Source organism: Pannonibacter sp. SL95, assembly GCF_026672425.1.
In the GTDB taxonomy this organism is placed as follows: Bacteria; Pseudomonadota; Alphaproteobacteria; order Rhizobiales; family Stappiaceae; genus Pannonibacter.
In genome coordinates this window covers 1,963,028-2,019,208 of record NZ_JAPPRC010000003.1, presented here as the reverse complement: position 1 = coordinate 2,019,208, position 56,181 = coordinate 1,963,028, and the positions used below count along the sequence as shown (strand labels likewise).

General features: G+C 63.5%; 54 protein-coding genes (2 of these 54 only partly in view). 24 read left to right on the top strand and 30 right to left on the bottom strand.

Going from position 1 to position 56,181, the window contains the following annotated elements; all coding sequences use genetic code 11:
* From OVA12_RS10165 to ndk, 3 genes are all read right to left on the bottom strand, one after another.
* Positions 1-1,632 carry the 5' portion of a molybdopterin oxidoreductase family protein gene (locus OVA12_RS10165; RefSeq protein ID WP_268136871.1) on the bottom strand. It extends 471 nt beyond the left edge of the window, so 1,632 of the gene's 2,103 nt are visible here — the first part of the coding sequence; it begins with the start codon at positions 1,630-1,632; the stop codon falls past the left edge of the window.
* 152 nt (positions 1,633-1,784) lie between these two features.
* The gene (locus tag OVA12_RS10160) at positions 1,785-2,258 is read right to left on the bottom strand and encodes an EF-hand domain-containing protein (protein WP_268136870.1); all 474 of its coding nucleotides are present in this window, start codon (positions 2,256-2,258) and stop codon (positions 1,785-1,787) included.
* 186 nt (positions 2,259-2,444) lie between these two features.
* A complete protein-coding gene (gene ndk / locus OVA12_RS10155) occupies positions 2,445-2,867 on the bottom strand; it encodes a nucleoside-diphosphate kinase (RefSeq protein ID WP_106754114.1) in 423 nt (140 codons plus the stop codon).
* A 220-nt stretch (positions 2,868-3,087) separates the two neighbouring features.
* Here ndk and OVA12_RS10150 point away from each other — a divergent pair, with 220 nt between their 5' ends.
* Genes OVA12_RS10150 through OVA12_RS10135 form a run of 4 tightly spaced genes read left to right on the top strand, consistent with a single transcriptional unit; the run spans position 3,088 to position 6,358 of the window.
* Positions 3,088-5,001, top strand: coding sequence for an ABC-F family ATP-binding cassette domain-containing protein (locus tag OVA12_RS10150; RefSeq protein ID WP_268136867.1), 1,914 nt, complete (start codon positions 3,088-3,090; stop codon positions 4,999-5,001).
* Between the two features lie 32 nt (positions 5,002-5,033).
* On the top strand, positions 5,034-5,336 hold the full coding sequence (locus tag OVA12_RS10145) for a type II toxin-antitoxin system RelB/DinJ family antitoxin (protein ID WP_268136865.1): 303 nt from the start codon (positions 5,034-5,036) through the stop codon (positions 5,334-5,336).
* 11 nt (positions 5,337-5,347) lie between these two features.
* The gene (locus OVA12_RS10140) at positions 5,348-5,620 is read left to right on the top strand and encodes a type II toxin-antitoxin system RelE/ParE family toxin (protein WP_268136863.1); all 273 of its coding nucleotides are present in this window, start codon (positions 5,348-5,350) and stop codon (positions 5,618-5,620) included.
* Positions 5,621-5,653: 33 nt separating this feature from the next.
* Entirely contained in the window at positions 5,654-6,358 is a 705-nt protein-coding gene (locus OVA12_RS10135) for an HAD family hydrolase (RefSeq protein WP_268136861.1), read from the top strand.
* A 12-nt stretch (positions 6,359-6,370) separates the two neighbouring features.
* Here OVA12_RS10135 and OVA12_RS10130 read toward each other — a convergent pair whose 3' ends face one another.
* The gene (locus OVA12_RS10130) at positions 6,371-7,387 is read right to left on the bottom strand and encodes a 2-hydroxyacid dehydrogenase (protein ID WP_268136859.1); all 1,017 of its coding nucleotides are present in this window, start codon (positions 7,385-7,387) and stop codon (positions 6,371-6,373) included.
* 95 nt (positions 7,388-7,482) lie between these two features.
* Between OVA12_RS10130 and OVA12_RS10125 the strand changes: the two genes are divergently transcribed.
* Positions 7,483-7,752, top strand: a complete 270-nt coding sequence (locus OVA12_RS10125) for a TfoX/Sxy family protein (protein ID WP_268136857.1) — start codon at positions 7,483-7,485, stop codon at positions 7,750-7,752.
* Positions 7,753-8,098: 346 nt separating this feature from the next.
* Here the strand turns inward: OVA12_RS10125 and OVA12_RS10120 are convergent, their stop codons facing one another.
* From OVA12_RS10120 to OVA12_RS10100, 5 genes are all read right to left on the bottom strand, one after another.
* Entirely contained in the window at positions 8,099-9,337 is a 1,239-nt protein-coding gene (locus OVA12_RS10120; protein ID WP_268136855.1) for a saccharopine dehydrogenase family protein, read from the bottom strand.
* Positions 9,338-9,445: 108 nt separating this feature from the next.
* On the bottom strand, positions 9,446-10,543 hold the full coding sequence (locus tag OVA12_RS10115) for a carboxynorspermidine decarboxylase (RefSeq protein WP_268136853.1): 1,098 nt from the start codon (positions 10,541-10,543) through the stop codon (positions 9,446-9,448).
* Positions 10,544-10,924: 381 nt separating this feature from the next.
* A complete protein-coding gene (locus OVA12_RS10110; RefSeq protein WP_268136851.1) occupies positions 10,925-11,377 on the bottom strand; it encodes a DNA polymerase III subunit chi in 453 nt (150 codons plus the stop codon).
* A 469-nt stretch (positions 11,378-11,846) separates the two neighbouring features.
* A complete protein-coding gene (locus OVA12_RS10105; RefSeq protein ID WP_268136849.1) occupies positions 11,847-12,467 on the bottom strand; it encodes an FMN-binding negative transcriptional regulator in 621 nt (206 codons plus the stop codon).
* Between the two features lie 117 nt (positions 12,468-12,584).
* On the bottom strand, positions 12,585-14,078 hold the full coding sequence (locus tag OVA12_RS10100; RefSeq protein WP_268136848.1) for a leucyl aminopeptidase: 1,494 nt from the start codon (positions 14,076-14,078) through the stop codon (positions 12,585-12,587).
* A gap of 226 nt (positions 14,079-14,304) precedes the next feature.
* On the opposite strand from OVA12_RS10100, the gene lptF reads away from it, so the two are divergent.
* The 7 genes from lptF to OVA12_RS10065 all read left to right on the top strand — a co-directional run bounded on the left by lptF (position 14,305) and on the right by OVA12_RS10065 (position 23,163).
* Complete coding sequence (lptF, locus tag OVA12_RS10095; RefSeq protein ID WP_268136846.1) at positions 14,305-15,489, top strand: LPS export ABC transporter permease LptF; 1,185 nt, start codon at positions 14,305-14,307, stop codon at positions 15,487-15,489.
* A 1-nt stretch (position 15,490) separates the two neighbouring features.
* The gene (gene lptG, locus OVA12_RS10090) at positions 15,491-16,582 is read left to right on the top strand and encodes an LPS export ABC transporter permease LptG (protein ID WP_268136844.1); all 1,092 of its coding nucleotides are present in this window, start codon (positions 15,491-15,493) and stop codon (positions 16,580-16,582) included.
* Positions 16,582-18,981: an LPS-assembly protein LptD gene (locus tag OVA12_RS10085; protein ID WP_268136842.1), complete on the top strand. Its 2,400-nt coding sequence runs from the start codon at positions 16,582-16,584 to the stop codon at positions 18,979-18,981. The genes lptG and OVA12_RS10085 overlap by 1 nt, the downstream gene beginning before the upstream one ends.
* 218 nt (positions 18,982-19,199) lie before the next feature.
* The gene (locus tag OVA12_RS10080) at positions 19,200-20,105 is read left to right on the top strand and encodes a peptidylprolyl isomerase (protein ID WP_268136840.1); all 906 of its coding nucleotides are present in this window, start codon (positions 19,200-19,202) and stop codon (positions 20,103-20,105) included.
* Positions 20,106-20,118: 13 nt separating this feature from the next.
* A complete protein-coding gene (gene pdxA / locus OVA12_RS10075; protein ID WP_268136838.1) occupies positions 20,119-21,138 on the top strand; it encodes a 4-hydroxythreonine-4-phosphate dehydrogenase PdxA in 1,020 nt (339 codons plus the stop codon).
* Positions 21,135-21,977 carry a 16S rRNA (adenine(1518)-N(6)/adenine(1519)-N(6))-dimethyltransferase RsmA gene (rsmA, locus tag OVA12_RS10070; RefSeq protein WP_268136836.1) on the top strand — a complete coding sequence of 281 codons (843 nt, stop codon included), beginning with the start codon at positions 21,135-21,137 and terminating at the stop codon, positions 21,975-21,977. The genes pdxA and rsmA overlap by 4 nt, the downstream gene beginning before the upstream one ends.
* A gap of 109 nt (positions 21,978-22,086) precedes the next feature.
* Positions 22,087-23,163 carry a DUF4214 domain-containing protein gene (locus tag OVA12_RS10065; protein ID WP_268136834.1) on the top strand — a complete coding sequence of 359 codons (1,077 nt, stop codon included), beginning with the start codon at positions 22,087-22,089 and terminating at the stop codon, positions 23,161-23,163.
* Between the two features lie 69 nt (positions 23,164-23,232).
* On the opposite strand, the gene gmk is transcribed toward OVA12_RS10065, so the two are convergent.
* The 7 genes from gmk to fabD all read right to left on the bottom strand — a co-directional run bounded on the left by gmk (position 23,233) and on the right by fabD (position 29,793).
* Positions 23,233-23,937: a guanylate kinase gene (gmk, locus tag OVA12_RS10060; RefSeq protein WP_268136832.1), complete on the bottom strand. Its 705-nt coding sequence runs from the start codon at positions 23,935-23,937 to the stop codon at positions 23,233-23,235.
* 4 nt (positions 23,938-23,941) lie between these two features.
* The gene (locus OVA12_RS10055) at positions 23,942-24,832 is read right to left on the bottom strand and encodes a YicC/YloC family endoribonuclease (protein ID WP_268136830.1); all 891 of its coding nucleotides are present in this window, start codon (positions 24,830-24,832) and stop codon (positions 23,942-23,944) included.
* Positions 24,833-24,892: 60 nt separating this feature from the next.
* Complete coding sequence (gene mltG, locus OVA12_RS10050; RefSeq protein WP_268136828.1) at positions 24,893-26,008, bottom strand: endolytic transglycosylase MltG; 1,116 nt, start codon at positions 26,006-26,008, stop codon at positions 24,893-24,895.
* Positions 26,009-26,238: 230 nt separating this feature from the next.
* Positions 26,239-27,501: a beta-ketoacyl-ACP synthase II gene (gene fabF, locus OVA12_RS10045; RefSeq protein ID WP_268136826.1), complete on the bottom strand. Its 1,263-nt coding sequence runs from the start codon at positions 27,499-27,501 to the stop codon at positions 26,239-26,241.
* A gap of 64 nt (positions 27,502-27,565) precedes the next feature.
* Complete coding sequence (locus OVA12_RS10040; RefSeq protein ID WP_161676023.1) at positions 27,566-27,802, bottom strand: acyl carrier protein; 237 nt, start codon at positions 27,800-27,802, stop codon at positions 27,566-27,568.
* A gap of 252 nt (positions 27,803-28,054) precedes the next feature.
* Entirely contained in the window at positions 28,055-28,792 is a 738-nt protein-coding gene (fabG, locus tag OVA12_RS10035; RefSeq protein ID WP_268136825.1) for a 3-oxoacyl-[acyl-carrier-protein] reductase, read from the bottom strand.
* 53 nt (positions 28,793-28,845) lie between these two features.
* Positions 28,846-29,793 (bottom strand): ACP S-malonyltransferase, encoded by a 948-nt coding sequence (gene fabD / locus OVA12_RS10030; protein ID WP_268136824.1) that lies wholly within the window; start codon positions 29,791-29,793, stop codon positions 28,846-28,848.
* Positions 29,794-30,336: 543 nt separating this feature from the next.
* Between fabD and rpsF the strand changes: the two genes are divergently transcribed.
* From rpsF to OVA12_RS09985, 9 genes are all read left to right on the top strand, one after another.
* Entirely contained in the window at positions 30,337-30,786 is a 450-nt protein-coding gene (gene rpsF / locus OVA12_RS10025; RefSeq protein ID WP_268136822.1) for a 30S ribosomal protein S6, read from the top strand.
* A 6-nt stretch (positions 30,787-30,792) separates the two neighbouring features.
* Positions 30,793-31,041, top strand: a complete 249-nt coding sequence (gene rpsR, locus OVA12_RS10020) for a 30S ribosomal protein S18 (RefSeq protein ID WP_268136820.1) — start codon at positions 30,793-30,795, stop codon at positions 31,039-31,041.
* A 160-nt stretch (positions 31,042-31,201) separates the two neighbouring features.
* Positions 31,202-31,765, top strand: coding sequence for a 50S ribosomal protein L9 (gene rplI / locus OVA12_RS10015; protein ID WP_268136818.1), 564 nt, complete (start codon positions 31,202-31,204; stop codon positions 31,763-31,765).
* 230 nt (positions 31,766-31,995) lie between these two features.
* A complete protein-coding gene (locus OVA12_RS10010) occupies positions 31,996-33,480 on the top strand; it encodes a replicative DNA helicase (RefSeq protein ID WP_268136816.1) in 1,485 nt (494 codons plus the stop codon).
* Positions 33,481-33,590: 110 nt separating this feature from the next.
* Positions 33,591-34,799: an alanine racemase gene (alr, locus tag OVA12_RS10005; protein WP_268136814.1), complete on the top strand. Its 1,209-nt coding sequence runs from the start codon at positions 33,591-33,593 to the stop codon at positions 34,797-34,799.
* A 1-nt stretch (position 34,800) separates the two neighbouring features.
* Positions 34,801-36,231, top strand: a complete 1,431-nt coding sequence (radA, locus tag OVA12_RS10000; RefSeq protein ID WP_268136812.1) for a DNA repair protein RadA — start codon at positions 34,801-34,803, stop codon at positions 36,229-36,231.
* Positions 36,232-36,321: 90 nt separating this feature from the next.
* Positions 36,322-36,957, top strand: a complete 636-nt coding sequence (locus OVA12_RS09995; RefSeq protein ID WP_268136810.1) for a CvpA family protein — start codon at positions 36,322-36,324, stop codon at positions 36,955-36,957.
* Positions 36,958-37,008: 51 nt separating this feature from the next.
* Positions 37,009-38,511, top strand: a complete 1,503-nt coding sequence (purF, locus tag OVA12_RS09990; RefSeq protein ID WP_268136808.1) for an amidophosphoribosyltransferase — start codon at positions 37,009-37,011, stop codon at positions 38,509-38,511.
* Positions 38,512-38,533: 22 nt separating this feature from the next.
* Positions 38,534-39,280 (top strand): SDR family NAD(P)-dependent oxidoreductase, encoded by a 747-nt coding sequence (locus tag OVA12_RS09985; protein ID WP_268136806.1) that lies wholly within the window; start codon positions 38,534-38,536, stop codon positions 39,278-39,280.
* Positions 39,281-39,608: 328 nt separating this feature from the next.
* On the opposite strand, the gene OVA12_RS09980 is transcribed toward OVA12_RS09985, so the two are convergent.
* The 5 genes from OVA12_RS09980 to OVA12_RS09960 all read right to left on the bottom strand — a co-directional run bounded on the left by OVA12_RS09980 (position 39,609) and on the right by OVA12_RS09960 (position 44,750).
* A complete protein-coding gene (locus OVA12_RS09980) occupies positions 39,609-40,400 on the bottom strand; it encodes an inositol monophosphatase family protein (protein ID WP_268136804.1) in 792 nt (263 codons plus the stop codon).
* Positions 40,401-40,485: 85 nt separating this feature from the next.
* Entirely contained in the window at positions 40,486-41,907 is a 1,422-nt protein-coding gene (gene der / locus OVA12_RS09975; protein WP_268136802.1) for a ribosome biogenesis GTPase Der, read from the bottom strand.
* A gap of 45 nt (positions 41,908-41,952) precedes the next feature.
* Positions 41,953-43,305: an outer membrane protein assembly factor BamB family protein gene (locus OVA12_RS09970; RefSeq protein WP_268136800.1), complete on the bottom strand. Its 1,353-nt coding sequence runs from the start codon at positions 43,303-43,305 to the stop codon at positions 41,953-41,955.
* Complete coding sequence (locus OVA12_RS09965; protein ID WP_268136798.1) at positions 43,305-43,985, bottom strand: tetratricopeptide repeat protein; 681 nt, start codon at positions 43,983-43,985, stop codon at positions 43,305-43,307. The genes OVA12_RS09970 and OVA12_RS09965 overlap by 1 nt, the downstream gene beginning before the upstream one ends.
* Positions 43,986-44,171: 186 nt before the next feature.
* Complete coding sequence (locus OVA12_RS09960; RefSeq protein WP_268136796.1) at positions 44,172-44,750, bottom strand: NnrU family protein; 579 nt, start codon at positions 44,748-44,750, stop codon at positions 44,172-44,174.
* Between the two features lie 156 nt (positions 44,751-44,906).
* Between OVA12_RS09960 and OVA12_RS09955 the strand changes: the two genes are divergently transcribed.
* The gene (locus OVA12_RS09955) at positions 44,907-45,173 is read left to right on the top strand and encodes a PilZ domain-containing protein (protein WP_268136794.1); all 267 of its coding nucleotides are present in this window, start codon (positions 44,907-44,909) and stop codon (positions 45,171-45,173) included.
* 31 nt (positions 45,174-45,204) lie between these two features.
* Here the strand turns inward: OVA12_RS09955 and OVA12_RS09950 are convergent, their stop codons facing one another.
* Positions 45,205-47,055 carry an ABC transporter ATP-binding protein gene (locus OVA12_RS09950; RefSeq protein WP_268136792.1) on the bottom strand — a complete coding sequence of 617 codons (1,851 nt, stop codon included), beginning with the start codon at positions 47,053-47,055 and terminating at the stop codon, positions 45,205-45,207.
* Positions 47,056-47,320: 265 nt separating this feature from the next.
* Positions 47,321-48,334: a zinc-binding alcohol dehydrogenase family protein gene (locus OVA12_RS09945; RefSeq protein ID WP_268136790.1), complete on the bottom strand. Its 1,014-nt coding sequence runs from the start codon at positions 48,332-48,334 to the stop codon at positions 47,321-47,323.
* Between the two features lie 98 nt (positions 48,335-48,432).
* Here OVA12_RS09945 and OVA12_RS09940 point away from each other — a divergent pair, with 98 nt between their 5' ends.
* The gene (locus OVA12_RS09940) at positions 48,433-48,828 is read left to right on the top strand and encodes a winged helix-turn-helix transcriptional regulator (RefSeq protein ID WP_268136788.1); all 396 of its coding nucleotides are present in this window, start codon (positions 48,433-48,435) and stop codon (positions 48,826-48,828) included.
* Between the two features lie 83 nt (positions 48,829-48,911).
* Here the strand turns inward: OVA12_RS09940 and OVA12_RS09935 are convergent, their stop codons facing one another.
* From OVA12_RS09935 to OVA12_RS09920, 4 genes are all read right to left on the bottom strand, one after another.
* Positions 48,912-49,328, bottom strand: coding sequence for a GlcG/HbpS family heme-binding protein (locus OVA12_RS09935; protein ID WP_268136786.1), 417 nt, complete (start codon positions 49,326-49,328; stop codon positions 48,912-48,914).
* A gap of 77 nt (positions 49,329-49,405) precedes the next feature.
* Positions 49,406-50,494 carry a substrate-binding domain-containing protein gene (locus tag OVA12_RS09930; RefSeq protein WP_268136784.1) on the bottom strand — a complete coding sequence of 363 codons (1,089 nt, stop codon included), beginning with the start codon at positions 50,492-50,494 and terminating at the stop codon, positions 49,406-49,408.
* A gap of 27 nt (positions 50,495-50,521) precedes the next feature.
* Positions 50,522-51,544: an ABC transporter permease gene (locus tag OVA12_RS09925; RefSeq protein WP_268136782.1), complete on the bottom strand. Its 1,023-nt coding sequence runs from the start codon at positions 51,542-51,544 to the stop codon at positions 50,522-50,524.
* A gap of 8 nt (positions 51,545-51,552) precedes the next feature.
* Positions 51,553-53,046 (bottom strand): sugar ABC transporter ATP-binding protein, encoded by a 1,494-nt coding sequence (locus OVA12_RS09920; protein WP_268136780.1) that lies wholly within the window; start codon positions 53,044-53,046, stop codon positions 51,553-51,555.
* Positions 53,047-53,197: 151 nt separating this feature from the next.
* Here OVA12_RS09920 and OVA12_RS09915 point away from each other — a divergent pair, with 151 nt between their 5' ends.
* Complete coding sequence (locus OVA12_RS09915; protein WP_268136778.1) at positions 53,198-54,193, top strand: LacI family DNA-binding transcriptional regulator; 996 nt, start codon at positions 53,198-53,200, stop codon at positions 54,191-54,193.
* A gap of 15 nt (positions 54,194-54,208) precedes the next feature.
* Here the strand turns inward: OVA12_RS09915 and OVA12_RS09910 are convergent, their stop codons facing one another.
* The 3 genes in view from OVA12_RS09910 to OVA12_RS09900 are tightly spaced (at most 32 nt apart) and all read right to left on the bottom strand, a layout consistent with a single transcriptional unit that may run on beyond the window.
* Positions 54,209-55,099: an SMP-30/gluconolactonase/LRE family protein gene (locus tag OVA12_RS09910; RefSeq protein ID WP_268136776.1), complete on the bottom strand. Its 891-nt coding sequence runs from the start codon at positions 55,097-55,099 to the stop codon at positions 54,209-54,211.
* Positions 55,100-55,131: 32 nt separating this feature from the next.
* Positions 55,132-56,166, bottom strand: a complete 1,035-nt coding sequence (locus OVA12_RS09905) for an L-idonate 5-dehydrogenase (protein WP_268136774.1) — start codon at positions 56,164-56,166, stop codon at positions 55,132-55,134.
* Positions 56,166-56,181, bottom strand: partial view of a 2-hydroxyacid dehydrogenase gene (locus OVA12_RS09900; protein WP_268136772.1) — the 3' end only. The gene runs 932 nt beyond the window's last position; 16 of the gene's 948 nt are visible here — the last part of the coding sequence; its start codon lies off the right edge, out of view; it ends in the stop codon at positions 56,166-56,168. The genes OVA12_RS09905 and OVA12_RS09900 overlap by 1 nt, the downstream gene beginning before the upstream one ends.

Genomic DNA, 56,181 nt, shown 5'->3' with positions numbered 1-56,181 from the left:
CGCAGCCCAGTCGACGCGGAAATGGAACTTGCCGTCCGCATGGCCGAAGCCTTTCAGGAAATGCGCCTGGTCGAATTCAGGCTGCATGTCCTTCCAGCGCCCGGCCTCAAGGTCTGCGAGCGTGCCATAGCCGGAGTTGACCAGCATCCAGTCGACATGCTCGCGTGCGCTCATGTGGAACCCGGGATGATCCTTCGCCCCGATCCGGCGGGCCAGCTCGTTGATGACGAACAGGTTCTCGCGCGCCTCGCCCGGTGCCTCGGTCAGCTTCGGACCGAAGATAAGATACTGGTGGCCACCGCCCTTGTAGATGTCGTCATGCTCGAGGAACTGCGTCGCCGGCAGCACGATGTCGGCATGGCGCGCGGTATCGGTCATGAACTGCTCATGCACGACGGTGAAGAGATCCTCGCGGGCAAAGCCTTCCACCACCTTGCGCTGCTCCGGGGCTACGGACACCGGATTGGTGTTCTGGATCAGCATGGCCGTCACCGGCGGGCCTCCGGCCAGCGCCGTGCGGTCACCGGTCAGCACCCGGCCGACGAGGCTCTGGTCGAGGAGGCGTGTTGCCGTCTTCAGCTCGGGAGCCTCCACCATCGCCTTGTTGAGCTGGTAGATCGCGCCGTTGTTGTGGAAGGCGCCGCCGCCCTCATACTGCCAGCAGCCCGTCACCGCGGCGATGCTGGCGGCTGCATGCATGGACACCGCGCCGTTGCGCGTGCGAGTGAAGCCGTAGCCGAGGCGGAAGAAGGTCTTCTTCACCTGGCCCATCATGTGGGCGAGGCTGACGATGTCAGCCGCAGGCACACCACAGATGGCCTCCGCCCATTCCGGCGTGCGGCTCGCCAGATGCGCTTCCAGCGCATCCGGACAGTCGGTGTAGCGGGCAAGATACTCCCGGTCGGCAAGACCGTCGCGGAAGAGGACATGCATGATGGCGCAGGCGAGCGCCGCATCGCTGCCCGGCTTGACGATCACGCCCACATCCGCCTGTTTCATGGTCTCGGTGCGGTAGACGTCGACGACGATGATCCGCGCGCCACGCTGCTTGCGGGCAGCAATCGCGTGGGTCATCACGTTGACCTGCGTCGCCACCGCATTGGTGCCCCAGATCACCACCTGGTCGGCGCGGGCGATCTCGCGCGGATCGGGGCCGGACAGCCGGCCAGTGCCGGCAACATAACCGGTCCAGGCCATGTTGGTGCAGAAGCTGTCGAACTGGCGCGAGGTGCCTTTTGCGTGGCGGAACCGGTGGATGGCGTCGCGCTGCACCAGCCCCATGGTCCCGGCATAATGATAGGGCCAGATCGTCTCGGTGCCGAAGCGGGCCTCGGCGTCGAGGAACTTCTCGGCGATGAGATCGAGCGCCGCGTCCCAGGAGATCGGCTCGAACCGCCCCTCACCCTTGGCTCCCACCCGGCGGAGTGGACGGGTCAACCGGTCGGGATGATAGAGCCGCTCGGTGTAGCGGGCCACCTTGGCGCAGATGACGCCGGCCGTGTAGTCATTGTCCGGCGCCCCGCGCAGGCGGCCAATCCGCCCCTCCGCCGTCACCTCCACCTCGAGCGCACAGGTCGAGGGACAGTCGTGCGGGCAGGCGGAAAAGGCTGTGATGGTGGCGGGCTTGTTCATGAAACACTCGCTGGCTGGTGCCTGAGCGGACGAAAGCTCCGATCAGGCGACGTTGACCGAGGTTTCAGACCTTGTGCCAGCGAAGTCAAGCAACAGACGGCGCAGAATCGAGGTGCCAGTTTGGCTGCCGGCTGGAGACTTGACGGCTCCAATCAACTGCGCGGACCGAAATCCGCCTGCGTGACCACTCCGTCGCCGTTTCGGTCAATGCTGGCGATCCAGTCCGCAGCACGCGCCTGAAACTCATCCTTGGAGACCTTGCCGTCCCCATCGATGTCATTGGCCTCGAGCCGCATCCCTTCGGCGGGATCGGCCCTTCCCTTGCCCATCTGTCCGCCATTGTTAGCCTGATCATTGGCGCGAGCCTCATCGAAGGTCAGATATTCCGTTGCATCCAGCATGCCATCATCGTTGGCATCAAAGGAGGCGAAGACATCAGACCGGCGGCTCTGCGCCTCCGCAACGGTCACCTGGCCATCGCCATTCTGGTCCCAGTTCTCGAGGAAATGGTGGCCAGGCTTCATCGCCCCGGCACCGGTTCCAGCGGCAAGTGCGGGCGCGAGCGCGCCGCAGATGGCCAGACCAGCAAGGGCGGCGGCACAGGTCAGGTCGCGCATGATCGACATTGCAAGACTCCATTCGTTGTTTCGAATATTTGCAATATCAAGCTAGCTCGATTTGTCCCTCGGCCCTATCGCCATGCTGTCGCAATCCGTATCCGTTTGTCGCAGACGGAAAACATCTTGGTGCAAGCATGAAAAAAGCCGGCCCCTCGCGGAGCCGGCTCTTGTCACGAAAGAAATGTCAGCTGATTAGCCGACGATCTCGTTGCCGGCGAACCAGAACGCGATTTCTTCTGCAGCGGTTTCCGGAGCGTCGGAACCGTGGACCGAGTTCTCGCCGATCGACAGGGCGAACAGCTTGCGGATGGTGCCTTCTTCGGCGTTGGCCGGGTTGGTGGCGCCCATCACTTCACGGTTCTTCAGGATGGCGTTTTCGCCTTCCAGAACCTGGACAACGGTCGGGCCCGAGGACATGAACTCGGTCAGTTCGCCGAAGAACGGACGGTCCTTGTGGACGGCGTAGAAGGCTTCAGCCTGACGCAGGCTCATCCACACGCGCTTGGAAGCGACGACGCGCAGACCGGCTTCTTCCAGCTTGGCGGTGATGGCGCCAGTCAGGTTGCGCTTGGTTGCGTCCGGCTTGATCATGGAGAAAGTGCGCTCGATGGCCATGTCTCGATATCCTTGGTCTATCTGGTTTTCCGGCGGCCCGGATCGGGCTGCCAGAGGAAAGGACGCCGCCTTGCGGCGGCGGGATCGCTCGCGGGGCGGGCAGCTGCTCTCCCACGCGGAAACTCGCGCGTTCCTATAGCTTTGCCCCGCGCCAACCGCAAGGGGGCTGGGTGCAGGCAGCACTTGCAATAAGGCGCGACCTCCCCCAAAACTCCGCCCCATGTTGCAGATTACCGACCTCACCTATCGCATCGCTGGCCGCCTCCTCATCGACGGCGCCAGCGTCACCCTGCCCGCCCGCACCAAGACCGGCCTCGTCGGCCGCAATGGCACGGGCAAGTCCACCCTGTTCAAGCTGATCACCGGCGATCTGACGTCCGAGACCGGCTCGGTGGCCATCCCGAAGGGATCGCGGATCGGACAGGTGGCGCAGGAAGCGCCGGGCACCGAGGAAAGCCTCATTGAAGTGGTGCTGGCCGCCGATACCGAGCGTGCGCGCCTTCTGGCGGAGGCCGAGACGGCGACCGATCCGGACCGGATCGCCGCCATCCATACGCGCCTTGCCGACATCTCCGCCCACACGGCAGAGGCCCGGGCATCTGCGATCCTGTTCGGCCTTGGCTTCGATGCCGAGGCTCAGCGCCGGCCCTGTTCGGCGTTCTCCGGCGGCTGGCGCATGCGTGTGGCGCTAGCTGCGGTGCTGTTTTCTGAGCCCGACCTGTTGCTGCTCGATGAGCCGACCAACTATCTCGATCTGGAAGGCACGATGTGGCTGGAGACCTACATCTCCCGCTATCCGCATCAGGTGCTGCTGATCTCGCACGACCGTGACCTGCTCAACAAGGCCGTCGATTCCATCGTGCATCTCGACAAGGGCAAGCTGACCTTCTACCGCGGCGGCTATGACAGTTTCGACCGGCAGCGGCGCGAGACCATGATCCTGCAGCAGAAGGCCAAGGAAAAGCAGGACGCGCAGCGCAAGCACATGCAGGCCTTCGTCGACCGCTTCCGTGCCAAGGCCTCCAAGGCCCGTCAGGCCCAGTCGCGCCTCAAGATGCTGGAGCGCATGGATGCAATCGTGCCGCTCACCGAGGAAAGCGCCAAGCCGATCCATTTCCCCTCGCCCCAGGGCCGGCTCGCTCCGCCGATCCTGAAGCTGGAGAATGTGTCGGTCGGCTACGACGAGCGGGTTGTCCTGTCACGCCTGACCCTCAACATCGACACCGACGACCGCATCGCCCTGCTCGGCTCCAACGGCAACGGCAAGTCGACCTTCGCAAAGCTCATTTCCGAGCGTCTTGCTCCGAAGGGCGGCGAAATCACGCGCGCGTCCAAGCTGAAGATCGCTTTCTTCGCCCAGCATCAGCTCGATGAACTGCGCCCGGCCGAAAGCGCAGTCGCCCATGTGCGCACCCTGATGCCGCAGGCGGCCGAGGCACAGGTCCGCGCCCGGGTTGCGCGGTTCGGACTGCCGACAGACCGCATGGACACGCCGGCCAAGGACCTGTCCGGCGGCGAGAAGGCCCGGCTGTTGCTTGGCCTTGCCACGTTCGACGGACCAAACCTGATCATCCTCGACGAGCCGACCAACCACCTCGATATCGACAGCCGCGAGGCGCTGGTTCAGGCCCTGAACGAGTTCGAGGGCGCCGTCGTGCTGATCTCGCACGACCGCCATCTGGTGGAAGCCTGCGCCGATCAGCTCTGGCTCGTCGCCGATGGCGGCGTGAAGAATTTCGACGGCGACATGGAAGACTACCGCCGCTACATCCTGCAGGGTCCGGACGCCGTCCGAAAGGCGAGCGAAGAGGAAGCGCGTGCGGCCAATGCCCAGGACAAGCGCCGCGAGGCGGCCGTAAAGCGGGCCCAGAACGCGCCCTTGCGCAAAAAACTGGAAGCCGCCGAAGCCGAGATGGCGCGCCTGCAGGACAAGCTCGCCAAGATCGACGAGATGATGTCCGATCCCGACTTTTTCACCCGCGATCCCGAACGGGCCGCCAAGTTCGCCAAGGAACGCGCCTTCTGCGAAAAGAAGCTCGTCACCACGGAGGAAGATTGGCTGATGCTGTCTGTGGAGCTGGAAGAGGGGCAAGTTGAGAGTGTATCTCATATGAGGTACACTCATCATCCATGACTGGAGCGGACAGCCTTCCCCGGAGATTTGTCATGACCGCAAAGACAAGCATGCTGCATGTCCGGATTGAAGACGAGACAAAAGCGCGCGCGGCGGCGGCTCTGGATGGCACAGGGCTGTCCCTGTCGGATGCGGTGCGTATCCTCGTGACCCGGATCGCACAGGACGGCGTCCTTCCCCCGGGGCTGTTGCTTGACACTGAAGCCCATGATGCCTGGTTCAGGGACAAGGTGGCCGAGGCACTGAACGACCTTTCGGCCCCGCTGTCGCACGAGGATGTCATGGCGGCGGCAGACCGGCGGATTGCACGCGGCCGAATTGACAGTGGCGTCTGAGGGTGTCTGCGGTGCGGCTGGCATGGCACCCATTGGCAGCGCAGGACTTTCTTGCGATCATCGACTACATCGCAGCGGACAATCCGGCCGCCGCGACGGCTTTCAAGCAAGATGTGGAAGCCCGCGTTGCAACGCTGATGCGTCATCCTGACCTCGGCCGCCCGGGCCGTGTCGCGACAACACGAGAGCTGGTCGTTCGGCAGACCTATATCGTTATCTACACCGAACAGCCCGGTTCGATCCTCATCCTGCGCCTGCTTCATGGCGCCCGGCAATGGCCCTGAGCCTGCCTGTCACCATCAACAGAGAGCCCGCCCATGCAGCTGCCGCAGTCTCCCGCCGTGATCGCCTTCGATGCAGATGACACGCTCTGGCACAACGAGAGCTTCTTCAAACTGACGGAAGCCCGCTTCGCCGAACTGCTCGCGCCCTATTGCGAGAAGAACCGCATCGAGGAACGGCTGGTGGCCGCCGAACGGCGCAACGTCCACCACTATGGCTACGGCATCAAGGGCTTCATCCTGTCGATGATCGAGACCGCGATCGAGGTCACTGACGGCAAGGTGCCGGCGACGGTGATCGGTGAAATCCTGGCGGCGGGACAGGACATGCTCGGCCACCCGGTCGAGCCGCTCGACGGCGTGCGCGAGGCCCTTGCCGCCATCCGGGGCATCGCCCCGCTGATCCTCATCACCAAGGGCGACCTGTTCGACCAGGAACGCAAGATCGCCGCCTCGGGCCTGCAGAAGCACTTTACTGCCGTCGATGTGGTCAGCGAGAAGAGCCCGGAGGTCTACGCCCGGATCTTTGCCCGCTACACCGACGACATGTCGAAGGTGGTCATGATCGGCAACTCGGTGCGCTCCGACATCCTGCCGGTGCTTGAACTGGGAGCGACAGCCATTCACGTGCCCTACCCGCTGCTCTGGGCGCTGGAAGCGGCCGACTTCCCCGATGGCCATCCGAAAGCGATCCAGCTCAAGAGCCTCACGGACCTGCCGGCGCTGTTCGGGCCGGCCTGACTGGCGTTTGCGTCAGGGTGCCTTCACCGGATGCAGCGGCGCGCCGGTTGAGAGGAAGCTCGTGACATTGGCGATGGTCGTCTCGGCGATGGCCGTCAGCGCGTCCTCGGTGAAGAAGCCCTGGTGGCCGGTGATGAGCACATTCGGGAAAGTCAGGAGCCGGGCAAAGAGGTCATCCGGGATGATCCGGTCCGACAGATCCTCGAAGAACAGCTGGCTTTCCTCCTCGTAGACATCGAGCCCGAGGGCGCCGATCTGGCCGCTCTTCAGCCCCCGGATCACGGCTGCCGTGTCGATGACCGCCCCGCGCGAGGTGTTCACCAGCATGACGCCGGGGCGCATCTGCGCAATCGTTTCATCATTTATGAGATGAAACGTGGCTGGCGTCAGCGGGCACTGCAGCGACAGGATGTCAGCGGCGGCGAAGAGTTCGGCCAGCGGCAGATAGGTGACACCAAGCGCGAGGCAGGCCGGGTTCGACACCGGGTCATGCGCCACCACGCGGCAGCCGAACCCGGTCATGATCCGCGCCAGAACCTCGCCGATGAGACCCGTACCGATGATGCCGACCGTGCGCCCATGGAAGTCGAACCCCATCAGCCCGTCCAGCGCGAAATTACCGTCCCGCACCCGGTTGTAGGCGCGGTGGGTCTTGCGGCTCAGCGTCAGCATCAGGGCTACCGCGTGCTCCGCCACCGCATGCGGCGAGTAGGCCGGCACGCGGGCCACCTGAATGCCGCAGGCCTCTGCGGCCTTGAGGTCCACGTGATTGAAGCCGGCCGAGCGCAGCGCAACGAGCTTCACCCCGTAATCCGACAGTCCGTCCAGCACCGGCGCCGACAGCGTGTCATTGACGAAGGCGCAGACCACATCCGCCCCGCGCGCCAGCGGCATGGTCCGTTCCGTGAGGCGCATGTCGTGATAAACGAGGCTGACCGGCGCCTCCGCCCTTGCTGCCGCCGCATCCAGAGACCGGGCGTCATAGGGCTTGGCGCTGAACACATCGACACGGTAGCGGGCATCGGACATTGTCGGGCTCCGGATGGGATGATGGCATGATAAATGGCGTGACCCGTGACACGAGTCGTTCTCCCGCATTCATACACGTCAACAGGGGCTTGCCCATGACACGCCGCATAGCCGACCTTCGCAATCTCGGGCCGAAGACCGCCGCGATGCTTGGCGAGATCGGCGTCGGGACGGAAGCCGAGCTGCGGGCGCTCGGGGCGGTTGAATGCTATTGCCGGCTGCGTTTCGCATTTGGCAGACAGATCAGCCTCAACGCCCTGCACGCGATGGAGGCAGCGCTTCTGAACATCGACTGGCGGGCGCTCGATGCCCAGACAAAAGACCGGCTGCTCCGGGAGGTTGCAGTGCGGACCGAACCGCTCTGACGACAGACACTGAAGCGCACGACCAATTTTGCGCCGTCATTCCGGACAAGGTGAGCGGCAGCGAGCGAAAGAAACAGCCCGCAAACAAAAACCCCGGACCTTTCGATCCGGGGTCAGACTGCTGACAAACCTCGACCTCCCCGAAGTCATCCCGGCCAAGCGTAGCGCCGAGCCGGGACCGGAGAGTCGAGGCCTCTATAATTCAATGAGTTAAGACCGGAGAGACCGTGGCTCTCCGGTCCCGGATCTCCGCTTCGCTGCGTCCGGGATGACAACAGAGGGTTTGTCATCAACCTCACCCCGGAGCTGTCGATCCGGGGTTTCCAACACTCATGCGCTGTTGAGATCAGCCAACAAAGGGCCGGGTTCCGGAGGCGTCCTTGATCTCGGTCGGCAGGCCGATGCGGTTGAGGAGCGCGAGGAAGGGCTTGGGGTCAAGCTCCTCGACGTTCTTCATCGCACCGACATCCCACGTGCCGTCGGCAATCAGCATGGCAGCGGCGACCGGCGGCACGCCGGCGGTGTAGCTGATGCCCTGCGAGCCGACTTCATTGTAGGCATCCTTGTGATCGGCAATGTTGAAGACCAGAACTTCGGCCGGCTTGCCGTCCTTCTTGCCCTTCACCAGCGTGCCGATGCAGGTCTTGCCGGTGTAATCCGGGGCGAGCGACGAGGGATCCGGCAGCACGGCCTTGACCACCTTCAGCGGCACCACTTCAAGCCCTTCGGCCGTCTTGACCGGCTGTTCGGACAGGAGGCCAAGGTTCTTCAGTACGGTGAAGACGTTGATGTAGTGATCCGAGAAGCCCATCCAGAAGCGCACGTCCGCCTGCGGATAGTTGGCCGACAGGGAATGCACTTCGTCATGGCCGGTCAGATAGGTCTGCTGCGGGCCCACGAGCGGCATGTCCCAGGACTTGCCGACCTCGAACATCTTGTTCTCCTGCCAGCCACCGTTCTGCCAGGAATAGACCGTGCCGGTGAACTCGCGGAAGTTGATTTCCGGGTCGAAGTTGGTCGAGAACCAGCGGCCATGCGAACCGGCGTTGATGTCGATGATGTCGATCGACTCCGGCTCGGTCACGTATTCGTCGATGGCGAGGCGCGCATAGGCATTGACCACGCCCGGGTCGAAGCCGACGCCGAGGATCGCGGTGATGCCCTTGTCGGCACAGGCCTCGCGGCGCTTCCACTCGTAGTTGCCATACCAGGGCGGCGTCTCGCAGATCTTCTTCGGATCTTCGTGGATGGCCGTGTCCATGTAGGCCACGCCCGTCTCGATGCAGGCATCCAGAACGGTCATGTTGACGAAGGACGAGCCAACGTTGATGACGATCTGACACCCGGTCTTGCGGATCAGCGCGGCGACCGCCGCCGTGTCCATTGCATTCAGGGCATGGGCTTCAAGAGCGCCCTCGACCTTCAGGCTGCCTTTCTCGCGGATGCTGTCGATGATCCGCTCGCACTTCGCGGGATTGCGCGAAGCAATGTGAATGTCGCCGAGCAGGTCGTTGTTCTGCGCACATTTGTGCGCGACAACCTGCGCTACGCCACCGGCGCCGATGATGAGTATGTTGCGCTTCATTTCGCCCATAGTCCTCCTTGAGTCTTTGAGGGGCAATGCGTGGGCCGGAGCTGCCGGCCCACGTTCAGGAACGTGTCACACCACGATCACAGCAGGATCACAGCGGGATCACGAAAGGGCGGCTGCGAAGTCGGCATAGGTGAAGTCGCGCGCAAGGCGCACCGCGCCGTCCAGCTCCTTCACCGCGATCGCCGGCATCTTCACGCCATTGAACCAGTTCTTCTTGACCATCGTGTAGCCAGCCGCATCCTGCACCGAGAGCCGGTCGCCGGCCTTCAGCGGCGCGGGGAAGCGGAACTCGCCGAAGATGTCGCCAGCCAGGCACGACTTGCCGCAGACCATCCATTCATGGTCGCCGGCATTCGGCTCCATCTTGGCATTCAGGCGGTAGATCAGCAGGTCGAGCATGTGCGCCTCGATCGAGCTGTCGACGATGGCGAGGTTCTTGCCGTTGTAGAGCGTGTCGAGAACGGTCACTTCCAGCGTGGTGGACTTGGTGATCGCTGCCTCGCCCGGCTCCAGATAGACCTGCACCTCGTTTTCGCCGGCAAAGCGCTTCAGCCGCTCGGCGAACTTCTCCAGCGGATAGCCCTCGCCGGTGAAATGGATACCGCCGCCCAGGCTAATCCATTTCATCTGCCGGATCAGGAAGCCGAAGCGCTGCTCGATATGGCCGAGCATGGCGTCGAAGCGGTCGAAATCCTCATTCTCGCAGTTGTTGTGGAACATGAAGCCGGAGATCCGGTCGGCCACGGCCGCGATCTTCTCCGGGTCATGCTCGCCAAGGCGCGAGAACGGACGCGCCGGGTCGGCAAGGTCAAAGCCGGAGGTGGAAACGCCCGGGTTGACGCGCAGGCCACGCACATGACCGGCCGACTGGGCGTCGAACCGCTCGAGCTGACCGATCGTGTTGAACAGGATCTTGTCGGACGAGGCGATGACCTCGTCGATCTCGTCATCGGCGTAGGCGACCGAATAGGCATGCGTCTCGCCCGGGAACTTCTCCCGGCCGAGCTTCACCTCGTAGAGCGACGACGACGTGGTGCCGTCCATGTAGTGCGACATGAAGTCGAACACGGACCAGGCGGCAAAGCACTTCAGCGCCAGCAACGACTTGGCGCCGGAGGTCTCTCGCAGCCACGCGATCTTCTCCATGTTGGGGAGCAGTTTCGACTTGTCGATGAGATAATAGGGAGTGGGGATCATGTTTAGCCCTTCCGCCATCCTGAATAAAACAGGGAGGGAACCCAGTCAGGGGGGCCTGTTACCCCCTTTACCCCCCGGGCACAATGAAAATCGGGTCCCTTGATTAAAATTTCACGCTTGACGGCCCAAAGCCGCGCAGCGTTCGCAAGGCAGCCTACAACAAAGACCGCCCTCCCCCCTCATGTAATGCGGCTGGCTGCGCTTGCGAGACTTTGCAAGGATTCGTGACGAAGATTTACCGCCAGAACACCAATGCAACGGCAGTCACATCAAGCCGGCTCATCAAAACCATTACACGCCTGCAACAACTTGAAAGCTGGAAGCGGTATCTTTGAACAATATGAAAAGGCGTCAGGTTTGATCGCTGGCAAGCCTGACCGGTCAGGCCTTGCGCTCCCAGCCGCCGTTCGGTTTCTGCTGCCAGTAGGTGACATCAGCCCCCTGGCCCTTGAAGGTCTTCCAGTGCAGGCGCGCGTCCGCCAGAGCTTCCGGATCCTGACCATCAAACATCAGCACGATGCGGGCGTAGCCCTCGATGCTACCTGGCCTTGCCCGATCGACAAGGAATCGCACCTGCGCGTCGTTTGGATTGTCCTCAGCCGCGGTCAGATAGACCGGCTGGTGCTCGGCAAAGCCGTCGGCCGCCGTGCCATGCGGCAGGAACCCATCATCGGAGAACGACCATAGATGCGCATCCAGCGCCGCGACCCGTTCGTCCGATCCGCATTGTACGACCACGGTCCAGTCCCGCTCGAGACATTTCAGCAGCAGGCCCGGCAGCACGGCCTCCAGCGACTGGCTCATCAGGTGGTAGAACAGAACTTCGGTGGCCACGTGGCTTCCTCTCCGGGCTCGGTCCCGTCGGGTGATGCGGCAAGGCAACAATCCCCGGGCAAAGATGTGCGGCGCAAAAAATAACGCATGGACAGATGCCCGGACTCCTAGCATTAACCGGACACAAATTTGCAGGCCCTATTTTCTGATGATGTGCGCAGCGACTCGTTAACCGGCGTCGCGCGCGACAGGGTTTCACACGCAGGGTTCTCGGGGGTTGATGATGGTTGTTCGCGTTGCGCTGTTCTTCACGCTGGTTCTCGGGCTTGCCGGTGCAACCGCAGGCCTCGGCCTTATCGTGACGGAGCCGGCGACAGCCTGCCAGGCCTACAAGGCCTGCTGAGGGCGTGGCCGCGCGGCTGGGGATAACCCTTGCCCCGCACACTGCAGAAGCTGTTGAAAACCCGCTGGACACCCGGCGGGTTTTTTGTGTTCAGAACAGAGAAGCTGCGGGAAAGTACCCGCCATTTCATTCGGGCAAAGAGCGTCCCATCGCTTGCGCCAGCTCGGTTGCACCAAGCGCCGCGAGCTTGTTCGAGACCGCGATACGGTTTTCCGCAGGGTGGTTCTGGTTCAGCTTCGACTTTGCCTCGATCCGCTCGATCGCAATCTCGAATGCGACAATCTTGTCAATCATTTCAGCAAGATAATCTGCCGGAGCGTCAGCCATTTTCCAGGCATCTGGTCCATTCAACGCCCGTTCGTGCCGATTGGTCAGCAGGCTCACGATTCGGCGCTTTGCGGCCGGCTCATGCAGCCACCTGATCCGGCCATGGACGTGCGCCACTTGATAGTTCCAGGTCGGCACGACACGATGCGTTGCGGTCTTGGTCGGATACCAGTTCGGACTGATATAGGCATTTCCGCCCTGGAAGATTGCCAGGACGGCCGCACCATTGGCGATGTCGGCATGCAAGGGATTGGCAAGCGCGACATGCCCGAAAAGCAAGGCGTCCCGCAGGACAAGCGGCAGATGATTGGCAACAAGCCCGCTGGTGGAAGAGGCCACCAGTGTCGCAAGCGGATGATCCTCGAGGATGCGGCCAATCTCGTCTGGGTCGGATTCAGTAAAATGACCTGGATTGTACATCCCCTCACCTTCCTCAGGAGCTGATGCCCTTCATGCGATTGGCAGTGCCGCCGGGGGCGACAGTGCCAGTCGCGGACACATCGGGCTGCAGCGTGCGGCCGCAGCCCGGCGCGATTGTCAGTCTTCGTAGTTTGCCCGCACCAGTTCGTCGAGCAGACGGACGCCGAAGCCCGAGGCCCAGCCCTGGCTGAACTCGGTCTTGTCGGAGCCCATTGCGGTGCCGGCGACGTCGAGATGCGCCCACGGCAAATCATTGACGAAGCGCTGCAGGAACTGGGCGGCCGTGATGGAGCCTGCCGTGCGGCCGCCGGTGTTCTTCACATCGGCATTCGGCGTGTCGATCAGCTTGTCATAGGCCTTGGACAGCGGCAGCCGCCAGACGGTCTCGCCAGTGCTGAGGCCAGCGGCCGTCAGCTTCTGCGCCAGATCGTCGTTGTTGGAGAAGAGCCCGGCGTTCTGCGTGCCGAGGGCAATGATCACGGCGCCTGTCAGTGTCGCCAGGTCGATCATGAACTTCGGCTTGAAACGGTCCTGCGTGTACCAGAGCGCATCGGCCAGCACGAGGCGGCCTTCGGCGTCGGTGTTGAGGATCTCGATCGTGGTGCCGGACATGGCACGCACGATGTCACCCGGTCGCTGCGCGTTGCCATCGGGCATGTTCTCGACCAGACCGATGACGCCGATGGCGTTGACCTTGGCCTTGCGCGCGGCCAGCGCATGCATGAGACCGGTGACAGCGGCAGCTCCGCCCATGTCGCCCTTCATGTCTTCCATGCCTGCAGCCGGCTTGATCGAGATGCCACCAGTGTCGAAGACAACGCCCTTGCCGACGAAGGCGACCGGCGCCTCGTCCTTCTTGCCCCCGTTCCAGCGCATGATGACCAGGCGCGGCGGGCGCACGGAGCCCTGGGCCACGCCCAGCAGCGCGGCCATCTTGAGCTTCTTCATCTCCTTCTCGGTCAGGACCTCGATTTCGACGCCGAGCTTTTCGAGCTTGGCCGCGCGATCGGCGAATTCGACCGGACCGAGCACGTTGGCGGGCTCGTTGACGAGGTCGCGGGCCAGAAGCACGCCCTCGCCAAGGCCTTCCTTGGCGGTCCAGGCCTTCTTGGCAGCCTTGGGGTCAACGCCGGCGATGTTCAGCGTGATTTCGGCCGGAGCGGCATCCTCGTCGACCTTGGTCTTGTAGGTGTCGAACGTGTGGCTGCGCAGGACTGCACCCAGGGCAAAATCGGCGGCATGCTCGGCGCTGACATCGCCAGCTGCGGTCTCCAGATAGACCAGTGCCTGGCTTGCCTTGGCTGCAGCGACGGCGGCCTGGACGGAGCCACCAAGCTTCATCCAGTCCATGCCGGTCATCTCTGCGGCCTTGCCGAGGCCAACGATGATGACACGGTCGAGATCAAGCCCGCCGGGCGCGATCAGATCCAGCTTGCTGCCGCGCTTGCCCGTGAAGGAGCCCGCCTTGGCTGCACGGGTCAGGCCGCCCGAAAGGCTTTCGAGAACACCGGTTCCCAGCGCGCCGCTCGCAAGGGCTTCGTCTGCGAGGATGACAACAACGCCCGGCTGGGCAACGGCCTTGCCGAACTGGATCTTTGTAAGCTTGCTCATGATGGATCGAGGTCCCACGTGCTGTTGATTGTTCACTGTTGAATGGGTGATGAGGCAACATGGCTTGCAGATGGTGCGACGGCAAGCCTTGCTAAAATTATTGTCAAATTCGTCCGCTTGTTTGCGTGCTGTTCATTCCCTTCCGTGCTAATCGGAGCCTGGGGCGTGGACCGGGGCATGGAATTTTGGACAACTCGTGCTTGAAAGGGCGCTTCGGCTGATCGAGATGAAGACGCTAGAACGATACATCATCCGGCGTGCCCTGTTCGTGTTCGTGATGACGCTCACCGCCATGACCGGCGTTGTCTGGGCGACTCAGGCACTCAGGCAGCTCGATCTGGTCACCTCCAAGGGGCAGACCATCGTCCAGTTCATTTCCATCACAATGCTGGCCATGCCGTTCCTGGTGGTTATTGTCGCGCCCTTTGCCCTGATGATCGCGCTGATCCTGGTGCTGAACGCCCTGTCCAGTGACAGCGAGTTGATCGTCATCAACGCCACCGGCGGCTCCCGCTGGCTGGTGCTGCAGCCGGTGCTTCTGTTCGCCCTCGGCGTGACGGCCGCAACCGCCCTGTTTTCGCTCTATGTCGCTCCGCTCGGCCTGTCGCAGCTGCGCGACGAGATCGCCCGTGTCCGCGTTGACCTCGTTGCCAATATCGTCCGGCCAGGCCGTTTCATCACGGTCGAGGACGGACTGACATTCCACATCCGCAACCGCAGCGGGGACGGCAAGCTCGACGGCCTCCTGCTGCATGACACGCGCGACACCGAGACGATCTTCACCTATCAGGCCAACCAGGGAAACATCGTCGAGGCCGCAGGGCGCACCTTGCTGATCATGCAGAATGGCACGATCCAGCGCCGGCCGAAGCGTCAGGGCGACATCTCCATCGTCCGTTTCCAGTCCTACGCCTTTGATCTTTCGAGCTTGATCCCAGAGGCCAGCGAACCCGTCTACAAGGCCTCCGAGCGCTCGACCTATGCGCTGATGTTCGAACGGGGCATTGATGACTACGCCAGAGGCAACCGGGAACGGCTGATCGGCGAGTTGCACAACCGCTTGAGCCAACCGCTCTATCCGCTTGCGTTCTCGCTGATTGTCTTTGCCTTCCTCGGACAGGCCCGAACCACCCGGCAAAGCCGCGGCATGGCCATTCTTGGTGCGCTCTCCGCCTGCATCCTGCTGCGCACGGCCGGATTTGGCGTCACGTCGCTGACGGCCGGCGATGATGCGATGATGGCGACCTATTACCTCGTGCCATTCGGTGGCATGGCCCTCGCGATCTGGGCGATCCTGCGCACCGAACAGGCCGCACCGCAGTGGATGACACGCGCCGCCGACCGGGCGAGCGAGCTGATGGAAGCGCTGCAACAGCGCCTGCAGGGCCGCATGAGCGGAGGGGCCTCCTGAGATGCTGGGCCGGACCCTCACCGTCTATTTCTCGGCGCGCTTCCTGAAGGCCATCCTCGGCCTGTTCCTGCTCGCCGCTGTGCTGATCTACTTGTTCGACGTGCTCGAGCTGCTCCGCCGGGCGGGCGAGCGGGGCGATGCCTCCGTCTTGCGGGTCAGCCTGATCTCGCTTCTGCGTGTTCCCCTGCTGCTGGAGCAGGTCATCCCCTTCGCGGTCCTGTTTGGCGCCATCCTCGCCTTTGTCACGCTCAGCCGGGCCCTCGAGCTGGTCATCACCCGCGCGGCTGGCATCTCGGTCTGGCAATTCGGCGCCCCGGCCGCGCTCGTCGCGCTGGTTCTGGGGGTTCTGTCGGTCACGGCCTACAACCCGATGGCCGTCTGGATGCAGCAGCGCTCCGACGATCTGGCCGCCGGCATTTTTGGGTCAGAAGAAACATTCCTGCTGCAGACCACCAATTCGGTCTGGCTGCGCCAGGACGGGGTCGACGGCGAATCGGTCCTGCACGCCGAGCAGCTGCTTGGACAGGGCACCGTGCTGCGCGGGGTGACGATCTTCACCTTTGACCACAAGGGCACGTTCCAGGAGCGGATCGAGGCGCGCGAGGCGCGTCTCTTCGAGGAATACTGGAACCTCGCAGACGCCATCGTCTACACCACAGAGGCCGATCCGCAGCGCTATGGTGCCTACAAGGTGTCGACGTTCCTGACGCCAACGGAAGTGCGCGAAAGCATTGGCGCGCCCGAATCAATTTCGTTCTGGGAACTGCCGCGTTTCATTGAACTCGCCCGCCGCGCCGGCCTTCCGGCCTATCGATATACGCTTCAATATCAGACGCTTCTGGCCCGTCCCCTGCTTTTGCTGGCGATGGTTCTGATCGCCGCTGCGGTTTCCCTGAAGGTTTCTCGCTTTGGCGGGCTTGGCCGGATGATTCTGGGTGGAATCCTTGCTGGCTTCGTGCTTTACGTTCTGTCGGAGCTTGCGCGTGATTTCGGTGGAGCGGGTATCGTACCGCCGTTGATCGCCGCCTGGGCTCCGGGAGTGTTTGGAGTTCTCATGGGATTGACGATCCTGCTCAATCAGGAAGACGGCTGATGGCGAAGACCCCGCTTGTCGCCCCCTCTTTCCTGACGCAAGGCGCTGTGCGCCCGGCACGCGGACTTTACGTCCGTGGCCTCGGGCTCGTCATTGCCAGCAGTCTGGCTGTTGCCGCGGCCACGCCGCTGCCGGCCAGCGCGCAGGATTCGCTCACCAGCGCCTTGCAGGCCCGCGTCAATCCTGACGCGCAGATGCTGCTTGAGGCCGGTGAACTCACCTATGATTTCGACCGCGACGTGATCTCCGCGATTGGCAAGGTCGAGATTTTCTATGACGGGTTTACCCTCGAGGCCGAGCGGGTCGATTTCGACCGCAAGGCCGGCAAGATGGTGGCCAAGGGCTATGTCCGCTTCACCGAGCCGGACGGCAACGTCGTCACCAGCAACGAGATGCAGCTGTCGGATGATTTCGCCGAGGGCTTTGCCAATTCGCTGCAGCTCGACACGCCGGAGCGCACCCGTTTCATTGCCGACCGCGCCACGCGCAGCGCCGGCAACGTGACGACCTTCGAGAACGGCCTCTACACCGTCTACACCAATCCGAACCGGCCGGCGAACAAGCCGCCGCTTTGGCGTCTGCGCGCCCAGAAGATCATTCACAACCAGCAGGAACAGGTCGTCCATTTCGAGGACGCCTCGCTGGAGTTCTTCGGCCAGCCGATCGCCTATATGCCGTATCTGTCGATGCCGGATCCGAGCGTGAAGCGGAAGACCGGTTTCCTGATGCCATCAGGCGTCTATTCGCAGCGCACCGGCGTGGGCGTCGCCCTGCCCTATTACTGGGCGCTGGACCCGAGCTACGACCTCACGGCAACGCTGACGCCGATGTCTAAGCAGGGCGTGCTCAGCGAAGCCCTGTGGCGCCAGCGTCTCGTGTCCGGTTCCTACCGTGTCGCCGCAGCCGGTATCTTCCAGTCGCAGCCGTCGGAATTCCGGGGCACGTCCGGTGACCGCCGCTGGCGCGGTGCCATCCACACGGATGGTGAGTTCCGCATCTCGCGCGACTGGAAATGGGGCTGGGACCTCACCCACAAGACCGACCGCGCGTTCCTGCGTGACTACGACAGCGTCAGCTTCGCCAAGAGTGACGAAGTCTCCCAGATCTATCTGGCCGGCGAGACGCGCCGCAATGCGTTCTCCGTCAAGGCCTATGCCTTCCAGATCTCGCAGGAAGACTACAACTCCGCGCCCGATGGTCATGACCCGATCGGCCCCTTCGCCAAGGTCGGCAGCAGCCTGCAGGACAAGCAGCCATACGTGCTGCCGGTCATCGACTATGACTACGTGTTCGAGAACCCGATTGCGGGCGGTGAACTGTCGCTGTCGAGCAACTTCACCAGCCTGACGCGCAACAAGACCGATGCCTTCGCCTTCAATGGCGTAGACCGGTTCCGCGGTATTGACGGGACTTTCTCCCGCCTGACGGTCCAGACCGACTGGCGCCGCACGGTCATCGATCCGATTGGCCAGGTCTTCACGCCCTTTGCCTATGTTCGCGGCGACCTGTTCTTCCTGGCCTCCCAGGACAAGAACGTGACCGCGCTCACCGGCGATGCCTTTGCCGGCCGCTTTATGCCGGCCGCCGGTCTTGAGTACCGCTATCCGTTTGTCGCCACCTTCGACGGCGGCAATCAGATCATCGAGCCGGTCGCCCAGATCATCGTGCGTCCGGACGAGCAGCGCATCGGCCAGCTGCCGAATGACGACGCCCAGAGCCTCGTGTTTGATGCGTCGACCCTGTTCGACTATGACAAGTTCTCCGGTTTTGACCGCGCCGAAGGCGGCACGCGGGCCAACATCGGCCTGAATTACAAGCTGCAGTTCGACGGCGGCCAGTATCTGAGCACCATGTTCGGTCGCTCGTTCCACTTGGCAGGCAAGAACTCCTATTCCCAGACTGATCTTCTGGGCGCAACGCGCAATTCGGGTCTCGAGACTGGCCGCTCCGACTACGTCGGCAGTGCCTATTTCGATACGCGCTACGGCGTGAAGTTCGGCGCACAGGCGCGGTTTGACGACAAGACCTTCGCTGTGCGGCGCCTTCAGGCGCAGGGCACAGCGACCTATGGCCCGGTGGTCAGCACGCTCGCCTATGCCTTCCTCGGAGCGCAGCCGGATCTCGGCATCGACAAGCCGCGTGAAGAGGTCCTGGGCGCCGCCAGCCTGCGCCTCAGCGACAACTGGCGCATCTTCGGCTCGCTGCGGTACGACATGGAAAACCGCAACGTCGTGCAGGATGGCCTTGGCGTCGGCTACGACGATGAAGGTTTCTCGCTCTCGGTCGCCTATCAGGAAGACCGCAGCCGCAACAACAAGGAACCGGTCGACCGGACCGTGTTCTTCCGGTTCGGCCTGCGGACCATTGGCGATACGCAGGTTTCGACCGGCGGTCTGTGATCAGACTGCCAGCCCTGCGGCGGATTACCCTACTTTGGCCATGGTTTGTCGTCATGGCCAGAGAGCAGGTTTTGCGGTGGTCACCGCGACAGATCCGGAACGGTGTGGCACAACCGGACCAGATCGGCAGTTGGCCAGTACGGCACAAGGGAGGAGTCGGACACCAGCGTCCGACCGGTCAGAACATGAAGACGTCTATTCTCCTCGCATGCATGGCCATGCTTCTGGCCACAGTTCCGGTGCCACGCGCTGCGGCACAGTCGTCGATCAAGGTCATTGTCGCCGACCAGGCGGTTACCTCCTATGACATTGGCCAGCGCGCCCGTCTCATCACCCTGACCCAGCGCAAGAACAGCGGCGCAGCCACCCGCGAAGCGCAGGAAGAGCTGATCGACGAGGTTCTCAAGCTGCGCGAAGCCCGGCGGATGGGCATCAGCGTGTCCAAGTCGGAAGTTGATGGAGCCTTCGCCAGCATCGCCTCCCGGGTGAAACTTTCGCCTCAGAACCTTGCCGGAGCCTTGCGTCAGGCGGGCGTTGATCCGGAAACCCTGCGCAATCGCCTGAAGGCAGAACTCGCCTGGCAGCAGCTGGTGCGCATGCGTTTCCGCACGGAAGTGCAGATCAGCGAGACGGACATTGTCAACGCGCTGCAGAAGCAGAAGGCCGACAGCAAGGACAAGGAAAACCAGCCTGCCGTCAGCATCGAGTACGAGCTGCAGCAGGTGATCTTTGTCGTGCCGGCCAAGTCGACCGGTGCCTTCAAGACCCAGCGCAAGCGCGAGGCGGAAACGCTGCGCAAGAGCTTCACGTCCTGCGAACAGGGCGTCCCCCAGGCCCGCACCCTGTCGGAAGTCGTGGTCAAGTCGATCGGTTTCCGCCTTGAAACGGAACTGCCGCCGGACATGAAGGACGTCATCGGCAAGACCGAAGTCGGCCGCCTGACACCGCCGGTGGATTCCGAACGTGGCATCCAGATGATCGCCGTCTGCAAGAAGCGCGAGATCAAGTCTGACATTTCGGCCCGGACGGCCATCGAGGATGATCTGCGCCAGAAGGAAGGCGACCAGCTTTCCCGCCGCTACATCCAGGAACTGCGCCGCGCGGCCGTGATCGTCTACAAGTAAGCAGGACAGACCCATGGCCAATCCCCGCCTCGCCCTCGCCGTGACCTGCGGCGAGCCTGCCGGAATTGGCCCGGATGTCACGCTGACGGCCTGGACACGCCGGGACGAGCTGGAGCTGCCGACCTTCTATGTCCGCGCCGATCCCGCCTTCCTGCGCTCCAGAGCCGGTCGCCTGTCTCTGGACGTTCCCATCGAGGAAGTGACACCCGAGACAGCCGCCTTGGTCTTCGGCCAGGCCCTGCCGGTCGTGCCGACGGGACCTGCCATCGCGGATCATCCGGGCGACCCGACGCCGGCAACCGGCGCTGCGGTCATCGCCTCGATCGACGCCTGTGTCGAAGACGTACGCACGGGCCGCGCAAGCGCGGTGGTGACCAATCCGATCGCCAAGAAGGTGCTCTACGACGCCGGGTTCCGGCATCCGGGCCATACCGAGTATCTCGGCGAGCTTGCGACCCGCTTTGCTCCGGGACCTTTTCTGCCGGTGATGCTGCTCGCCGGCCCCAAACTCATGGTCGTGCCGGTCACCATCCATGTGCCGCTGGCAGAGGTGCCAAGACTGCTGACGGCGGACCTCCTCGCCAGCACAGCCCGCATCGTCCACCATGATCTGGTCACCCGCTTTGGCCTTGAACGGCCGCGCATCGCTGTCTGCGGCCTCAACCCGCATGCCGGCGAAGGCGGCAGCATGGGCACCGAGGACCGCGACCTGATCGCGCCCGTTCTCGAGGTGCTGAAAAGCGAAGGCCTCAATGTCAGTGGCCCCTGGCCCGCCGACACTCTGTTCCACGATGCCGCCCGCGCCACCTACGACGTCGTGCTCGGCATGTACCACGACCAGGTGCTGATCCCCGTGAAGACCATCGGTTTCGATGATACGGTCAACGCCACGCTGGGCCTGCCGTTCGTGCGCACGTCACCCGACCATGGCACGGCCTTTGCCATTGCCGGCACCGGCGCGGCGCGCTGTGACAGCTTTGCCGCCGCCGTGCGCATGGCCGGAGCCCTGACGAGCGAAGGCCTGACGGCATGAGCCAGATCGACGACCTGCCACCGCTGCGCGATGTCATCCGCACCCATGGGCTGGATGCCAAGAAGTCTCTCGGCCAGAACTTCCTGCTCGATCTCAACCTTACCTCCCGCATTGCCCGCGCTGCCGGCGACCTGTCCAACGCCACGGTCGTCGAAGTCGGCCCCGGTCCCGGCGGCCTGACCCGTGCGTTGCTCGCCAATGGCGCGCGCAAGGTCATTGCCATCGAGAAGGACAGCCGCTGCCTGCCGGCGCTGGCCGAAGTCAGCGCCCGCTATCCAGGCCGGCTGGAGGTGATCGAGGGCGACGCGCTGAAGGTGGATGTCGCCGCGCTCAGCGAAGGCTATCCGGTCAAGATCGTCGCCAACCTGCCCTATAACGTCGGCACACAGCTGCTGCTCAACTGGATCACCACGCCGGTCTGGCCGCCGTTCTGGGCCTCGCTGACGCTGATGTTCCAGAAGGAAGTCGGCCAGCGCATCACCGCCACCGTGGATGACGACCATTACGGCCGCCTCGGCGTCCTTGCCGGCTGGCGCACCCGTGCGCGCATCCTGTTCGACATCGGGCCGCAGGCCTTCACCCCGCCGCCGAAAGTCACCTCGGCCGTGGTGCATCTTGAGCCCAATCCGGAGCCCCTGCCCTGCGCACTGGCCGATCTCGAACGGCTCACCGCTGCTGCCTTCGGCCAGCGCCGCAAGATGCTGCGCGCCTCTCTGAAAGGCGTGAAGCCAGACGCTGAACAGCGCATCGCCGACTGCGGCATCGCCCCCACCGCTCGCGCCGAAGAGATCGACATCCCCGGCTTCGTCAAGCTGGCCTCGCGATTTGCGGAGAGCTGAGGGCATAGTCAGCGTGTACTGCCCATAGAACCGCATCTCATGCTTGCACTTTCCCCTTGCGAAATCTATCAGTGACACCTCAAATCGTTCACTGAGCAAGGTGATCTCAATGGCGTCATTTACAATCAAACAGGGTGATAATTTCGGGACGACCGACAATGACTTTTTCCATCATAATTCAAATATAGAATCATTCAATTTAGATGGCGGCGATGGCTATGACACCTTAAGGATAAATGTCGCATTTCTGACGCAACGCAACGTCGATAATGTAGAACGATTTGAATTCTATGGCACCTGGCAAAAAGCACAAAACTTTGCGTTCGGAATGGCTGGCAGGCCGGTATTTGTCGATTTTTCCGAAGCAAATATAAGAACGTCTGTGTATGTTTACAGTTCAAACTCCACTGTGATCGGCAACGGCGCTATTAGCTTAGGAGCTACGGGGAACTCCCAGATCCGCTACTTTGACATGGAGAGTGGAGTTTATCGTGGCGTTTATGAAGAGCGGCAAATTGAGAATACCTATAAAAAATTTAATGTTGTATCGGCCCAGTACAATGACGATCCAGTCTTCGGAAATCAGTTTAACAATATTGCAATCTTGGGATCAGGGAAGAATTACTTTGACGGCAGAGGCGGCCTCGATACTGTTCGCATTCAAGGCTGCCCACCAGCCTACAAGATTGAAAAGACCGCAAATGGTCACTTGATAAGTCTTGAGAGATCGGTGACGCCACAATCAACTGAACTGGTCAGCGTAGAGCGGGTCGAGTTTACATGTTATGGCGTAAAAATACTTGCGTTCGATCTCGAGGGCGCCGCCGGTCAGACCTATCGCCTCTATCAGGCTGCCTTTGCCCGCACACCCGATACTGACGGACTGAGGCACAATGTAAAGCTGGTGGATGCCGGGATGACAATGAACCAGATGTCATCTGCTTTTCTGGGGTCAGCAGAATTCATCCAGCGCTACGGCAGAAACACTTCCGACAGCGCTTACATCAATGCCCTTTACAACAATGTCCTTGGCCGAGATGCAGAGAGTGCTGGGCTTGCAGGCTGGATCGAGCGACTGTCATCCGGCACATGGGACCGGGCGAGTGTCCTCATCGGCTTCTCCGAGAGCGCCGAGAACAAGGCCCTTGTCGGTCCAGCAATCGAAAACGGCATCTGGCTGCTTTGATCCCGGCAGCAACAAGCCCGCCACCGGGACCGGCAGCGGGCTTCTTGTTGACTTCACTAGGCGCGGCGCTCAGCTCTCGCCGGCCAGCTCGCCCTGAAGGTCACCGACCATGCCCTCGATGAACGGGCCGATGGCGGCCGAGCGGGCGCGCTTGTGGCGTTCGGCTTTCAGGATTGCCCGGACCGCCTCGAAGGCGCGGCTCAGATCCTCGTTAACGACGACATAGTCGTATTCTGTCCAGTGACGCATCTCGCCGACAGCCGTCTTGAGACGGCGCAGGATGACCTCCTGCGTGTCTTCGGCACGGCGGTGCAGGCGTGACTTCATTTCAGCGATGGAGGGCGGCAGGATGAACACCGACACGACATCGTCGCGCATGCGTTCATAGAGCTGGAACGTGCCCTGGATGTCGATGTCGAACAACACGTCGCGGCCTTCACCGAGGGCCTTCTCGACCGGATCACGCGGCGTGGCGTAGTAGTTGCCATGCACCTCGGCCCATTCGAGCAGCTCGCCGCGATCACGCATCTGCTCGAAGCGCTCGCGCGTGATGAAGTGATAATGCACGCCATCGATCTCGCTGGTGCGGCGCGGCCGCGTCGTCACCGAGATGGAGAGTTCGAGATTGTCTTCCCGCTCCAGCAGCAGCCGGGCAATGGTCGACTTGCCGGCGCCAGACGGCGAGGACAGCACGAGCATCAGCCCGCGGCGGTGGGATTCAGCCTCATCGGCGGTAACGACGGTCCCGGTTTGCGGCTTGCCTTGGTCAGCCATCGGATCACTCCAGGTTCTGAACTTGTTCGCGGAGCTGGTCGATCACGGCCTTCAGCTCCAGCCCGATCGCCGTCAGGGCGACGTCATTCGACTTGGAGCACAGCGTGTTGGCTTCGCGGTTGAATTCCTGCGCGAGAAAATCGAGCTTGCGGCCGATCGGGCCGCCATCGGCGATGAGCTTGCGCGCGGCAGACACGTGGGCGACCAGCCGGTCCAGTTCCTCGCGCACATCAGCCTTGGTCGCCAGAAGCGCAGCTTCCTGCGCCAGACGCTGCGGATCGAGAGCCGGAACAGCGTCGACCAGCTCCTCAACGAGCGCCTTCAGACGCGCCTTGATCGCCTCCGTCTGACGCGCCGGCAAGGCTTCGGCCGCCCGGGTTGCCGCCTCGATCGTGTCGAGGTGGGCGCTCAGCACCAGTGCGATGCTCTCACCCTCAAGGGCGCGCATGTCGGCCAGCGCCGACAGGGCTACGTCGAAACTGGCTGCAACCGCGCGCAAAAGCGCCTGCTGTGCCGCTTCGTCCTCTTCCGGCTCCTTCAGCTCCAGAACGCCCTTGTGCGCAAGGATGCCGTCGAGCGTCGCGGGCGCTGCGTCCGGCATCCGGCGGTGAAGAACCTGGATGGCGCGCAGGACCGCTTCCAGCGCCGCCTCGTTGACGCTCAGCACGGCCTCGCCCTGTGCCCGTTGCAGCGACAGGTTGGCCGAAACATTGCCGCGCGACAGGACCCGGGCGGCACGCGCCTTCAGTTCGCCTTCCAGTTCTTCCATGCCCGTCGGCAGCCGAAGCCGCAGATCAAGGTTCTTGCCGTTGACGGAGCGCAGTTCCCACGTCCAGCGGGTATCCCCTTCCGAGCCCTCGACCCGGGCGAATCCGGTCATGCTGGCCAGCGCCATGTGGTCTTCCTTCAAGATGCCAGAACACCGCCCAGGTCAGGGCGGTGCCGGCAGGATTGATTAGTTGGACGTCGCGGGAGCGGCAGGCTGGCCTTGCTGGTTGCGCTGGCTGCGCTCCACCTCGCGCCACTTGCGCACATTCGCCTGATGCTGCTCGTAAGTCTCGGCAAAGACATGACCGCCCGTGCCATCCGCAACGAAGTAAAGATCCTTGGTGCGGGACGGATTGGCCACGGCCTCCATGGCCGCGCGGCCGGGATTGCCGATCGGCCCGGGCGGCAGCGCGGGGATCTGATAGGTGTTATAGGGCGTCTTCCGGTCGAGATCAGCCCGGGTGATGGCCGAGCGGTCCTGCGTCCAGGCGTCGCCACCATAGATGCCATAGACGATTGTCGGATCCGACTGCAGCGGCATCGACTTGTTGAGCCGGTTGACGAAGACCCCGGCCACGCGCGGCCGCTCGTCGGCACGGGCGGTTTCCTTCTCGACGATCGAGGCGAGGATCACCAGCTCTTCCGGCGTCTTGACTGGCAAGTTTTCCGTCCGCCGGCTCCAGACTTCCTTCAGCAGCTTTTCCTGCGCTGCGACCATCTGGTCCAGCACCTGCTGACGGGTCGCACCGCGGGTGAAGGTGTAGGTCTCCGGCAGCAACGCCCCTTCCGCGGGGATCTTGGTGAGCTCGCCGGTCAGGATGTCGTTCTCGCGCAGCCGCGCGATGATCTGGGCCGTCGACCAGCCTTCCGGGATCGTCACGGAGTGGGTCACCGCATTGCCTTCGACGAGATCACGCATGACATCATGCATGGTCACGCCGGACTTGAACGCATACTCGCCAGCCTTCAGCTTGCCCGCGTTCTTGTAGGCGCGCACGCCCACGTCGAAGACCCAGGCGTTGGAAATGACCTTGTTGGCCTCCAGCGTCTCGGCGATGGTCGAAAGCCCCTGACCTGAAGAGATGATCACCGTGCGCTCGTCCGTCAGCGGACCGACCGCATCAAACTGGGTCTTGCCCCAATAGAGCGCGGCACCGGCGGCCAGCATCATCAGGACGACGCTGCTCAGGATCAGATTGATGAGGATGACAAAGGGGTTGCGCACATGGCGCGAGCGGGCGGGCGGCTCAGGGGCCCTGTCCGGCTGAATGGCCTCGCGCGGGCTTTTCGGCTTCAGTCGCATAGCGCGCTCGTTCCTCCGGATCGGTCCGCCGCTCTGCTCGTCAGCCGCATCCCGAAAGCTCGGACCGGGCGTCGGGAGGCAGGCGTCCTGTCGCGTGAATCTGCTGGCGGGGCCAGGGTCCCGGGCCACGTCCCGGTGCGGTTAAACCCTCCGATTGAGGCAAAACCGCGATGCAGGGTCTGTCCGGGCCGATCTGTCTGCGATCCGCCCGGACGAGCCTCAAGCCTGTCTCAGGCTGCGACCTTGCGGAACACCAGCGACGCGTTGGTGCCGCCGAAGCCGAAGGAGTTGGACAGGGCAATGTCGACATTCATCGGCTTTGCCTTGTGCGCGACCAGATCAATCTCCGTCTCGACGGACGGATTGTCGAGGTTGAGCGTCGGCGGCACGATGCTGTCACGGATTGCCAGGATCGAGAAGATCGCCTCGACCGCACCGGCAGCGCCCAGCAGATGGCCGATCGACGACTTGGTCGAGGACATCGTCAGGCGGTTGGCGGCATTGCCGACCAGGCGCTCGACAGCCCCCAGCTCGATCGTGTCGGCCATGGTCGAGGTGCCGTGGGCGTTCACGTAATCCAGGTCGCTCGCCATGATACCGGCGCGCTTCAGCGCCGCGCTCATGCAGCGATAGGCGCCATCGCCATCCTCGGACGGAGCCGTGATGTGATAGGCATCGCCCGACAGGCCATAACCGATCACTTCGGCATAAATCTTGGCGCCGCGACGGACCGCATGCTCGTATTCCTCGAGCACGACAACACCGGCGCCCTCGCCCATCACGAAGCCATCGCGGTCCTTGTCATAGGGACGCGACGCCCTTGTGGGCTGGTCATTGTAGATCGTTGCCAGCGCGCGGCACGCGGCAAAGCCGGCAAGCGACAGGCGGCAGATCGGAGATTCGGTGCCGCCGGCCACCATCACATCCGCATCGCCATAGGCAATGAGACGCGAGGCGTCACCAATGGCATGGGCGCCAGTGGAACAGGCCGTCACGACAGCATGGTTGGGACCCTTGAGACCGTGCCGGATCGAGACCTGGCCGCCGGCCAGGTTGATCAGGCGGCCGGGGATGAAGAACGGGCTGATGCGGCGCGGGCCCTTGTCCCGCAGCACATTGGCCGCCTCTTCGATGCCCTGGAGGCCGCCGATGCCGGAGCCGATCAGCACGCCCGAGCGGGTCTGCTCGTCATACGTGGTCGGCTTCCAGTTGGCATCGGCCAAGGCCTGATCCGCGGCAGCCATGGCATAGACGATGAAATCGTCCACCTTGCGCTGCTCTTTCGGATCCATCCAGTCATCCGGGTTGTATGCCCCCTCGACCGAAGGATCGCGCGGGATCTGACACGCAATCTGACAGGCAAGATCGTCGATCTCAAAGCCGGTGACGCGACGCGCACCGCTCTGGCCTTCGAGGATCTTCTTCCAGGTCACGTCAACTCCGCATCCAAGCGGAGTGACCATGCCCATACCGGTAACGACGACTCGTCTCATAAGCCCGCACATGGTTCGAGCAGCAGCGCGAACGCTGCGCCCGTAAGGTCAGGGGGAAACCGGATTAACCGGCGTTCTTTTCCAGGAAGCTGACAGCGTCACCGACGGTCAGGATCGTCTCGGCTGCATCGTCCGGGATCTCGACGCCGAATTCTTCTTCGAAAGCCATGACCAGCTCAACGGTGTCCAGGCTGTCTGCGCCGAGGTCGTCGATGAAGCTCGCGCCCAGGACTACCTTCTCGGAATCGACGCCCAGGTGCTCGACAACGATCTTCTTCACACGTTCCGCGATATCGCTCATTTTACTTACCTCGGTGGTTTTTACGAACCGGTCACCCGTGCAACCGCATCTTGGGCATATTTCAGAAATCCACAAGAGCTGGCTCGGACGTTATCCGGACTGAACGCTGGTCTGACCGCCGAAGGCAAGCCATCCCTTTGTACTTTCCAGAATAATCGGCGGCTAGGTATCACACTTTATAACGCATTACCAGACACCGAACCGGGGCTAGGAACGCCGGTGGACGGCTTGGTCCACCGGCAATTTCAGCTGTCAGATCATGGCCATGCCGCCGTTCACATGAAGGGTCTGGCCCGTCATGTAGGCAGCTTCGTCACTGGCCAGATAGACGGCGGCAGCGGCAATCTCCTGGGCAGTGCCAAGGCGGCCGGCCGGCACGGATCCCAGAATCGATTCCTTCTGCTTGTCGTTCAGCACATCGGTCATCGCGGTCTCGATGAAGCCGGGCGCGATGGTGTTGACCGTAACGTTGCGGCTGGCGATCTCGCGGGCGATCGACTTGTACATGCCGATCATGCCCGCCTTGGCCGCAGCATAGTTGGCCTGGCCCGGATTGCCGGTCACGCCGACGACCGACGTGATGCCGACGATGCGGCCATGGCGGCGCTTCATCATGCCTTTGATGGCGGCACGGCAGATGTGGAAGTTGGACGTCAGGTTCACTTCCAGAACCTGATCCCACTCTTCATCCTTCATGCGCATGAAGATGTTGTCGCGGGTGATGCCGGCGTTGTTGACGAGAATGTCGACCCGTCCCATGGCCGCTTCCGCAGCCGGGATCAGCCCTTCCACCGCGGCGCGGTCGGACAGATTGCACGGTGCGATGTGGACCCGCTCGCCCAAATCAGCAGCAAGGGCCTCAAGCTTTTCGGCGCGGGTGCCGGACAGGGTCACCACAGCGCCCTGGGCGTGCAGCGCGCGGGCAATGGCCTCGCCAATGCCACCGGTCGCGCCGGTCACGAGGGCCGTCCTGTCGGTCAGGTTGAACATTGCCTCTTCCTTCCTTGTTGGAATTCCTGCGTGCTTCGCCAGTCAGATGGCGATCAGCCGTTCAGCTTTTCAAGCATGGCATCCACATCGCCGGGCACATTGACGGCAAGGCCCGAAGCATCCTTGGCGATGCGCTTGACCATGCCGGAGAGAACCTTGCCTGCGCCAATCTCGACAAAGGTATCGACGCCTTCGCCCGACAGCCATTCGACCGACTCGCGCCAGCGCACGGTGCCGGTCACCTGCTCCACAAGCCGGGTACGGATTTCGGCCGGATCGCTGATCGGACGCGCCAGCACATTGGCGACCAGCGGAACCACCGGCGCGTGAATGGTGACATCGGCCAGCGCCGCAGCCATGGCATTGGCTGCCGGCTGCATCAGGGAGCAATGGAATGGTGCGGACACGGGAAGGATCACGGCGCGGCGGCCGCCCTTGCCCTTGGCAATCTCGACGGCGCGCTCGACGGCGGCCTTGTGGCCCGACACGACCACCTGCCCCGGCGCGTTGTCATTCGCCGCTTCGCAGACTTCGCCCGGCGCACTGGCCTCGGCAGCAACTTCCCGGGCGACATCGAATTCCAGACCCAGTAGCGCCGCCATTGCGCCGACGCCCACCGGAACGGCAGCCTGCATCGCGCTGCCGCGCAGGCGCAGGAGGCGCGCCGCATCGGCAATGCTGAGACTGCCGGCGGCCGCAAGCGCCGAGTACTCGCCGAGCGAATGGCCGGCAACATAGGCGGCGGACGCCTTCAGGTCGATACCGCGGGCTTCCATGACGCGCAGGGCCGCAAGGCTGACGGCCATCAGGGCCGGCTGCGCATTGGCGGTCAGCGTCAGTTCGTCCTTTTCGCCGGTCCACATCAGCTCGGAGAGTTTCTGTCCGAGGGCGTCGTCCACTTCGGCGAAGACAGCGCGTGCCTCCGGGAACGCATCGGCAAGTTCCTTGCCCATGCCGATGTCCTGACTGCCCTGTCCCGGGAAGATGAAAGCAACGCTCATGCCAGTGCCTCCGCTTCTGCAAGGCGCTCACGCCCCGCAGGTCTGTCTTTATCTCTATAGCCGGCCGGCTCATGCGACCAGGCAGAGCCGAGTGGCCTGTCCGGCCTGCCGCAGCCCCTGTTTGCGCCGCTATGGTCCGAGCAACCGGCTGATGTCAAGCCTTCGCCATGGGGAGCTCTGCGGCGGACGCAGGGATTTCCGCGATTTTCACGTCTTCTCATACAGGGTGACGCCAGACTGTTCCATCAAATGCCCCGCAAAAGCGAGGCTACAAAGACATTGAAAACCATCCGGCCGCATGTTTTCGACCAGCCCGCCGCCATTCGCCTTGCATTCGCGCGAAGTTGCTGTATAGAGCGTTGCTCGTCCGGAGCCTTGGCTGGTGGCTGAACGGAAGGATGTGCCTTGTCGGCACATCAGGATCGTAAGGGATCCGCCTTCCCGTGTCTCCGCTCTCGTAGGACTTATACGTACCTTTCCGTAGGCACGTTGAGGCTTTGCGCCAGGCTCCGTCCGATAGACACTCAGAAAGGCAATCACAACATGCCGCTTTATGAACACGTGTTCCTGGCTCGCCAGGACGTGTCGACCCAGCAGGTCGAGCAGCTCGTCGAGCAGTACAAGGCTCTTATCGAAGCCAACGGTGGCAAGGTCGGCAAGATCGAGAGCTGGGGCCTGCGCTCCCTCGCCTACCGCGTCAAGAAGAACCGTAAGGCTCACTACACCCTGATGAACATCGATGCGCCGCACGCCGCGATCGCCGAGATGGAACGCCAGATGGGCCTCAACGAAGACGTCCTGCGCTGCATGACCCTCAAGGTCGAAGCCCATGACGAAGAACAGTCCGCCATGATGCAGAAGCGTGACCGTGACGACCGCCGTCGTCGCGACGACCGTTTCGGTGGCGAGCGCAGCGACCGTCCGGAGCGTGGTGATCGTCCGGCCCGTGGTGACCGCCCCGAGCGTGGTCCCCGTCGTGCAGATGCGGAGTAATTGACTATGTCCGAAATCGCCCAGCTTTCCGCCCGTCGTCCGTTCTTCCGTCGTCGCAAGACCTGCCCGTTCTCCGGCAACGGCGCTCCGGTCATCGACTACAAGGACATCCGTCTGCTGCAGCGCTACATCTCCGAGCGCGGCAAGATCGTTCCGAGCCGCATCACCGCGGTTTCCGCGAAGAAGCAGCGTGAACTGGCCCGCGCCATCAAGCGCGCCCGCCTGCTGTCGCTGCTGCCCTTCGTCATCAAGTAATTTCGGGTCTGACCCGAAACAGGCCGCGGCGGGTCTATCCGGCCGCGGCCTTGTCAGTTTCAAACACTGACGATCCCGGATTGGGGCCGACGGGTTGATGCTCGGCCTCTAACCATCCCTGCCGCTGGCCTGGATGGGACAGACCGACTGGAGAAGTCCAATGGAAGTCATTCTGCTTGAACGCGTGGCCAAGCTTGGCCAGATGGGCGACAAGGTTCGCGTCCGCGACGGTTACGCCCGCAACTTCCTGCTGCCGCAGGGCAAGGCGCTGCGCGCCAACAAGGCTAACCTTGCCAAGTTCGAAGCCGAGCGCGCCCAGCTCGAAGCCCGCAACCTGGAGCGCCGCAAGGACGCCGAGGCTGTTTCGGAGAAGCTGAAGGGTCAGTCCTTCACCGTCATCCGTTCGGCTGCCGAAACCGGCCAGCTCTACGGCTCGGTCTCGACCCGCGACATCGCCGAAGTTGCGACCGCTGGCGGCTTCACCGTTGCGCGCACCCAGGTACACCTGTCCTCGCCGATCAAGAACATCGGCCTGCACAGCGTCATCGTCGCGCTGCACCCGGAAGTCGAAGTCACCATCACCATCAACGTTGCCCGTTCGGCTGACGAAGCTGAGCGCCAGGCTGCTGGTGAAGACCTGACCGGCCGTGAGCAGGACGTCTTCGAATTCGAAGAAGACGAAGCTGAAGAAGGTGAAGACGAGGGCGAAGACGAAGAGGCGTGAGCCCTTCGCAGCCCGCGTGGATATCTTGGAACGGCGCTCCCTCGGGGGCGCCGTTTTTCTTTGCCGGCTGCCCTGGACCGGCGCGCGGGCGCCTATGTAGTCAAGGGCGAAAATAAGGGTTGTCCCCGCTGATTTTGGCGGCTGCCCCGATATTAACAGATCGTTCATTCCCGCCTTTTCCTTGCCCCCCAAGCCCGCTAAACGAGGGGGTGCGACAGGCGGGGGATCCGATGAAAGGCAACATCCAGAAAATCGAGGCGGCCAGCGACAGCCTGCGCGTCGCTCCGCACAATGCGGAAGCCGAACGCCAGCTGCTCGGCGCGATCCTCGTCAACAACGAGACCTACTACCGCGTCTCGGACTTTCTGGAAGCGCACCACTTCTTCCTGCCCCCGCACAAGGACATCTACGAGAAGATTGGCCAGCTGATCCGGGCGGGCAAGACCGCCTCCCCGATCACGCTGAAGACCTTCTATCCGGCCGACACCAAGATCGCCGATCTCAGCGCCACGCAGTACCTGCTGCGCCTTGCCGCCGACGCAGCCTCGATCATCAATGCCGAAGACTATGGCCGCACGATCTATGACCTCGCCGTCCGGCGGAACCTGATCCGCATCGGCGAGGACATGGTCAACATCGCCTTCGACGCGCCAATCGACATGCCGCCGAACCAGCAGATCGACGATGCCGAGCGGCGGCTGTTCGAGCTGGCCGAAAAGGGGCGCAGCGAAGGTGGCTTTGTCTCGTTCGGTGATGCGCTCACCGAAACCATCCATATGGCGCATGCCGCCTATAACCGCGAAGGCGCGCTGTCCGGCATCTCGTCGGGCCTGACCGATCTCGACCGGCTGATGGGCGGCCTGCAGCATTCCGACCTGATCGTGCTCGCCGGACGTCCCGCCATGGGCAAGACGTCGCTCGCCACCAACATCGCCTTCAATGTTGCCCAGGCCTACATGGCCGAGGAGCAGCCGGACGGAACGATGAAGACGGTCAATGGCGGTGTCGTCGGCTTCTTCTCGCTGGAAATGTCGGCCGAGCAGCTCGCCACCCGTATCATTTCCGAACAGGCCGAGATTTCCTCGTCCAAGATCCGCCGCGGTGACATTACGGAAGCGGAGTTCGAGAAGCTTGCCGCCTGCGCCCAGCACATGCAGACCGTGCCGCTCTACGTCGACCAGACCGGTGGCATTTCCATCGCTTCGCTGGTCGCCCGCGCGCGCCGCCTCAAGCGCCAGCGCGGCCTTGATCTGCTGATCGTCGACTATATCCAGCTGCTGTCCGGTTCGCAGAAGAACAGCGGCAACCGCGTCCAGGAAATCACCGAGATCACCACGGGCCTGAAGGCTCTGGCGAAGGAACTCAACGTTCCCATCATTGCTCTTTCCCAGCTCTCGCGTCAGGTCGAGTCGCGTGAAGACAAGCGCCCGCAGCTGTCGGACTTGCGCGAATCGGGTTCGATCGAACAGGACGCCGACGTGGTCATGTTCGTGTTCCGCGAAGAATACTACATGAGCAAGACTGAGCCGGAGGAAGGTACGCCAGAGTATGAGGTCTGGAAAGACAAGATGGACCGCCTGAAGGGCAAGGCAGAAGTCATCATCGCCAAGCAGCGTCACGGCCCGACCGGTACGGCCCAGCTGCACTTCCAGGGCGAATTCACCCGCTTCTCGGATCTGGCCGAAGACCAGTATCTGCCCGAGCGGATGGAATAGACCTACTCACGACGGGCGCATTTCCGCACACGCGCCTCTATTATGGCGTCGTGGGACGGGAGCGCCGATTCGCTCGTTCGCCGTCGCGTTGCCAGACAAGACTGCAAAGCATGGCGCCAGGATCAAAAGACACGAGACACACGCTCGCCGCGTCCGATCTGCAGGCGGCACAGGAGGCCCAGGATGCGGCCTGCGGCAGCCGGCTGACCATTGACACGGGCGCCATCGCTGCCAACTGGCAGACCCTGCGCGAGCGGGTCGGTTCCGCCGTTGTCTGCGCGGCGACCGTCAAGTCGGATGCCTATGGCTGCGGCCTGGCACCGACCGTCCGGGCTCTGGCCTCCGCCGGGTGCAGCACCTTCTTCGTTGCCCTGCCGCAGGAAGGCGCCACTGTTCGCCGCGAAGTCCCCGGTGCGACCATCTATGTCCTCAACGGTCTTCTTCCCGGAGCCGCCGCCCACTACGCCGAGGCCATGTTGCGGCCGGTCCTTGGCTCGCTGGCCGAGGTGGAGGAATGGGCGGTGTTCTGCAGCAGCCGCAAGGTCGCTCTGGAGGCCGCCCTGCATGTGGACACGGGAATGAACCGTCTGGGTGTAACGGTCGAGGAAGCCCGTCGCATCGCTGCCGATCCGGCGATGCTGGCAACCTTCCGGCTGTCTCTGGTCATGAGCCACCTTGCCTGCGGCGCCACGCCCAAAGACCCTTTCAACCGCGAGCAGCTTGCCCGGTTCAAATCCCTTGATGGCCTGTTCCCGGGCGTGCCGCGATCCATGGCCAATTCCGCCGGCGTGTTTCTGGGGGCCGACTATCATCTCGACCTCGTTCGTCCGGGCATTGCGCTCTACGGCGGCGAGATCCTGGAGAGCGATCCATTGCGCTTGCGGCCCGCGGTGAAGCTGGAAGCCCGCATCCTGCAGGTCCGGCATGTGCCTGCCGGTGCAGGCGTCGGATATGGCCGGGCACAGGTGACCAACAGGCCGACACGGCTCGCCATTCTCTCGACAGGCTATGGTGACGGCTATCACCGCCGCGCCGGCAGTTCCGACATACGACCGGGCGCGAAGGCCTGGCTTTCCGGCCATGCCGTGCCACTCTTCGGCCGCATCTCGATGGACCTCATTGCCGTCGATGTGACGGATGTGCCCCAGGATCTCGCCCGCCGCGGCGCCTACGTACAACTTTATGGACCAGACATGGACATGACACAGGTGGCCAGTGCGGCAGAAACCATCGACTACGAGCTGCTGACCGGACTCGGCCGCCGCTCCCTGCGCGTCTACGGCCCCCTTTCCGGCACTGCCGTCCAGGGAGACTGGTGAGATGGCGCGCCGGTCGACCAGTTTCGTCTGCCAGTCCTGCGGCGCGGTCAGCTCCAAGTGGGCCGGCCGCTGCGATTCCTGCGGCGAATGGAATTCGATTGTCGAGGAACAGGTGGACAGCGGCATTGGTGGCGGCCCGGCAAAGGGCAAGCCCGCCAAGGGCCGTGTCGTGCCGCTCGTCGGCCTGTCGGGCGAGGCCAAGGAAGCCCCGCGCTTCCAGAGCGGCATCAAGGAACTCGACCGGGTCACCGGTGGCGGGTTCGTGCGCGGCTCGGCCCTGCTGGTGGGCGGCGATCCGGGCATCGGCAAGTCGACCCTGCTGATCCAGGCCTCCGCAGCGCTGGCCAACAAGGGCCTGCGTTCGGTCTATATCTCGGGCGAAGAAGCCGTCGACCAGGTGCGCCTGCGCGCCGAACGCCTCGGCCTGTCCGCCGCGCCCGTGGCGCTCGCCGCCGAGACCAGCGTCGAGGATATCCTCGCCACGCTGGAGGCCGGTCCTCCCCCTGCCCTGCTGATCCTCGATTCCGTGCAGACCCTGTGGACGGAACAGGCCGATTCGCCTCCCGGTACGGTCACACAGGTTCGGGCCTCGGCGCAGGCCATGGTGCGCTATGCGAAGAAGTCCGGCACGGCAATGGTCCTCGTCGGCCATGTCACCAAGGACGGCCAGATCGCCGGCCCCCGCGTCGTCGAGCATATGGTCGATGCCGTGCTCTATTTCGAGGGCGACGGCGCGCACCAGTACCGGATCCTGCGCTCGGTGAAGAACCGCTTCGGTGCCACGGACGAGATCGGTGTCTTCGAGATGACCGGGGCGGGCCTGCAGGAAGTCGCCAACCCGTCGGCGCTATTCCTCGGCGACCGGGCCACCAATTCCCCCGGATCCGTGGTCTTCGCCGGACTGGAGGGCTCTCGTCCCCTGCTGATCGAGATCCAGGCGCTGGTTGCTCCCTCCTCGCTCGGCACGCCGCGCCGGGCGGTGATCGGCTGGGACAGTGCCCGCCTGTCGATGATCCTGGCCGTGCTGGAAGCGCGCTGCGGCGTGCGGTTTTCGCAGCATGACGTCTATCTCAACGTGGCCGGCGGCCTGCGCATCAACGAGCCGGGCGCCGATCTTGCCGTCGCTGCAGCCCTTGTCTCCTCCCTCAGCGGTCTTGCCCTTCCGGCCAATTGCGTCTATTTCGGCGAGGTCAGCCTGTCCGGGGCGATCCGACCGGTCGCGCAGGGTCAGGCACGGCTGAAAGAGGCGCAAAAACTCGGCTTTGACCGGGCGATCTGTCCGCATGGCACCGTCAAGGACGGGGGCAAGGCGGAGATCGCGGCGGATGGGGTCCAGGACCTTGCCGCCTTCATTGCCCGGATCACGGCAGGGGGAACCCGCAAGGCCGAAACCGGGCAAGACAAACGGATTGAGACGCGAAAAAGCACTTAGCCGGAACGGAATTTGACCCGCACCTTGCGCGCAAGGCGCAACCGGCCTATGTCCGGTTCGCCGCGCGGGACATGAGGACAAGACCGAGCAATGCCGATCACGCTACTGGACGGAATACTTCTCGTCATCATGCTCATCTCGGCCGTCCTGGCGATGGTGCGCGGCTTCGTGCGCGAAGTGTTGTCGATCGCCTCCTGGGTGGCGGCCGCCGCAAGCGCCTATTTCCTCTATGGCCATGTGCTGCCCTTCGCGCGCCAGTACATCAGCAACGAATATGTCGCCCTCGGCGCCTCCGTTGCCGGCGTGTTCCTGCTGACCCTGATCATCGTCAGCTACATCACGATGCGCATTTCCGACTTCGTGCTCGACAGCCGCATCGGCGCGCTCGACCGCACCCTCGGCTTTGTCTTCGGCGCGGCCCGTGGCCTGCTCCTCGTTGTCGTGGCGATGCTGTTCTTCAACTGGTTTGTTGCCCCCGAGCGTCAGCCGGCCTGGGTGGCGCAGGCCAAGTCCCGCGACCTTCTCGTCCACATTGGTGACCGGCTGGTCGCCGCATTGCCGGAAGATCCCGAAGCTGCGATCCTCAACCGGATCCGGTCGGGTCAGGGAACACAGCCTGCAGCCCCGACGGGTGCAGCTCCGGCAACGGGCAACGAGAACACCGGCTATTCCCCGGCCGAACGCCAGGGCATTGATCAACTGACAACCGGTGGCACCGGAAACTGAGCCAGGTTGGGCCGGTTTCGCCCGGTCCCGTGAAGAGCCAAGGACATCGCCATGACCGGAACGACCCATCACCCGGACCGCGCTGCAACCAACCTGCAGGACCAGACCGACGACCTCTACGGCGACACGCTGCGCGAAGAATGCGGCGTGTTCGGCGTTCTGGGGCATGAAGATGCCGCCGCCCTGACGGCGCTTGGCCTGCACGCCCTGCAGCACCGCGGCCAGGAAGCGGCCGGCATCGTCACCTATGACGAGAACGACCAGTTCCGCGCCGAGCGCCATCTGGGCCTCGTCGGCGACCATTTTTCCAGCGCCAACACGATCTCGCGCCTGCCTGGTTCGGCCGCAGTCGGCCATGTGCGCTATTCCACCACCGGCGAGCCAATCCTGCGCAACGTGCAGCCGCTGTTTGCCGAGCTCGATGGCGGTGGCTTTGCAATCTGCCACAACGGCAACTTCACCAATGCGCTGACCCTGCGCCGCCAGCTGATCCGCGACGGAGCCATCTGCCAGTCAACCTCGGATTCGGAAGTGGTGCTGCAGCTCGTCGCCCGCAGCCGTCAGCCGAAGATCGTCGACCGCTTCATCGAAGCCATCCAGCAGATGGAAGGCGCCTACTCGCTGGTGGCCCTGACGCGCAAGAAGCTGATCGGTGCCCGCGACCCGCTCGGCATCCGTCCGCTTGTGCTGGGCGACCTGAACGGCGCGCCGATCCTCGCCTCCGAAACCTGCGCCCTCGACATCATCGGCGCACGATTCATCCGCGAAGTGGAAAACGGCGAAGTCATCGTCTGCACCACCTCCGGCATCGAGAGCTACTTCCCGTTCGGCCGCCGTCCGGCGCGGCCCTGCATCTTCGAATACGTCTATTTCGCAAGGCCCGATTCCGTCGTTGGCGGCCGCTCGGTCTATGACGTGCGCCGCGAGATGGGCCGTCAGCTGGCGCGCGAGTCGCATGTCGAAAGCGATGTCGTCGTTCCGGTTCCCGACAGCGGCGTGCCCGCTGCCATCGGCTACAGCCAGGAATCCGGCGTTCCCTTCGAACTCGGCATCATCCGCAATCACTACGTTGGCCGCACCTTCATCGAGCCGACCCAGTCGATCCGCACGCTCGGCGTCAAGCTGAAGCACTCGGCCAACCGCGCCCAGATCGAGGGCAAGCGCGTGACCCTGATCGACGACAGCCTCGTGCGTGGCACAACATCCGTGAAGATCGTGCAGATGATCCGCGATGCCGGCGCCCGGGAAGTGCATTTCCGCCTCGCCAGCCCGCCGATCCGGTATTCCGACTACTACGGCATCGACACGCCGGTGCGCGAGAAGCTTCTGGCTGCGCGCTACAACCTTGAAGAAATGCGCGCCTTCATCGGCGCCGACAGCCTGGCCTTCCTGTCCGTCGAGGGCATCTACAAGGCCATGGGCTACGAGGGGCGCGATGATGCCAACCCGCAGTTCACCGACCATTGCTTCACCGGCGACTATCCCACTCCGCTGACCGATCTGGCGGAAGATGTCGACTTCCGCAAGCCGCCGCGGCTGGTGGAAATCCGGTAATCTGGAACGAGACCAGTCCGTTATGACCGAGACTTCACTTAAAGGCCGCGTCTGTGTGGTCACCGGCGCCTCGCGGGGCATTGGCTATTTCCTGTCCAAGGCCCTTGCCGCCGAAGGCGTCCATGTCATCGCGGTCGCGCGCACCGTTGGCGGCCTCGAGGACCTCGACGACGAGATCAAGGCCGCCGGCGGCAGCGCGACACTCGTGCCGCTGGACCTGATGGACTATGACGGCATCGACCGTCTCGGCGCAGCCATCTTCGAGCGCTGGGGCAAGCTCGACATGCTGGTCGGCAATGCCGGCATGCTCGGCGGCCTGTCGCCTCTCGGCCATGTCGACATCAAGACCTTCGACAAGGTGATGGCGCTGAACGTCACCGCCAACTGGCGCCTGATCCGCTCGCTTGATCCGCTGCTGCGCCAGTCGGATGCGGGCCGCGCCGTGTTCCTCACCTCCAGCGCCGCCCACAAGTGCAAGGCCTTCTGGGGCCCCTATTCGGCCTCCAAGGCGGCACTCGAGGCCCTTGTGCGCACCTACGCGGCCGAGACCCAGTCGGGCAGCGTCCGCGTCAACCTGCTCAATCCCGGCGCCATGCGCACGGCCATGCGCGCCAAGGCCATGCCGGGCGAGGATCCGGAAACGCTGCCGCATGCCTCCGAGGTCGCGCCGCAGATCATCGCCATGCTGCGGCCAGAGTTTACCGACACCGGCCGTCTGTACGACCGCCCGTCCGCAAGCTTCAAGGACTACGTGCCGCTCGTCGTCTGACGCGGCGCATGAACAGAGCCAATAAAAAAAGCCGGGGCAGATGCCCCGGCTTTTTTTATTTGCCGACCAGGTCCTCGGCGTCACCCCGGCCAAGCGCAGCGCAAAGCCGGGGCCTACTCACTTGCAGAGCCTTGCTTTTTTCGATGCGTCGTAACATTGAACCGCCGAAGTGCGACTGTGATGCCGCCAAATGATCGCTCTGCGAACGAGTAGGCCCCGGGTCTCCGCTTCGCTCTCGCCCGGGGTGACCCCGAGCGAGTCGTGACCCAGTTGAAGGCTTGTCATCAAGCTGAGCCGTGGCAGTCGCCTCGGACTTTTTTTGGGTGCCTCAGGCAATCTTGGGGAATGACGCGTCACAGATCGCGATCAGGTCGGCTTCGATGCCCTTGCCGCCGGCGATGACGCGTACGCCCGCGGTCAAGGCGGCTTCGGCATCATAGGCCACGGCGAAACCGCCGGCTTCCTCGATCATCAGAAGACCTGCCAGGCAGTCCCAGGCATTCATGTGCGCCTCGCAATAGCCGATCAGACGACCTGAGGCGACATAGGCCAGCATCAGGCCGCCGGACGCGTTGCGGAAGAACACGCCGCCCTTGGCGACCAGCATGTCGATCACCTGCACGGCGCCGCAGGCGTGGCTGCGTCCGCTGAAGCCCACACCGACCGAGCCGCGACCGAGACTGTCACTGGACGACACTTTCACCGGCCGCCCGTTGACGAACGTGCCAGAGCCTTTCTCGGCATGGAACATCTCGCGTGCAACCGGGTCATAGGTGATGCCGATCACGGTCTCGCCGTCCTTGACGCAGGCGATGACCACACACCATTGCGGAATGCCCGCGACAAAATTCGCCGTTCCATCAATGGGATCGATCACCCAGGTGTAGCCGGAGGTGCCAGCCAGCCGGCCATGCTCCTCGCCGACGATGCCATCATCCGGATAGGCCTCGGCCAGAGCCGCACGCACGAGGGTCTCCACGTCGCGGTCTGCCTCGGACACGAGGTCCTGATGGCCCTTGGCGGTGACGGTCAGGGTTTCGAGGCGGCGGAAATACTCAAGACCAAGCGCACCGGCGCGCTCGGCAAGGGCAAGGGCGAACTCAAGGCGCGAACCGGCCATGACGGGTCTCCAGGATGAGGCAGGATAGAAACAACTGGCGGGCAAAAGAAATCCCGGAGGCAGCCCTGCCTCCGGGACATCTCGATCAGCGTTGCTTGGCCTTCGCGGCGTAGGGGTTGTCCCCCTTGCGATAGGACAGGCGAATGGGTGTGCCGGGCATCTCGAACTTCTGACGAAGGTTGTTCGTCAGGTAGCGCGTGTAGCTCTCGGGCAATTCCTCGGGGCGGGAACTGAACACGATGAAATGCGGCGGACGGGTCTTTGCCTGCGTCATGTAGCGCAGCTTGACCCGGCGGCCTTGCACGGCCGGAGGCGGATGGTGGGCGAGGATGCCCGTCAGCCAGCGGTTCAGCCGCGCGGTAGAGATGCGGGTGTTCCACACGTCATAGGCACCCAGCACGGCTTCCATCAGCCGGTCGATACCCTGGCCCTGCAGGCCCGACAGGGTGCAGATCATGACGCCGCGGATCTGGTTCAGGTAGCGGTCCTGCGCATCGCGGATCGCCTGCCAGGCCGCTTCCCGGTCCTCGATCAGATCCCACTTGTTGATCGCGATAACGATGGCGCGGCCTTCGCGGGCGCACAGTTCGATGATCTGCAGATCCTGCTTTTCAAACGAATTGGTGGCATCCAGCGCCACGACGACCACTTCGGCAAACTTGATGGCGCGCAGGGCATCGGCAACGGAGAGCTTTTCCAGCTTCTCCTGCACGCGCGCCTTGCGGCGGATGCCAGCCGTGTCGAACAGCTTGATGTGATGATCACGCCAGAGCCAGTCGACCGAGATGGAATCGCGCGTGATACCGGCCTCCGGGCCGGTCAGCATGCGCTCTTCACCAACCATGCGGTTGATCAGCGTCGACTTGCCGGCGTTCGGACGTCCGACGATGGCGACCCGCAGCGGCCGCTCACGCGTGCCGACGGGCTCTTCGGGAACCAGATCCTGGCCTTCCTCGTCGAGCTCGATGGCAATGCGGGCCTCATCAGCCGCAGCCTGTTCCTCTTCCTCGACCCGCTCCACATAGGGAAGCAGCGCCTCGTAGAGATCTGCCAGTCCTTCGCCATGCTCGGCCGAGATCGCGACAGGTGTGCCAAGGCCAAGCGCAAAGGCTTCGTAGAGCCCGCCCTCGCCTGCCCGTCCTTCGGCCTTGTTGGCCAGAAGGATCACCGGCGTATCGGTCTTGCGCGCCACGGCGGCAAAATGCGCGTCCAGCGGCGTCACACCCGCGCGGGCATCGATGACGAAAAGCACCACATCGGCTTCCGCAATCGCTTCCTCGGTCTGGGCGCGCATGCGGCCCTCGAGGCTGGCCGCGTCTGCGTCCTCCAGACCTGCCGTATCGATGACGGTAAAGCGCAAGTCGCCGAGGCGCGCATCCCCGGGCCGCCGGTCACGCGTCACACCCGGTGTGTCGTCGACCAGCGCCAGCCGCTTGCCCACGAGCCGGTTGAACAGCGTCGACTTGCCCACGTTCGGCCGGCCGATAATGGCGACGGTCGCACCCAAATTGCATCTCCTGCCGGCCCGTCAGATCCGGGCCGTTTCATGTCTTTAGTTGAAAGCCGCCAGACCGCTGTCGCCTTCAAGCACAATCACGCGGCCTCCGGCCACGATCGGCGTCACGAACACATTGGTCTGGACATCTCTCACGCTCTGCACGTTTCCGGACGTGGCGTCAACCAGTGCAATGCGTCCATCGTTGGAGAAAGCGACCAAAGTGCCGTTTGCAAGCACGGGACCAGCCCAGTTTCGGCGTTTTTTCTTGTTTTCGAGCTGCGGCAGCTCGGCGCGCCACAACACCTGTCCGGTCTTGCGGTCCATTGCCACCATGCGGTCATCCAGCGTCACCATGAACACGGCGGAGCCTGAAACCACCGGCGTGTGCACGCTGCCGACGTCCTGTTCCCATTCGACCTGACCGGTCTTGAGCGAGGCTGCGATGGTGCGGCCGGCAACACCGGTCGCAAACACCGTGCCACCCGCCACCACCGGGCTTGCCGACACATCGGCGATGGTCGACAGGGTCAGGGTGCGGAAGGCGCGGGCAACGCCCTCGGCCCAGATCGGCTCACCCTTCTTGATGTCGATGGCCATAATCTCGCCAGAGGAGAACGGCACGACAACCGTGCCGCCGACAACCGCCGGCGAGGATGCGGACAGGAGACCCGCGGATTCCTCGATGCCGGAATAGGTCCAGGCGACCGTGCCGTCGTCCTGCTTGATGGCGTAGACTTCGTTGCTCTGCGTGACGACGAAAACATAGCCGCCGCCCACGCCGGGTGCACCACGCGCCGGGGTGTTGAGATCGATCGACCACAGAACCTGGCCGGAGCCTGCGTCAAGCGCGGCAAACTTGCGGTAACCGGTGGCCGCAAACACGCGGCCATTGGCGACGGCAACGCCGCCACCTGCAGCCACATCGTCCTCGCCCTCGGGACGCAGGTCCCGCGTCCACGCACGCGCCCCGCCGGTCGAGAAGGCGATCACTTCACCGCTCGGCTTGTAGACGAACAGCCGGCTGCCATCCGAGACCGGCCGGGCCGCAGCGCGCAGACCCGACGATGTGAGGCCGCCGCCGGCGCTGCCGATAGAGGCGCGCCAGACGCGCTGACCGCTGACCGATACCGAAACGTTGCCCGGGTCGTTGCTTTCCGGGCCGCCAGCCTGGGGCCAGCTCTGACCACCGGTTGCCGAGCCGATGCTGGCCGCCTTGCCAGAGGCAGATGCCAGCGGATCGGCTTCAGCAAACACCGGCTGCCGGTCACCGGGCAGGACCTTCTCCCGCTCGGCGAAAGGGTTGATCGCGTCGGTATATTCCGACACGGAGCTGCAGCCCTGCAGCGCCGCCATCAGGACGGTGAGGCTGGTAAAGGCGGCAAGACGCAAGGAACGCTGGCGCAGCATCAGTTGCTTACTCCCTGGCCGGCCGGGGCCTTGCCCGTGGCCGCACGGATGAGATCATCAAGCAGGCCAACACGGCCAGCAATGTCACGCGGGGCGGCGGTGTCGCCGGCAATCTTGTCGACCCAGCCCTGGGCGGCGGTCATGTCGCCAGCCTTCCACGCGCTGAAAGCGAGAATCTCGCGGGCCGCGAAGCGCCAGGCGTTGCCTTCGGCTGCAATCGGCTCGAGCCGGCTGGCCAGCGCGGCATAATCGGAATTGTCCATGGCAAGATAGCCGGCGCGGACGGCGGCGAGGTTCCGCATCAGCGGATCAACCGACGTGTCATTCGCCAGCGCGTCAAAGCGCTCGATGGCTTCAGCTTCCTTGCCTTGCGTCGCAAGATCGGTGGCCGCACGCAGCCGCGCCAGCACCGGGTAGCCGCCGGTCGCCGTCGTCAGGCTTTCAAACAGCGGCGCGGCCTCGTCCGCCTTGCCTTCGTTGGCAAGGCTCACGGCCTTCAGGAAGGTGTCGCCAGCCGCCTGCGCCTGCTGCTCCTGCCAATAGAGCCAGCCGCGGTATCCACCGGTGCCGACCACGACCAGCACGGCCAGAGCGATGACATAGATACCAAACCTGTCCCAAAGACGACGGTACTTTTCGTGACGGATATCCTCGTCGACTTCGCGGAAAATGTCGGACATGCGAGCCAGGTTCCTGAAAACTGTCTGAGCGTATGCGGCGCGAAACAAAGCCCGCACGGCGCGCGCCACATTACAGTGTCACCCGCGTCGTGGCAAACGCCTGTCTTGCGCTGTTTTCAAGGACTTGATGGCTGAAGTGAGGCAGAAACAGGGTCACGCCGACAGAATCACGCACATTGGCGTCACTCACATGGGCGCGACTCCAATCAGCCACAGGTGCAGCTTCCAGACAAAGAGACCGTAAAGCGCAAGTCCGCCCACGATGACGACGATATCGCCAGCCGCTCCGAGGTTCACCGCCGGCGGGCCGCCTGCCCCATCGACAACCCGGCGCTTGAGCGAGATCCGGTCGACGACGGCGTAGACAAGGAAGCTGCCAAACAGCAGCACCGAGGCAAGATCGCCGTTCACCAGCAGGTGTGACAGTGCCCAGAGCTTCACGGCCACCAGCATCGGATGCTTCAGGGCCGTCTTGATCCGGCCTGGAACATAGGCAGCGATCAGGAAGACAAATACGGGCAACAGCAGAAGATAGGCCAGATGCTTCAGCCACACCGGCGGCTCGTAGAGCTGCGGTGCGCCCTCGAAACGGGCCTCGCCGTAGCCGTAGATGATCAAGGCCAGCCCGACCAGGGACACAAGGCTGTACAACCCCTTGTAGCCGCCTGCGCCCAGCCGATCGATCAGGTTCCCGCGCAGGCCGCGGTTCATGGTCACCGCATGGCAGCCGAAGAACAGGACTAGTCCTGCGAGCAAATAGATCATGCTGTCATCTCTCCCTCACGCCAGGCTGCGCGCACAACCCTTACTCCCAAGCATGTGCCCGACTTTCAGCGATCGGCGCAAGACTTCATTCAGGACCCTGACGTATTGTCACCGTTGAAACCCGTCAGCGACTTGGACGGCCTTCAGGAGGTCCAAATGGAAGAACGCCGCCGCGCACCGCGCATGCGAACGCTGAAGGCTGGCCGCATTGTCATCCACAATGGAACGCAGGTTTATGACTGCATGGTGCGGAACACGTCCGAGGGAGGTGCTCTTCTGAGGGTTCCGAACACGCACCAGGTGCCGGAGGAGTTCCTGCTCTACATCGACACCGACCGGATCCGGCGCCCGGTCAAGGTCGTCTGGCGCACCGCCGACCAGATCGGCGTATGCTTTACGGGCGCTGCCGAGCCCATTCCCTGATCCGTGGCCATGGGGACTGCCGCGCTGCCCATCACTGAAACGCCTCGGCCTGCAGCCGGAAAAGGCTGGCGTACTGGCCATTAGCGGCGAGGAGTTCGGCGTGGGATCCGCTTTCGCGGACCCTGCCCCGTTCCAGTACGATGATCCGGTCCGCCAGCCGCACCGTGCCGAAGCGGTGCGAGATGAACACCGCCGTCCGGTCGCGGCTGAGGTCGCGGAAACGATCAAAGACCGCCGCCTCGGCCCGGGCGTCCAGCGCAGCCGTTGGCTCGTCCAGGATCAGCAGGTCCGCGTCGCGAAAGTAGGCGCGTGCGATGGCGATGCGCTGCCATTCACCGCCGGACAGCTCCATGCCGGCGTTGAACATGTCCCCCAGGACCTGATCATAGCCGCCCGGCAACCGGGCGATCACATCGCTGGCAAGGCTGGCATCGGCTGCGGCCTCGATGCGCTGGCGATCCTCGGCCGCATCGATCCGGCCGACGCCGATGTTGGTCACGGCGGCAAAATTGTATTTCACGAAGTCCTGGAAGATGACACCGACGCGGTTGCGCAGGTCCTCGATGGCATAGGCACGGGCATCCACGCCGTCGATCAGGATCCGCCCCTCGGTCGGATCATAGAGCCGGGACAGGAGCTTCACGATCGTTGTCTTGCCCGCGCCGTTCTCCCCGACCAGCGCCACCGTTTCACCGGCCCGGATCTCGAAGCTCAGATCACGCAGGACCCAGTCGTCCTTGCCCGGATACCGGAAACCGACGCCCTCGAAGACCACACCCGAGCGGAGCCTGTCGGGAAACTTCTGCGGCTGAGCCGGACTGGTCAGCGTCGGCGCAAGCTCGAGGAAGGAGTAGAGATCCTCCAGATAGAGCGCCCGGTCGGCGATCTGGGTCAGACCAAGCATGAGCCGCTCGAACAGGCTGTTGAGCCGCATCAGCGCCCCGGCGAGGAAGGTCAGGTCGCCGAGGGTAATCGTGCCCTGAACGGTCTGCCAGGCGATGTAGCCGTAGGCGGCATAATAGGACAGTGCGCTGAGCGCGCCAAAGACCGCACCCCACAGCGCCCGCCGCGTCGCCAGAGCGACGTTGTCCCGGTGCATTGCACCGGCAAGATCGGAAAACCGCTGCGCCAGATAGGCACCGAGGCCGAACAGCTTCACTTCCTTAGCTGTGCGCGCATTTGCGCCAACGAAGCGGACATATTCCATTTCCCGTCGCCGGGTGGTTGCGGCCTTGTCGATGCCATAGCGCAAGGAGTTGAAATAGGCCTCCCCGAGCAGCGACGGCAGAAGGGCAAAGGCCAGCAACAGGATCAGCACCGGCGCATAGACCGCAATGCCACCGATGAGGGCCAGCAGCGTCACCGCATCCTGCACCTGGTTGAGCATCTGTCCGAGCAGGCTGTTGCCCATCAGGGTCTGCGAGCGGGCCCGCTGCAGGCGGTCCTGGATCTCGCCGGTTTCCAGCTGCGCCAGATCAAGTGCATTCGCGTGCAGGATCAGCTCCGCGCCGAGCCGGTTGGAGTGGCGCTCGCCCAGGATCTGCTCCATCAGCCCGTCCAGCCGGGACAGGAGCGCCGCTCCGGCCACCAGCGCAAATTCCGTGAGGATCAGCCCATACAGCGGACCAAGCCCATCTGCCCGGAGCAGGTCAGATGGCACGAAGGCGCCGCTTGTTGTGCCCCGCAACAGGATTTCGTCGACAATCAGCTTGCCGACATAGAGCACGGCCGGCGGCTGCAGCGCCCGGAGCAGCCGCAAGGCAATGATCGCGACGGCCAGCGAAGGCCCTGCCCGCCACAGCGAGCCGATCAGCTGCGGCAGCCGGTGCAGACTGCTGAAGCTGGCCGCTAGATGCCCGCCAACTCCCTGGCCGCGCATCATGGCCCGCTGAAATCCGCGTCCACCTGCCCGCCCGCCTCGTTCTCCTGCCATGAACCCGTCGCCCCCTGAACCCGGCCCGCCAGCCACGTAGCCAGCCTCCACAGGCCGCAACAGGCCGCTGGCGACCTGCCGTCTGCGAATACCTGACTTCCCGCCTCAGATACAGCCCCGGATCCGTTTAGGGACTGGGCAATCAAGACCGCAAGACCGGATCGTGGCAATCACAGGCCCGCCGATTTCTCGGCGGGCCTGACCAGGGGCTTGGTCAGAATCCGCTCAGGACGATCTTGCCCTTGGCCTTGCCGCTCTCGATCAGGGCATGGGCGCGCTTGAGGGTGGCGGCGCTGATCGTGCCGTAGTCTTCCGCCAGTGTCGTGCGGAGCTGGCCGGCATCGACCAGTTCTGCCACCCGGGTCAGAAGCTCGTGCTGCCGGGCCAAGTCTGCCGTCTCGAACAGCGACCTCGTGAACATCAGCTCCCAGTGCAGCGACAGCGACTTGCGCTTCAGGGGCAGCGCGTTCAGCTCCTTCGGGTCATCGATCAGACCGAAGCGGCCCTGCGGGGCCAGGAGGTCGATGCTGTCGGCCATATGGTCGTCGGTGTTGGTGGTCGAGAACACATAGGAGGGCGCGCCGAGGCCGAGCTCTGCCACCTGCGGCGCAATCGGCGACCGGTGATCGATGACGTGATGGGCGCCAAGCTCCCGCACCCAGGCCTGGGTTTCCGGCCGTGAGGCCGTCGCAATGACGGTCAGGTCCGTCAGCGCCCGGGCCAGCTGGATGGCGATGGACCCGACGCCGCCGGCGCCGCCGATGATGACAATGGCACGCGCAGCCCCAGGCACCGGCTTGGCAACGTCAAGCCGGTCGAAGAGCATCTCCCAGGCGGTGATCGCCGTCAGCGGCAAGGCAGCCGCTGCCTTGAAGTCGAGGCTCTTCGGCTTGCGCCCGACAATGCGCTCGTCCACGAGATGAAATTGGGCATTGGTGCCAGGGCGATGGATCGCGCCGGCATAATAGACCTCGTCCCCCGGCTTGAAGGCGGCGACGTCCGGTCCAGTGGCCACCACCACGCCGGCAGCGTCCCAGCCCAGCACTTTCCACTCGCCCTCGGCCGGAGCCACCGACTTGCGGATCTTGGTATCGACGGGATTGACCGAGACGGCCCGGACTTCGACGAGAAGATCCTGGCCCGTGGCGACGGGAACTGGCAGGTCGACGTCAACCAGCGCGCTGGCAGAACTGATGGGTTGCGGGGATTGATAGGCAACGGCACGCATGAAAACCTCCTTGGTTTGATACGAGCCAATGTGTGCTGTATAATCTAAAGCTGCAAGAACGCACAATTTGAGCACATAGTGTCGAAAAGGATACCGTGATGACCCGTCAGCGCCACCTCAGCTACGACTGTGCGCCGGGATGTTCCGTCGAAGCAGCGCTCAGCCTGATCGATGGCAAGTGGAAGGGAGTGATCCTGTTTCACCTGCTGGACGGCCCGATGCGCTTCAATGAAATCCGGCGCAAGCTCGCCAAGGTCACCCAGCGCATGCTGACGACGCAGTTGCGCGAGCTGGAGGCCGACGGTCTCGTCATCCGCACGGTCTTCGCCCAGGTGCCCCCCAGGGTCGACTATGCCCTCTCCGACCGCGGCCAGTCCCTCGCCCCGGCCCTGCTCGCCCTCAAGCAATGGGGTGATGCCCACATGCATCTCTTCGCTGAACAGGAACACAGTGACGTCGCCAGCACGCAGCTGGACCCCGCCAGCACCCGCTGATACCCCGTCGAAACATGGCTGCATCCGGCCATCTACGCGATTGACCAGAACGCCGGCTTCAGCAGGACACTTACAGCGGCGGGTCAGATCGCACCAATGGCCTCCAAGGCCGCCCGGGCCACCTCTTCATCCTGGTCGCCACTGCCGGACCCGACCCCGATGCCGCCAAGAAGGACGTCGCCTATCCGGATCGGCAGCCCGCCTTTGAGGCCTGTCACCGCGCCCTGGGTGGCACCGGCGATGAGCAGGCGCGCCTGTTCGGGAATGGCCGTCGAGGGCGCGTTGATGGATGCCGCAGTTCGGGCCTTGGCCAGCGCGCTCTTGAGAGACAGAAAGCGTGCCCCCTTCATCCGGAAGGACCCGAGCACGACCCCGCTCTGGTCAACGATCACGATGCATTGTGGCTGCCCCATCGCGGAGGCTTTCTCGATGGCGGCCTGGAGCATGGCAAGCACACCGTTGTCGCTCAGCTGCGCGGAAGGCTCGAAGAAGCCGCTCATGGACGCATTCCCTGGTTCATGAATGAAGATAGCGCGGCCGGCACGGCAAAGACTGCGCCGGCCGCGAACGGATGGTCTTACTTGCCCCAGATCTTCGCGTAGTGATCGCGGTAGCCATTGCCCGGGTCAAAGACATTCTTGTCGCCACCATCGGAGCTGATGTTCGCCTTGGTCACGACATGCAGCGGCGAAGTGTAGCCTGACCATTCTGCCTTGCTGACGGCGCGGTTCAGCTCATCGATCAGCTGCCAACCCTGAAGATTGAGAGGCTCGGCGACCGTAACGGCCTGATACTGGCTGGACCGGATGCGCTGGTAAGCGGATTCCGACCCGTCACCTGCAGCAACTGCCTTTGGTGCACCGTCGCCGGCAACGCCGGCCGCCGCGAGACTTGGGCCCATGAAGTCGAAATAGATGTCGTTGATCGCCAGGGCGTGCGTCCAGTTCGCGCCATATTTCTGCAGCAGAGAGGTCGTCAGCGTCGGCATGCGGCTGGACGTGTCTGCGATCGGCGTGTCGACATATTCAAGCACGGTGCCGCCGAGCTTTTCGATCGTTTCCTTGATCTTGTCGGCCTTGGCGATGGCAATCGCATAGGTCGAGTCCGTGAAGATCACGACCCCCGGCTTGCCGCCTGCATCGGCGAAAGCCCATTTGGCGGCCGCTGCAGAGACTTCCATGGCATCGGTCGAAACATTGGCGAACAGGCAATTGGCCGGATCAGGTCCAATGACCGGGCCGGCATGCCAGCTGACCATCGGGATGCCGGCGTCGCAAGCCTGCTTGAGGGCAGCCTGCTGCTCGACGGCATCGAAGCCGTTGATGATGATGCCATCCGGCTTCAGTGCAAGCGCCTGGCCAAATGCGCCGGCGCGGCTTTGGACGGAGCCCGCACCATCGAGAACGGTCACCTCCCAACCGATCTTCGCTGCGGCTTCCTGGATGCCATTGGTGACACCCAGAATGCCGCCATTCTTCATGTCAGCTGCCAGGACAACGATCTTCTTGGCCGCCGCCGCACCTGGTCCGGTTGTGGGACCATCCCAGGTCGCCTTTGCGCCGGCGTATTTCTGCACCTCGGCCATCGCGTCCGAGACTGCATCCGCATGGGCAGGCATGGCGGCCGTCAACGCCAGGATCGATACGGCTAGAGCTTTCTTCAGCATGGTTTCCTCCCGATGTCGCTGAAAGAACTATTTGGATGTCGCGCCCTTCTTGCGTTGCGCGTAACCGGCGATCCCGATGGCGATCAGCAAGGTCGTGCCGTTGAACAGGGGCTCGACCCAGAAGCTGCCACCGAATTGCTGGATGCCGGAAATGCCGACGGCGAGGATCATCACGCCGACGATGGTGCCCCAGACGTTGACCCGTCCGGGCTTGATTGTGGTGGAGCCAAGGAACGCGCCAACGAGTGCAGGCAGCAGGAACTCCAGACCGACCGAGGCCTGGCCGATCCGCAGCTTCGAGGCCAGCAGCACGCCGGCGAGCGCGGTCATCAGTCCGGATGTGACGAAGGCCCCGATGACGAACTTGCGCGTGGGAATGCCATTGAGCTCGGCCGCGCGCTGGTTGGCGCCAATGGCGTAGAGATATCGGCCAATCGGCGTGTATTCGAGCACGATCCAGAGCACGACGGTGACGAACAGCACATAGATCGCCGTGATCGGAAGGCCGAAGACGAATGTACCGTTGATGGCATAGAAGGCATCAGGCAGGGCACCGACCATCTGGCGACCGCCCGTATGCCAGAGCGCGATGGCATAAAGGATCGTTCCGGTTCCCAGCGTCGCAATGAAACTGTCGATGCGGGCGACCTCGACAAGCAAGCCGTTGAGAGCACCGATCAACACGCCAAGCACCAGGACGATCGCGACGGCAACAGGCCAGGGAAGTCCGTAGATCGTCTGCAGGCTGATCGCCAGGATATGCCAGAGCACGATGCCATAGCCGACCGTCAGATCGATCCGGCCGGCAACCATCGGGATCATCGCGGCCAGCGACAGGAGCGCAATGATCGCCTTGTCGGACAGGATGGCCCGCAGGTTGAGCATGGTCGGGAATGTGGCCGGCAGCAGGACCGAGAACAGCAGGATCAACCCGAACATCAGGATGACGAGACCATAGCTTGGTGCCAGGCGCAGCAGCTTGCGCAAGGGCGGCAGTCCCCTCAGTTCGTCCTTGGTGGGTTCGAGTGCGTTGGATTGGATACCGGGCATGGCAGTCCTCAGGCGGCTTCACCGGCCGATGCGGCCTGGATCAGGGATTCAGTTGAAAGTTCGACACCGCTCAGCTCGGCGACAGACTGGCCGCGGCTGAAGACGATCGCGCGATGGCAGATGTTGGCGGTCTCCTCGAAGTCGGTCGAGACCACGAGGACGCCCATGCCGCTTGCGAGCGCCTGGTACAGCAGGTGATAGATCTCGGCCTTGGCCCCGACATCAACGCCGGCAGTCGGGTCCTCTGCGATCAGCAGGCGGCGGCCGGAATCAAGCCAGCGTCCCACAACAACCTTCTGCTGATTGCCCCCCGAGAGCGCCTCGATGGCCAGCGCAGGATCATTGGGCGAGAGCCCGACACGGCGCCCAAGCTCGCGAGCCACCCTGCCCTCCACAGTCGGAGACAGAAGGCTCAGCAAATGCCGCCCGGTGGCCGACGGATTGAGGAATGCATTTTCGCGAATGGACAGGCCCGGCGCGACACTCTCGGCAACACGGTCGCGCGCGACCAGACCAATTCCCGAGCGCATGGCAGCGCCCGCATCGCGAAGGTCCGGGGCTGCGCCGCCGAGCGTGATCTTGCCGGCATGGGGGATCAGACCAAAGAGCGCCCGGCCGACATCCTCGTGACCCGCGCCACGAAGCCCTGCAAGCCCCAGAAGCTCGCCGCGCCGGATCTCGAAACTCACAGGACCGACCGCGCCTGTTGCAAGACCCTCGACCTTCAGGATTGATGGCCCTTCGAGGATGGCCGGCCGGGCAATCTCGCGCGCCTTCCGACCGACGATGAGCCCGACCAGCTCTTCCGGCGTTGTGTGCTCTGTCGCGCGCAGTCCGACCATCTGACCATCGCGCAGCACCGCGACCCGATCAGCGATGCGGAAGATCTCGTCCAAGCGGTGGCTGACATAGATCATGCCGACGCCGCGGGCTTTCAGTGGGCGAAGCGCTGTGAACAGCCGTTCGACTTCGTCGGCCGGCAAGCTCGCGGTTGGCTCATCGAGCACCAGATAATCGCAATCAGCTGCAAGCGCCCGGGCGATGGCAACAAATGATTTTTGCGTGCGGGTCAGACTGGACACACGGGCGGTCGCCGTGAAATCCGCGTCGACGAGCGCCAGCGCCCGGTCTGCAGCAGCTTCGGTTGCCGCCCAGTCGATGCGCCGCCCTTTTTTCACATAGCCGAGGGACAGGGCAATGTTTTCGGCCACGCTCATCCATTCGATCAGACCCAGGTCCTGATGGATGAAGGCGACCTTTTGCCCGCCCGCCTTGCCGGCTTCATGCGCGTAGGGTTGTCCGTCGATAAAGACGCACCCGCCATCAGGGCGATGGATGCCACCGAGGACCTTGATGAGCGTTGACTTGCCCGCGCCGTTCTCACCGAGAAGCGCGACGATTTCTCCACGTTCGACCTTGAGTGAAACACCTCTGAGGGCCTGGGTACCCCCGAAGGACTTCACGATGCGATCAAACAGCAGGCCGTCTGCGGACGGTTGCATGATGCTTCTCCTCCCTGTCCGGAGAGCAGATCTTGCGTCTGATTTACCGGTAACGTATTTAACGTACCCGCGTGCTATTCCAAGTCAAGAAGAAAGTTATCGATAACATGCACCCATCCAGCCGCAGCGTCGCGGTCGCGGAAATGCCCCGATGAAAGCCAGGCTCGAAGACATTGCCCGCGCAGCAGGCGTGTCGAAAATGACCGTGAGCCGTGTGCTGCGCGATGGCTCCGGCTTCTCGGACCAGACACGGCAAAAAGTCATCGAGATCGCCGAACAGCTTGGCTATGTACCCAATCGCCTTGCAGCTGCCTTCGGATCCGATCAGGCTGAGACCCTGGTTGGCATGTGCGTGCCACGGCTGACGTCAGGCTTGTTTGGTCACGTGCTCGACGGCGTCGACCGGGCGCTGGGCCGCCTCGGATTCCAGTTGATCATCGGGGCCAGTGATCATTCGATTGATGCAGAAGAGGCCTGGATCAGGCAGGTCGTGAGCTGGCGCCCGGCGGGGCTCATCCTGTCGGGCCGCCACCATACCGCCGGCACGATCGAACTCCTGCGCAGCGCGTCCATTCCGGTGGTGGAGATCTGGGACCTGACGACCAGCCCGATCGACATGGCCGTCGGCTTCTCCCATGCCGATTGCGGCACCGAAATGGCCCGTCATCTGCTTGCGCGCGGACACCGCAAGGCCGGCTATGTGGGTGCTCTTGCCCGCTCTGACGTGATGGGCCAGGCCCGTTTCGAAGGATTCAGGGATGCCTTTGTCAGGGCCGGCCATCCATTGGTCGACGCCGAATTGCTGCAAGACACGCCTGGATTTTATGCCGGCTACTATGGCCTCGAAACGATGCTCAGCCGCAACAACGACGTCGACGCCGTCTATTTTCACAATGACGAGATGGCAATCGGCGGCCTTGCCTTTTGCCAGTCCCGTGGCCTCAGCGTACCGGAAGAGATCGGCATCGCCGGCTGGGGCGGTATGGAGGCAGCCTCCATCTTGCAAAAGCGCCTCACGACGACCGTCGTGCCAACCACCAGCATTGGCAAGGCGGCCGCCGAAGCACTTGTTGCCAAGCTGAAGGGAGAACCGGTCCAGACCGTCACCATCGTTCCGACACGGCTGGTGCCGGGCGAGACGGTCTGACCCCTTCTGGATGCCTCAGGGCGCCTGGATGCCGCGACGGTTGAGCACCACGGAATAGACGCTGGTTGTTGCGGTGATGAACAGTCGGTGTTTCGCCTGGCCGCCGAAGCAGAGATTGGAGACCAGCTCCGGCACCAGGATCTTGCCCATCAAGTGCCCGTCGGGCGAGATGCAATGCACCCCGTCAGCGGCTGACGACCAGACGTTACCATCACTGTCGACCCGCATGCCATCGGCACAACCGGGTGTGATCACGTGGAAGATCCGGCCATTTGTTGGCCGGCCTCCGACCATGTCGAAAACCCGGATATGGCGCGGGTCGGATGTGAACATGCGCCCCGTATCGGCGACATAGAGACGGCTTCCATCCGGGCTGAAGGCGAGGCCGTTCGGCCCCTGCATGTCGGTGATGACAGCCTCGATCGCACCATCCGCAGACACGCGATAGACCGAACAGGGCAATTCCTGCTCCGCTTTCGAGCCCTCGTAATTCGTCATGATGCCGTAGTGCGGATCGGTGAACCAGATCGCGCCGTCGGGCGCGACGATGACGTCGTTCGGGCTGTTCAACCGCTTGCCCTGATAGTTGTCCGCAATGACCGTAACGGAGCCGTCCCATTCGGTGCGCGTGACGCGGCGCGTGCCATGCTCGCACGTGACGAGCCGCCCCTGACGATCCCGGGTATGGCCGTTGGCGTAGTTCGACGGCTGGCGGTAAGTGGTGACACCGTCCTCGCTCCATCGAACGATCCGGTTGTTGGGAATGTCGGAAAACAACAGGCAACCGGCATCGCCGAACCAGACCGGCCCCTCGGTCCAGTCGAACCCGGTCGCAAGCCGCTTCACCGGCGCATTGCCAAGAACGTAGGTGGCGAACAGCGGATCGATGACTTCAAAAAACGACATGGCAGAAACTCCTCCCGGATCCGCGCCGGCACTCATGCGGAAAACGCAATCTGCGCTTTCATCGCCTGACTGCGGTCCGAGGCAAGCAGAAAGCCCTTTTCCGCCTCGGCCAGCGAAACGGTATGCGTGATCAGCGGCTTCACGTCGATCAAGCCTTTGCGCATCAGCTCCACACCAATGGCAAATTCCTGATGGAAGCGGAAGGAGCCACGCAATTCGAGCTCCTTCGCCGTGATCGCCATCATCGGCAGTGTCATGTCGCCGCCAAGGCCAAGCTGCAGGATGACGCCGCGCGGTCTGAGGGCTGGAATGGCGCCCGCCAGGGCCGCAGCGACACCCGTGCACTCATAGAGCACATCGAAGGTGCCCTTGTCGCCGGCATAGACCGCTAAGGCATCCGGCTCCTTGGCCGTGTTGATCACGCGATCCGCACCCACCTTTGCCGCAAGCGCCAGCGTGAAATCGGAAAGATCCGTTGCAACGATCTCGGCCGCACCTGCCCGGCGCGCCGAGAGAATGGACAGCACGCCGATCGGTCCGCAGCCGGTGACAAGAACACGCTTTCCGAACAGGCTTCCCGCCCGCGTCGTGGCATGCAGCGTAACGGCCAGCGGCTCCGCCATTGCTGCTTCGCCGGCGGAAAGACCGGTCGCGTCGACGCATTGATAGGCTTCCGCCACCAGGCTTTCGCGGAACGCCCCCTGGATATGGGGGAACGGCATAGCGCTGCCATAGAAGCGCATGTTGAGACACTGGTTCTGCAGCCCCTCCCCGCAATAGCGGCAATGACCACAGGGGCGAGACGGCGAAACAGCGACGAGCTGCCCGAGTTCGAACCCCGACACGCCAGCGCCAATCGCCTCGACCCTGGCCGAGACTTCATGACCGAGGATCATCGGTTCACGCAAGCGGACGGCGCCGAAGCCGCCGTGATTGTAGTAATGCAGGTCCGATCCGCAGATCCCCCCCGTCGCAAGGCTGAGCCGGAGCTGGCCTGCCTGAGGCTCCTCCACGGGACGATCTTCGATGCGCAGGTCACGGGCTGCGTGGATGACGATGGCTTTCATCAGAGCACCGGAGTG

Coding starts and splice junctions, on each gene's coding strand:
- OVA12_RS10160 (WP_268136870.1), bottom strand. CDS start 2,258: ATGTCGATCATGCGCGACCTGACCTGTGCCGCCGCCCTTGCTGGTCTG.
- ndk (WP_106754114.1), bottom strand. CDS start 2,867: ATGGCCATCGAGCGCACTTTCTCCATGATCAAGCCGGACGCAACCAAG.
- OVA12_RS10150 (WP_268136867.1), top strand. CDS start 3,088: ATGTTGCAGATTACCGACCTCACCTATCGCATCGCTGGCCGCCTCCTC.
- OVA12_RS10145 (WP_268136865.1), top strand. CDS start 5,034: ATGACCGCAAAGACAAGCATGCTGCATGTCCGGATTGAAGACGAGACA.
- OVA12_RS10135 (WP_268136861.1), top strand. CDS start 5,654: ATGCAGCTGCCGCAGTCTCCCGCCGTGATCGCCTTCGATGCAGATGAC.
- OVA12_RS10130 (WP_268136859.1), bottom strand. CDS start 7,387: ATGTCCGATGCCCGCTACCGTGTCGATGTGTTCAGCGCCAAGCCCTAT.
- OVA12_RS10125 (WP_268136857.1), top strand. CDS start 7,483: ATGACACGCCGCATAGCCGACCTTCGCAATCTCGGGCCGAAGACCGCC.
- OVA12_RS10120 (WP_268136855.1), bottom strand. CDS start 9,337: ATGAAGCGCAACATACTCATCATCGGCGCCGGTGGCGTAGCGCAGGTT.
- OVA12_RS10115 (WP_268136853.1), bottom strand. CDS start 10,543: ATGATCCCCACTCCCTATTATCTCATCGACAAGTCGAAACTGCTCCCC.
- OVA12_RS10105 (WP_268136849.1), bottom strand. CDS start 12,467: ATGTACAATCCAGGTCATTTTACTGAATCCGACCCAGACGAGATTGGC.
- OVA12_RS10100 (WP_268136848.1), bottom strand. CDS start 14,078: ATGAGCAAGCTTACAAAGATCCAGTTCGGCAAGGCCGTTGCCCAGCCG.
- lptF (WP_268136846.1), top strand. CDS start 14,305: ATGAAGACGCTAGAACGATACATCATCCGGCGTGCCCTGTTCGTGTTC.
- lptG (WP_268136844.1), top strand. CDS start 15,491: ATGCTGGGCCGGACCCTCACCGTCTATTTCTCGGCGCGCTTCCTGAAG.
- OVA12_RS10085 (WP_268136842.1), top strand. CDS start 16,582: ATGGCGAAGACCCCGCTTGTCGCCCCCTCTTTCCTGACGCAAGGCGCT.
- OVA12_RS10080 (WP_268136840.1), top strand. CDS start 19,200: ATGCTTCTGGCCACAGTTCCGGTGCCACGCGCTGCGGCACAGTCGTCG.
- pdxA (WP_268136838.1), top strand. CDS start 20,119: ATGGCCAATCCCCGCCTCGCCCTCGCCGTGACCTGCGGCGAGCCTGCC.
- rsmA (WP_268136836.1), top strand. CDS start 21,135: ATGAGCCAGATCGACGACCTGCCACCGCTGCGCGATGTCATCCGCACC.
- OVA12_RS10065 (WP_268136834.1), top strand. CDS start 22,087: ATGGCGTCATTTACAATCAAACAGGGTGATAATTTCGGGACGACCGAC.
- gmk (WP_268136832.1), bottom strand. CDS start 23,937: ATGGCTGACCAAGGCAAGCCGCAAACCGGGACCGTCGTTACCGCCGAT.
- OVA12_RS10055 (WP_268136830.1), bottom strand. CDS start 24,832: ATGGCGCTGGCCAGCATGACCGGATTCGCCCGGGTCGAGGGCTCGGAA.
- mltG (WP_268136828.1), bottom strand. CDS start 26,008: ATGCGACTGAAGCCGAAAAGCCCGCGCGAGGCCATTCAGCCGGACAGG.
- fabF (WP_268136826.1), bottom strand. CDS start 27,501: ATGAGACGAGTCGTCGTTACCGGTATGGGCATGGTCACTCCGCTTGGA.
- OVA12_RS10040 (WP_161676023.1), bottom strand. CDS start 27,802: ATGAGCGATATCGCGGAACGTGTGAAGAAGATCGTTGTCGAGCACCTG.
- fabG (WP_268136825.1), bottom strand. CDS start 28,792: ATGTTCAACCTGACCGACAGGACGGCCCTCGTGACCGGCGCGACCGGT.
- fabD (WP_268136824.1), bottom strand. CDS start 29,793: ATGAGCGTTGCTTTCATCTTCCCGGGACAGGGCAGTCAGGACATCGGC.
- rpsF (WP_268136822.1), top strand. CDS start 30,337: ATGCCGCTTTATGAACACGTGTTCCTGGCTCGCCAGGACGTGTCGACC.
- rpsR (WP_268136820.1), top strand. CDS start 30,793: ATGTCCGAAATCGCCCAGCTTTCCGCCCGTCGTCCGTTCTTCCGTCGT.
- rplI (WP_268136818.1), top strand. CDS start 31,202: ATGGAAGTCATTCTGCTTGAACGCGTGGCCAAGCTTGGCCAGATGGGC.
- OVA12_RS10010 (WP_268136816.1), top strand. CDS start 31,996: ATGAAAGGCAACATCCAGAAAATCGAGGCGGCCAGCGACAGCCTGCGC.
- alr (WP_268136814.1), top strand. CDS start 33,591: ATGGCGCCAGGATCAAAAGACACGAGACACACGCTCGCCGCGTCCGAT.
- radA (WP_268136812.1), top strand. CDS start 34,801: ATGGCGCGCCGGTCGACCAGTTTCGTCTGCCAGTCCTGCGGCGCGGTC.
- OVA12_RS09995 (WP_268136810.1), top strand. CDS start 36,322: ATGCCGATCACGCTACTGGACGGAATACTTCTCGTCATCATGCTCATC.
- purF (WP_268136808.1), top strand. CDS start 37,009: ATGACCGGAACGACCCATCACCCGGACCGCGCTGCAACCAACCTGCAG.
- OVA12_RS09985 (WP_268136806.1), top strand. CDS start 38,534: ATGACCGAGACTTCACTTAAAGGCCGCGTCTGTGTGGTCACCGGCGCC.
- OVA12_RS09980 (WP_268136804.1), bottom strand. CDS start 40,400: ATGGCCGGTTCGCGCCTTGAGTTCGCCCTTGCCCTTGCCGAGCGCGCC.
- OVA12_RS09970 (WP_268136800.1), bottom strand. CDS start 43,305: ATGCTGCGCCAGCGTTCCTTGCGTCTTGCCGCCTTTACCAGCCTCACC.
- OVA12_RS09965 (WP_268136798.1), bottom strand. CDS start 43,985: ATGTCCGACATTTTCCGCGAAGTCGACGAGGATATCCGTCACGAAAAG.
- OVA12_RS09960 (WP_268136796.1), bottom strand. CDS start 44,750: ATGATCTATTTGCTCGCAGGACTAGTCCTGTTCTTCGGCTGCCATGCG.
- OVA12_RS09955 (WP_268136794.1), top strand. CDS start 44,907: ATGGAAGAACGCCGCCGCGCACCGCGCATGCGAACGCTGAAGGCTGGC.
- OVA12_RS09950 (WP_268136792.1), bottom strand. CDS start 47,055: ATGATGCGCGGCCAGGGAGTTGGCGGGCATCTAGCGGCCAGCTTCAGC.
- OVA12_RS09945 (WP_268136790.1), bottom strand. CDS start 48,334: ATGCGTGCCGTTGCCTATCAATCCCCGCAACCCATCAGTTCTGCCAGC.
- OVA12_RS09940 (WP_268136788.1), top strand. CDS start 48,433: ATGACCCGTCAGCGCCACCTCAGCTACGACTGTGCGCCGGGATGTTCC.
- OVA12_RS09935 (WP_268136786.1), bottom strand. CDS start 49,328: ATGAGCGGCTTCTTCGAGCCTTCCGCGCAGCTGAGCGACAACGGTGTG.
- OVA12_RS09930 (WP_268136784.1), bottom strand. CDS start 50,494: ATGCTGAAGAAAGCTCTAGCCGTATCGATCCTGGCGTTGACGGCCGCC.
- OVA12_RS09925 (WP_268136782.1), bottom strand. CDS start 51,544: ATGCCCGGTATCCAATCCAACGCACTCGAACCCACCAAGGACGAACTG.
- OVA12_RS09920 (WP_268136780.1), bottom strand. CDS start 53,046: ATGCAACCGTCCGCAGACGGCCTGCTGTTTGATCGCATCGTGAAGTCC.
- OVA12_RS09915 (WP_268136778.1), top strand. CDS start 53,198: ATGAAAGCCAGGCTCGAAGACATTGCCCGCGCAGCAGGCGTGTCGAAA.
- OVA12_RS09910 (WP_268136776.1), bottom strand. CDS start 55,099: ATGTCGTTTTTTGAAGTCATCGATCCGCTGTTCGCCACCTACGTTCTT.
- OVA12_RS09905 (WP_268136774.1), bottom strand. CDS start 56,166: ATGAAAGCCATCGTCATCCACGCAGCCCGTGACCTGCGCATCGAAGAT.